The 55,499-nt window shown below is 71.0% G+C and carries 57 protein-coding genes and 2 tRNA genes (2 of these 59 cut by a window edge); 31 read left to right on the plus strand and 28 right to left on the minus strand.

Going from position 1 to position 55,499, the window contains the following annotated elements; all coding sequences use genetic code 11:
• The 3 genes from trxB to ACIA3K_RS22775 form a co-directional block, all read left to right on the plus strand.
• A protein-coding gene (gene trxB / locus ACIA3K_RS22765; RefSeq protein ID WP_396803514.1) for a thioredoxin-disulfide reductase crosses the window boundary here: on the plus strand, positions 1–676 show its 3' portion. Its footprint begins 275 nt before the window's first position; only the last 676 of its 951 coding nucleotides appear in the window; its start codon lies off the left edge, out of view; the stop codon is at positions 674–676.
• Positions 677–707: 31 nt separating this feature from the next.
• Positions 708–1,031 carry a thioredoxin gene (gene trxA / locus ACIA3K_RS22770; protein WP_007453873.1) on the plus strand — a complete coding sequence of 108 codons (324 nt, stop codon included), beginning with the start codon at positions 708–710 and terminating at the stop codon, positions 1,029–1,031.
• A 150-nt stretch (positions 1,032–1,181) separates the two neighbouring features.
• Complete coding sequence (locus ACIA3K_RS22775; protein WP_396803516.1) at positions 1,182–2,345, plus strand: N-acetylmuramoyl-L-alanine amidase; 1,164 nt, start codon at positions 1,182–1,184, stop codon at positions 2,343–2,345.
• Positions 2,346–2,351: 6 nt separating this feature from the next.
• Here the strand turns inward: ACIA3K_RS22775 and ACIA3K_RS22780 are convergent, their stop codons facing one another.
• Positions 2,352–3,017: a GNAT family N-acetyltransferase gene (locus ACIA3K_RS22780; protein ID WP_074315552.1), complete on the minus strand. Its 666-nt coding sequence runs from the start codon at positions 3,015–3,017 to the stop codon at positions 2,352–2,354.
• Between the two features lie 284 nt (positions 3,018–3,301).
• Between ACIA3K_RS22780 and ACIA3K_RS22785 the strand changes: the two genes are divergently transcribed.
• Both ACIA3K_RS22785 and ACIA3K_RS22790 read left to right on the plus strand, forming a co-directional pair.
• Positions 3,302–4,615, plus strand: a complete 1,314-nt coding sequence (locus ACIA3K_RS22785; RefSeq protein WP_396803517.1) for a PLP-dependent aminotransferase family protein — start codon at positions 3,302–3,304, stop codon at positions 4,613–4,615.
• Between the two features lie 7 nt (positions 4,616–4,622).
• On the plus strand, positions 4,623–5,624 hold the full coding sequence (locus ACIA3K_RS22790; RefSeq protein ID WP_396803519.1) for a D-alanine--D-alanine ligase: 1,002 nt from the start codon (positions 4,623–4,625) through the stop codon (positions 5,622–5,624).
• Between the two features lie 167 nt (positions 5,625–5,791).
• Here the strand turns inward: ACIA3K_RS22790 and ACIA3K_RS22795 are convergent, their stop codons facing one another.
• Positions 5,792–6,265, minus strand: coding sequence for a MarR family transcriptional regulator (locus ACIA3K_RS22795; protein ID WP_396803520.1), 474 nt, complete (start codon positions 6,263–6,265; stop codon positions 5,792–5,794).
• A gap of 58 nt (positions 6,266–6,323) precedes the next feature.
• Between ACIA3K_RS22795 and ACIA3K_RS22800 the strand changes: the two genes are divergently transcribed.
• Entirely contained in the window at positions 6,324–6,821 is a 498-nt protein-coding gene (locus ACIA3K_RS22800) for an SgcJ/EcaC family oxidoreductase (RefSeq protein WP_396803522.1), read from the plus strand.
• A gap of 362 nt (positions 6,822–7,183) precedes the next feature.
• Here the strand turns inward: ACIA3K_RS22800 and ACIA3K_RS22805 are convergent, their stop codons facing one another.
• From ACIA3K_RS22805 to rpmH, 9 genes are all read right to left on the minus strand, one after another.
• Positions 7,184–8,212, minus strand: a complete 1,029-nt coding sequence (locus tag ACIA3K_RS22805) for a hypothetical protein (protein ID WP_396803524.1) — start codon at positions 8,210–8,212, stop codon at positions 7,184–7,186.
• A 722-nt stretch (positions 8,213–8,934) separates the two neighbouring features.
• Complete coding sequence (locus ACIA3K_RS22810) at positions 8,935–9,957, minus strand: ParB/RepB/Spo0J family partition protein (protein WP_396803526.1); 1,023 nt, start codon at positions 9,955–9,957, stop codon at positions 8,935–8,937.
• A gap of 27 nt (positions 9,958–9,984) precedes the next feature.
• Positions 9,985–11,019, minus strand: a complete 1,035-nt coding sequence (locus ACIA3K_RS22815; protein WP_396803528.1) for a ParA family protein — start codon at positions 11,017–11,019, stop codon at positions 9,985–9,987.
• Positions 11,020–11,547: 528 nt separating this feature from the next.
• Positions 11,548–12,246: a 16S rRNA (guanine(527)-N(7))-methyltransferase RsmG gene (rsmG, locus tag ACIA3K_RS22820; RefSeq protein WP_396803684.1), complete on the minus strand. Its 699-nt coding sequence runs from the start codon at positions 12,244–12,246 to the stop codon at positions 11,548–11,550.
• A gap of 155 nt (positions 12,247–12,401) precedes the next feature.
• Positions 12,402–13,004 (minus strand): protein jag, encoded by a 603-nt coding sequence (locus ACIA3K_RS22825; protein WP_396803530.1) that lies wholly within the window; start codon positions 13,002–13,004, stop codon positions 12,402–12,404.
• A gap of 214 nt (positions 13,005–13,218) precedes the next feature.
• Complete coding sequence (gene yidC, locus ACIA3K_RS22830; protein WP_357131790.1) at positions 13,219–14,211, minus strand: membrane protein insertase YidC; 993 nt, start codon at positions 14,209–14,211, stop codon at positions 13,219–13,221.
• A gap of 2 nt (positions 14,212–14,213) precedes the next feature.
• Positions 14,214–14,507 carry a membrane protein insertion efficiency factor YidD gene (yidD, locus tag ACIA3K_RS22835; protein WP_396803532.1) on the minus strand — a complete coding sequence of 98 codons (294 nt, stop codon included), beginning with the start codon at positions 14,505–14,507 and terminating at the stop codon, positions 14,214–14,216.
• The gene (rnpA, locus tag ACIA3K_RS22840; protein ID WP_396803534.1) at positions 14,504–14,920 is read right to left on the minus strand and encodes a ribonuclease P protein component; all 417 of its coding nucleotides are present in this window, start codon (positions 14,918–14,920) and stop codon (positions 14,504–14,506) included. The genes yidD and rnpA overlap by 4 nt, the downstream gene beginning before the upstream one ends.
• A gap of 34 nt (positions 14,921–14,954) precedes the next feature.
• Positions 14,955–15,092, minus strand: coding sequence for a 50S ribosomal protein L34 (rpmH, locus tag ACIA3K_RS22845; RefSeq protein ID WP_007453904.1), 138 nt, complete (start codon positions 15,090–15,092; stop codon positions 14,955–14,957).
• Positions 15,093–15,627: 535 nt separating this feature from the next.
• On the opposite strand from rpmH, the gene dnaA reads away from it, so the two are divergent.
• The 6 genes from dnaA (at position 15,628) to ACIA3K_RS22875 (ending at position 22,190) form a co-directional block, all read left to right on the plus strand.
• Complete coding sequence (gene dnaA, locus ACIA3K_RS22850) at positions 15,628–17,541, plus strand: chromosomal replication initiator protein DnaA (protein WP_396803536.1); 1,914 nt, start codon at positions 15,628–15,630, stop codon at positions 17,539–17,541.
• 347 nt (positions 17,542–17,888) lie between these two features.
• Positions 17,889–18,161 (plus strand): hypothetical protein, encoded by a 273-nt coding sequence (locus tag ACIA3K_RS22855; RefSeq protein ID WP_396803538.1) that lies wholly within the window; start codon positions 17,889–17,891, stop codon positions 18,159–18,161.
• A 212-nt stretch (positions 18,162–18,373) separates the two neighbouring features.
• The gene (gene dnaN, locus ACIA3K_RS22860; protein ID WP_355048570.1) at positions 18,374–19,507 is read left to right on the plus strand and encodes a DNA polymerase III subunit beta; all 1,134 of its coding nucleotides are present in this window, start codon (positions 18,374–18,376) and stop codon (positions 19,505–19,507) included.
• A gap of 38 nt (positions 19,508–19,545) precedes the next feature.
• The gene (gnd, locus tag ACIA3K_RS22865) at positions 19,546–20,418 is read left to right on the plus strand and encodes a phosphogluconate dehydrogenase (NAD(+)-dependent, decarboxylating) (RefSeq protein ID WP_396803539.1); all 873 of its coding nucleotides are present in this window, start codon (positions 19,546–19,548) and stop codon (positions 20,416–20,418) included.
• Positions 20,419–20,434: 16 nt separating this feature from the next.
• Positions 20,435–21,568 carry a DNA replication/repair protein RecF gene (gene recF / locus ACIA3K_RS22870; protein ID WP_396803540.1) on the plus strand — a complete coding sequence of 378 codons (1,134 nt, stop codon included), beginning with the start codon at positions 20,435–20,437 and terminating at the stop codon, positions 21,566–21,568.
• Positions 21,558–22,190 (plus strand): DUF721 domain-containing protein, encoded by a 633-nt coding sequence (locus tag ACIA3K_RS22875; protein WP_396803541.1) that lies wholly within the window; start codon positions 21,558–21,560, stop codon positions 22,188–22,190. Before recF ends, ACIA3K_RS22875 begins: the two co-directional genes overlap by 11 nt.
• Positions 22,191–22,200: 10 nt before the next feature.
• On the opposite strand, the gene ACIA3K_RS22880 is transcribed toward ACIA3K_RS22875, so the two are convergent.
• On the minus strand, positions 22,201–22,428 hold the full coding sequence (locus tag ACIA3K_RS22880; RefSeq protein WP_396803543.1) for a hypothetical protein: 228 nt from the start codon (positions 22,426–22,428) through the stop codon (positions 22,201–22,203).
• A 98-nt stretch (positions 22,429–22,526) separates the two neighbouring features.
• Here ACIA3K_RS22880 and ACIA3K_RS22885 point away from each other — a divergent pair, with 98 nt between their 5' ends.
• Entirely contained in the window at positions 22,527–23,003 is a 477-nt protein-coding gene (locus ACIA3K_RS22885) for a MarR family winged helix-turn-helix transcriptional regulator (protein ID WP_396803545.1), read from the plus strand.
• On the opposite strand, the gene ACIA3K_RS22890 is transcribed toward ACIA3K_RS22885, so the two are convergent.
• Entirely contained in the window at positions 22,988–23,542 is a 555-nt protein-coding gene (locus ACIA3K_RS22890) for a hypothetical protein (RefSeq protein ID WP_396803546.1), read from the minus strand. The genes ACIA3K_RS22885 and ACIA3K_RS22890 overlap by 16 nt on opposite strands.
• Before the next feature lie 518 nt (positions 23,543–24,060).
• Here ACIA3K_RS22890 and gyrB point away from each other — a divergent pair.
• The 7 genes from gyrB (at position 24,061) to ACIA3K_RS22925 (ending at position 30,403) form a co-directional block, all read left to right on the plus strand.
• Complete coding sequence (gene gyrB / locus ACIA3K_RS22895) at positions 24,061–26,007, plus strand: DNA topoisomerase (ATP-hydrolyzing) subunit B (protein ID WP_396803547.1); 1,947 nt, start codon at positions 24,061–24,063, stop codon at positions 26,005–26,007.
• Positions 26,008–26,137: 130 nt separating this feature from the next.
• Positions 26,138–28,660, plus strand: a complete 2,523-nt coding sequence (gyrA, locus tag ACIA3K_RS22900) for a DNA gyrase subunit A (RefSeq protein WP_396803548.1) — start codon at positions 26,138–26,140, stop codon at positions 28,658–28,660.
• Positions 28,661–28,664: 4 nt separating this feature from the next.
• Positions 28,665–29,570, plus strand: a complete 906-nt coding sequence (locus ACIA3K_RS22905) for a DUF3566 domain-containing protein (protein ID WP_396803549.1) — start codon at positions 28,665–28,667, stop codon at positions 29,568–29,570.
• Positions 29,571–29,723: 153 nt separating this feature from the next.
• Positions 29,724–29,797: transfer RNA gene (locus ACIA3K_RS22910), tRNA-Ile, on the plus strand.
• A 42-nt stretch (positions 29,798–29,839) separates the two neighbouring features.
• Entirely contained in the window at positions 29,840–29,968 is a 129-nt protein-coding gene (locus ACIA3K_RS22915) for a DLW-39 family protein (RefSeq protein ID WP_007453934.1), read from the plus strand.
• Positions 29,969–30,004: 36 nt separating this feature from the next.
• A tRNA-Ala gene (locus tag ACIA3K_RS22920) sits at positions 30,005–30,080 on the plus strand.
• Positions 30,081–30,187: 107 nt separating this feature from the next.
• Positions 30,188–30,403, plus strand: coding sequence for a hypothetical protein (locus ACIA3K_RS22925; protein WP_396803551.1), 216 nt, complete (start codon positions 30,188–30,190; stop codon positions 30,401–30,403).
• Here the strand turns inward: ACIA3K_RS22925 and ACIA3K_RS22930 are convergent.
• On the minus strand, positions 30,400–30,861 hold the full coding sequence (locus tag ACIA3K_RS22930) for a MarR family winged helix-turn-helix transcriptional regulator (protein WP_396803552.1): 462 nt from the start codon (positions 30,859–30,861) through the stop codon (positions 30,400–30,402). The genes ACIA3K_RS22925 and ACIA3K_RS22930 overlap by 4 nt on opposite strands.
• A 298-nt stretch (positions 30,862–31,159) precedes the next feature.
• On the opposite strand from ACIA3K_RS22930, the gene ACIA3K_RS22935 reads away from it, so the two are divergent.
• Positions 31,160–31,981 (plus strand): aldo/keto reductase, encoded by an 822-nt coding sequence (locus ACIA3K_RS22935; protein WP_396803553.1) that lies wholly within the window; start codon positions 31,160–31,162, stop codon positions 31,979–31,981.
• An 82-nt stretch (positions 31,982–32,063) separates the two neighbouring features.
• Here ACIA3K_RS22935 and ACIA3K_RS22940 read toward each other — a convergent pair whose 3' ends face one another.
• Positions 32,064–32,780 (minus strand): LPXTG cell wall anchor domain-containing protein, encoded by a 717-nt coding sequence (locus ACIA3K_RS22940; RefSeq protein WP_396803554.1) that lies wholly within the window; start codon positions 32,778–32,780, stop codon positions 32,064–32,066.
• A 105-nt stretch (positions 32,781–32,885) separates the two neighbouring features.
• Between ACIA3K_RS22940 and ACIA3K_RS22945 the strand changes: the two genes are divergently transcribed.
• Positions 32,886–33,212, plus strand: a complete 327-nt coding sequence (locus ACIA3K_RS22945; protein WP_396803555.1) for a hypothetical protein — start codon at positions 32,886–32,888, stop codon at positions 33,210–33,212.
• A 28-nt stretch (positions 33,213–33,240) separates the two neighbouring features.
• On the opposite strand, the gene ACIA3K_RS22950 is transcribed toward ACIA3K_RS22945, so the two are convergent.
• Genes ACIA3K_RS22950 through ACIA3K_RS22960 form a run of 3 tightly spaced genes read right to left on the minus strand, consistent with a single transcriptional unit; the run spans position 33,241 to position 39,041 of the window.
• Positions 33,241–33,699, minus strand: a complete 459-nt coding sequence (locus ACIA3K_RS22950) for a hypothetical protein (protein WP_396803557.1) — start codon at positions 33,697–33,699, stop codon at positions 33,241–33,243.
• A 9-nt stretch (positions 33,700–33,708) separates the two neighbouring features.
• The gene (locus ACIA3K_RS22955) at positions 33,709–34,533 is read right to left on the minus strand and encodes an MBL fold metallo-hydrolase (protein WP_396803559.1); all 825 of its coding nucleotides are present in this window, start codon (positions 34,531–34,533) and stop codon (positions 33,709–33,711) included.
• Between the two features lie 59 nt (positions 34,534–34,592).
• Entirely contained in the window at positions 34,593–39,041 is a 4,449-nt protein-coding gene (locus ACIA3K_RS22960; RefSeq protein WP_396803561.1) for an HAD-IC family P-type ATPase, read from the minus strand.
• A 219-nt stretch (positions 39,042–39,260) separates the two neighbouring features.
• Between ACIA3K_RS22960 and ACIA3K_RS22965 the strand changes: the two genes are divergently transcribed.
• The 5 genes from ACIA3K_RS22965 to ACIA3K_RS22985 all read left to right on the plus strand — a co-directional run bounded on the left by ACIA3K_RS22965 (position 39,261) and on the right by ACIA3K_RS22985 (position 42,583).
• Positions 39,261–39,521, plus strand: a complete 261-nt coding sequence (locus ACIA3K_RS22965) for a hypothetical protein (RefSeq protein WP_396803563.1) — start codon at positions 39,261–39,263, stop codon at positions 39,519–39,521.
• 59 nt (positions 39,522–39,580) lie between these two features.
• Positions 39,581–40,969 (plus strand): MFS transporter, encoded by a 1,389-nt coding sequence (locus tag ACIA3K_RS22970; protein WP_396803565.1) that lies wholly within the window; start codon positions 39,581–39,583, stop codon positions 40,967–40,969.
• A gap of 51 nt (positions 40,970–41,020) precedes the next feature.
• Entirely contained in the window at positions 41,021–41,674 is a 654-nt protein-coding gene (locus tag ACIA3K_RS22975) for a GAP family protein (RefSeq protein ID WP_396803567.1), read from the plus strand.
• 82 nt (positions 41,675–41,756) lie between these two features.
• On the plus strand, positions 41,757–41,951 hold the full coding sequence (locus tag ACIA3K_RS22980) for a hypothetical protein (RefSeq protein WP_355048552.1): 195 nt from the start codon (positions 41,757–41,759) through the stop codon (positions 41,949–41,951).
• 83 nt (positions 41,952–42,034) lie between these two features.
• Positions 42,035–42,583 carry a YbaK/EbsC family protein gene (locus tag ACIA3K_RS22985; RefSeq protein ID WP_357129854.1) on the plus strand — a complete coding sequence of 183 codons (549 nt, stop codon included), beginning with the start codon at positions 42,035–42,037 and terminating at the stop codon, positions 42,581–42,583.
• A gap of 36 nt (positions 42,584–42,619) precedes the next feature.
• Here ACIA3K_RS22985 and ACIA3K_RS22990 read toward each other — a convergent pair whose 3' ends face one another.
• From ACIA3K_RS22990 to ACIA3K_RS23015, 6 genes are read right to left on the minus strand one after another with little or no spacing between them, the layout of a single operon-like run.
• Complete coding sequence (locus tag ACIA3K_RS22990; protein ID WP_396803568.1) at positions 42,620–43,261, minus strand: DsbA family oxidoreductase; 642 nt, start codon at positions 43,259–43,261, stop codon at positions 42,620–42,622.
• 20 nt (positions 43,262–43,281) lie between these two features.
• Entirely contained in the window at positions 43,282–43,710 is a 429-nt protein-coding gene (locus ACIA3K_RS22995; protein WP_396803570.1) for a SufE family protein, read from the minus strand.
• A 29-nt stretch (positions 43,711–43,739) separates the two neighbouring features.
• The gene (locus ACIA3K_RS23000) at positions 43,740–44,165 is read right to left on the minus strand and encodes a CBS domain-containing protein (RefSeq protein WP_355048549.1); all 426 of its coding nucleotides are present in this window, start codon (positions 44,163–44,165) and stop codon (positions 43,740–43,742) included.
• 56 nt (positions 44,166–44,221) lie between these two features.
• Positions 44,222–45,991, minus strand: coding sequence for a proline--tRNA ligase (locus ACIA3K_RS23005; RefSeq protein ID WP_396803572.1), 1,770 nt, complete (start codon positions 45,989–45,991; stop codon positions 44,222–44,224).
• 52 nt (positions 45,992–46,043) lie between these two features.
• A complete protein-coding gene (locus ACIA3K_RS23010) occupies positions 46,044–47,141 on the minus strand; it encodes a hypothetical protein (protein WP_396803574.1) in 1,098 nt (365 codons plus the stop codon).
• Positions 47,105–48,154, minus strand: a complete 1,050-nt coding sequence (locus ACIA3K_RS23015; RefSeq protein ID WP_396803576.1) for a transporter substrate-binding domain-containing protein — start codon at positions 48,152–48,154, stop codon at positions 47,105–47,107. Before ACIA3K_RS23015 ends, ACIA3K_RS23010 begins: the two co-directional genes overlap by 37 nt.
• 209 nt (positions 48,155–48,363) lie before the next feature.
• On the opposite strand from ACIA3K_RS23015, the gene ACIA3K_RS23020 reads away from it, so the two are divergent.
• Positions 48,364–48,504: a hypothetical protein gene (locus tag ACIA3K_RS23020; protein ID WP_396803578.1), complete on the plus strand. Its 141-nt coding sequence runs from the start codon at positions 48,364–48,366 to the stop codon at positions 48,502–48,504.
• 92 nt (positions 48,505–48,596) lie between these two features.
• Positions 48,597–49,364 carry an SGNH/GDSL hydrolase family protein gene (locus tag ACIA3K_RS23025; RefSeq protein WP_396803687.1) on the plus strand — a complete coding sequence of 256 codons (768 nt, stop codon included), beginning with the start codon at positions 48,597–48,599 and terminating at the stop codon, positions 49,362–49,364.
• 126 nt (positions 49,365–49,490) lie between these two features.
• Here ACIA3K_RS23025 and ACIA3K_RS23030 read toward each other — a convergent pair whose 3' ends face one another.
• On the minus strand, positions 49,491–49,895 hold the full coding sequence (locus ACIA3K_RS23030; RefSeq protein WP_396803579.1) for a hypothetical protein: 405 nt from the start codon (positions 49,893–49,895) through the stop codon (positions 49,491–49,493).
• Positions 49,896–50,087: 192 nt separating this feature from the next.
• On the opposite strand from ACIA3K_RS23030, the gene ACIA3K_RS23035 reads away from it, so the two are divergent.
• Positions 50,088–50,990 (plus strand): sulfurtransferase, encoded by a 903-nt coding sequence (locus ACIA3K_RS23035; protein ID WP_396803581.1) that lies wholly within the window; start codon positions 50,088–50,090, stop codon positions 50,988–50,990.
• A gap of 91 nt (positions 50,991–51,081) precedes the next feature.
• Here ACIA3K_RS23035 and ACIA3K_RS23040 read toward each other — a convergent pair whose 3' ends face one another.
• From ACIA3K_RS23040 to ACIA3K_RS23050, 3 genes are read right to left on the minus strand one after another with little or no spacing between them, the layout of a single operon-like run.
• Positions 51,082–52,260 (minus strand): hypothetical protein, encoded by a 1,179-nt coding sequence (locus ACIA3K_RS23040; RefSeq protein ID WP_396803582.1) that lies wholly within the window; start codon positions 52,258–52,260, stop codon positions 51,082–51,084.
• Complete coding sequence (locus tag ACIA3K_RS23045) at positions 52,257–52,793, minus strand: SigE family RNA polymerase sigma factor (protein ID WP_396803584.1); 537 nt, start codon at positions 52,791–52,793, stop codon at positions 52,257–52,259. The genes ACIA3K_RS23040 and ACIA3K_RS23045 overlap by 4 nt, the downstream gene beginning before the upstream one ends.
• A 31-nt stretch (positions 52,794–52,824) precedes the next feature.
• Complete coding sequence (locus ACIA3K_RS23050; protein WP_396803586.1) at positions 52,825–54,066, minus strand: MFS transporter; 1,242 nt, start codon at positions 54,064–54,066, stop codon at positions 52,825–52,827.
• Positions 54,067–54,187: 121 nt separating this feature from the next.
• On the opposite strand from ACIA3K_RS23050, the gene ACIA3K_RS23055 reads away from it, so the two are divergent.
• A protein-coding gene (locus ACIA3K_RS23055; RefSeq protein WP_396803588.1) for an HSP90 family protein crosses the window boundary here: on the plus strand, positions 54,188–55,499 show its 5' portion. It continues 482 nt past the right edge of the window; only the first 1,312 of its 1,794 coding nucleotides appear in the window; the start codon lies at positions 54,188–54,190; its stop codon lies beyond the right edge, outside the window.

Consider the following 55,499-nt stretch of genomic DNA (forward strand, 5'->3'; position numbering starts at 1 on the left):
CGACGCCGGCTCGGGCGCGACGAGCACCGTGTGGGTCGGCGAGACCGCCTACCGGGCCCGCGCCGTGATCCTCTCCACCGGTTCGGCCTGGCGTCCGCTGGGCGTGCCCGGCGAGCAGGAGTACCTGGGCCACGGTGTCTCGTCCTGTGCCACCTGTGACGGCTTCTTCTTCCGCAACCAGCACATCGTCGTCGTCGGCGGTGGTGACTCGGCGATGGAGGAGGCCAGCTTCCTCACGCGTTTCGCCGACTCGGTGACCATCATCCACCGACGCGACTCCTTCCGGGCCAGCAAGATCATGGCCGACCGGGCGCTGAGCAACGAGAAGATCAAGGTCGAGTGGAACAGCACCGTCGAAGAGGTCCTGGGCGCTGACGGCAAGGTCACCGGCGTACGGGTCCGCAACGTGCACAGCGGCGAGACCAAGGTGCTGGACGTGACCGGCGTGTTCGTGGCCATCGGCCACGACCCCCGCAGTGAGCTCTTCCAGGGCCAGGTCGAGCTGGACGACGAGGGCTACGTGAAGGTCGAGGCCCCCAGCACCCGGACGAGCGTGCCCGGCGTCTTCGCCGCCGGTGACGTGGTCGACCACACCTACCGCCAGGCGATCACCGCGGCCGGCACCGGCTGTGCCGCCGCGCTCGACGCCGAGCGGTTCATCGCGACGCTCAGCTGAAACAGGAAACACATCCCGGAGGAGGGCAATAGTGGGAAATACCAAGGCGGTCACGGACGCGAGTTTCGTCGCCGACGTGCTGCAGGCCGACAAGCCGGTGCTGGTGGACTTCTGGGCCGAGTGGTGCGGGCCGTGCCGTAAGGTGTCGCCGCTGCTCGAGGAGATCGCGGGCGAGATGGGCGACCAGGTCACCATCGTGAAGCTCAACATCGACGAGAACCCGGAGACCGCCCGGGCGTACCGGGTCATGTCGGTGCCGACCCTCACCGTCTTCAAGAACGGCCAGCCCGTGCAGTCGATCGCTGGCGCCAAGCCGAAGGGCGAGCTGGTCCGGCTCATCGAGTCGGCCCTCTGATCAGCACGAACACCACCGCACCCCGTACCCGCTCGTCGGGTGCGGGGTTCGGTGTTTTTCCCGGCCCGAGCCCGTCGCCGGTCCGGAACGCATAGCCTCAAGCTCAGGGCCGCCGCCCGGCCAGCCAGACTCGTGCAGAGGGGGTCGTGCGTGCGTCCGATCCGACCCGGAGACCGGGGACCTGCGGTCACGGAGATCCGTACCATCCTCACCGGCCTCGACCTGCTCGCCGCCGCCGGCCCGCACAGCGACGAGTTCGACCTGGACACCGAGCGCGCGGTCCGCGCGTTCCAGCAGTCGCGGGGGCTCAGCGTGGACGGCCGGGTCGGCTCGGAGACCTGGGGCGCGCTGGAGGCCGCACGTTGGCGGCTCGGTGCCCGCACCCTCTACCACGCGGTCCCCGACCCGCTCACCGGCGAGGATGTCCGGTCGCTGCAGGAACGGCTGCTGGAGATGGGGTACGACGTCGGCCGCGCCGACGCCATCTACGGCATCCGGACGTCCCGGGCCGTGGCCCAGTTCCAGCGCGAGGTGGGTCTCACACCCGATGGCTCCTGCGGCCCGCACACGATGGACGCGCTGCGCCGGATCGGTCGCAAGGTCGTCGGCGGTCGCCCCCAGTGGTTGCGCGAGTCCGACGCGATCCGCCAGTCCGGGCCGGCGCTGGTCGGTAAGACGGTGGTCATCGACCCCGGCCACGGCGGCACCGACCCCGGGATGGTGGTGCCGGACGGCCCGCTGCGCTGGACGGAGGCCGACCTCGTGCACGACCTGGCGAGCCGGCTGGAGGGACGACTCGCGGCGTCCGGCGTCCGGGTTCAGCTCACCCGGGGCCCCGCGCCCGACGCGTGCCTGCCGGACACCGACCGGGCGTTGCTGGCCAATTCGCTCGGCGCCGACGTGTTCATCTCCCTGCACCTCGACGGGCACGCCAACCCGGACGCGGAGGGGGTGGCGACCTACCACTACGGCACCGACAACGGGGTGACCTCGGCGACCGGTGAACGGTTGGCGGGTCTGGTGCAGCGGGAGATCGTGGCGCGGACCGGGCTGCGGGACTGCCGTACGCACGCCAAGGCGTGGGACCTGCTGCGACTGACGAGGATGCCGGCGGTCCGGGTCGAGGTCGGCTACCTCACCTCGCCCGTGGACCGCGCCCGGCTCGTCGACCCCCGCTTCCGCGACCGTGTGGTGGAGGCGATCGTGGCCGCCGTCCAGCGGATGTACTACCCGATCGAGCGGGACGTGCCGACCGGCTCGCTCGACGTCAGCGAACTGCGTGCGGTCGTGGCCGCCGGCACCGTGGTCGACTGATCCCGCTCAGCCGCCGGTGGAGCGGGTGGCCGGGGCGGGCCGGACCGGCCGGAGCAGCGTCTCCGGGCTCATCGAGCCGAGCAGCTTCTCCAGCGCGTACTCGACGTCGGACTTCCAGCTCAGCGCCGTACGCAGTTCAAGGCGCAACCGGGGAAAGCGGGGATGCGGACGCACCGTCTTGAAGCCGACGGAGAGGAAGAAGTCGGCCGGTGCCACGCAACCGCCGGCCGGATCGTCGGCGTCACCGAACTTGGCGTCGCCGAACGCCTCGATCGCCTTGATGCCCCGCTTCGTCAGGTCCCGTGCGACGCCCTGCACCAACATCCGGCCCAACCCGCCCCCGGCGAACGCGGCGACCACGTTGGCGGTCATCAACAGCGCGGCGTCGGCCGAGACCGGCGACGTCGGAAACGCCATCGAGCGGGGAACGTAGGCGGGTGGCGCGTACATCACGAAGCCCGCCGGCATGCCGTCGACGTACGCGAGCTTGCCGCAGGACCCCCACTCCAGCAGGGTCTGGGAGACCCACGCCTCCTTCTCCAGGCCCGGGTCACCGGCGGCGCACGCCCGGTCCGCGGAGACCGGATCAAGCTCCCAGTAGACGCACTGACGGCAGGGGCGCGGAAGATCCTCCAGCGTGTCGAGGGTCAGGCTGACCAGACGTCGCGACATATGGCGCATCCCCACAATAGGCTCGGTGGTGAGACCGGCACGGAACGACAGCGCCGCCTTCCTGCCCCCGACGAGCGATCGTACGCCGCCGATCGACCGTACGGGAGGGGACGCGCAGATCCCCCACCCCCGGCCGGGGGTCCGCCATGTGGTCGATCCGTTCCGGCAGGGCGGCAACCAGGGCTCGGCGGACTAGGATCGACAATCGGTGTGCCGCCGCCATGGACACGAGCAGGCGGGGTACCCGGGGCGGTAGCCACCCGAGCAGTGATCGAGGTGAGGTCATGACCGGCACGACACTCGACGACTACACCGACCGGTATGCCCGGCGCGTGCGCGGGATGACCGTATCCGAGATCCGAGCACTCTTCGCGGTGGCCAGTCGACCGGAGGTCGTGTCGCTCGCCGGCGGCGCCCCGTACATCGCCGCGCTGCCGCTCGACGCGGTCGGCGAGATGCTGGGCAGGCTCGGCTCCGAGCACGGGGTCACCACCCTCCAGTACGGCATCGGCCAGGGCACCCTGGAGCTGCGCGAGCGGATCTGCGAGGTGATGGCCCTCTCCGGCATCGACGCCGCGTGCGGCGCCTCCCCGGAGGACGTGGTGGTCACGGTGGGAGGTCAGCAGGCGCTCGACCTGGTCGCCCGGCTCTTCCTCGACCCCGGCGACGTGGTGCTCGCCGAGGGCCCGACCTACGTGGGCGCGCTCGGGGTGTTCCAGGCCGCCCAGGCCCAGGTGGTGCACGTGCCGATGGACGCCGACGGGCTGATTCCCGAGGCGTTGGAGACGGCCATCGCCGACCTCGCCCGGGCTGGCCGACGCGTCAAGTTCCTCTACACGATCCCCACCTACCAGAACCCGGCGGGCGTGACACTCAGCGAGGAACGCCGCGAGCGCGTACTCGACATCTGCGAGCGTGCCGGCCTGCTCGTGGTCGAGGACGACCCGTACGGCCAGCTGGGTTTCGAGGGTGAGGCCCCGGCGCCGCTGCGGGCCCGGCGCCGCGACGGCGTCTTCTACATCAGCACCTTCTCCAAGACGTTCGCCCCCGGCCTGCGGGTGGGATGGATCCTGGCGCCGCACGCGGTCCGCGACAAGATGGTCATCGCCAGCGAGGCACAGATCCTCTGCCCCAGCGTCTACGCCCAGACCGCCGTCTCCACCTACCTGAGCACGATGCCGTGGCGCCAGCAGCTCAAGGTCTACCGCGAGGTCTACCGGGAACGCCGCGACGCCCTGCTCGACGCGTTGGCCGATCTGATGCCCGAGGGCACCAGCTGGACCACCCCGGCCGGCGGGCTCTTCGTCTGGGCCACCCTGCCGGAGGGCCTGGACTCCAAGGCCATGATGCCGCGCGCCATCGCCGCCCGGGTCGCCTACGTGCCCGGCACCGGCTTCTACGCCGACGGCACGGGCACCGGCGCGATGCGGCTGAACTTCAGCTTCCCGCCCCCGGAGCGCATCCGTGAGGGCGTACGCCGGTTGGCGGGCGTCATGGAGCAGGAACTCGCGACGCGGCGCGTCTTCGGCGCCGTGGGCGGTGTCGCCGGCCGTCGCGGCCGGCCCGGCTCCGACGTGCCGGGTCCCGACTTGGCATGATGCCGGCATGGGTACGACCGCTGCCGAGCGCTTCTCCGTGACCGATTCCGCCGTCGCGGCCGACCTGCGAGTGCTGGTCCTCGCGGGCGGACTCTCCTACGAGCGGGACGTGTCGTTGCGCTCCGGTCGGCGCGTGCTCGACGCCCTGCGCGCCGTCGGCGTCGACGCCGAACTGCGGGATGCCGACGTGGCCCTCCTGCCGTCGCTCACCGCCGATCCGCCGGACGCCGTCGTGATCGCCCTGCACGGCGCGACCGGCGAGGACGGCTCGCTGCGAGGAGTGCTGGACCTGTGCGGCATCCCGTACGTCGGCTGTGACGCCCGGTCCTCCCGGCTCGCCTGGGACAAGCCCTCCGCGAAGGCGGTGCTCCGCGAAGCCGGCATCCCCACCCCCGACTGGGTGGCCCTGCCGCACGACCGCTTCTCCGAACTCGGGGCGGTCGCCGTGCTGGACCGCATCGCCGACCGGCTCGGCCTGCCGTTGATGGTCAAGCCGGCTCAGGGCGGCTCCGGTCTGGGCGCCGCCGTGGTCCGGGACGCCGCGTCCCTCCCGGCCGCGATGGTCGGTTGCTTCGCGTACGACTCGACGGCCCTCGTCGAGCGGTACGTGCCCGGGATCGACGTGGCGGTCTCCGTGATCGACCTGGGAGACGGTCCGCAGGCTCTGCCACCGGTGGAGATCGTGCCGCGCAACGGCGTGTACGACTACGCCGCCCGCTACACCGCCGGCCGCACCACCTGGCACGCTCCCGCCCGGTTGGAGCCGGAGGTGGCCGCCTCGGTGGCCGACGTGGCGCTTGCCGCGCATACCGCGCTCGGTCTGCGGGACCTCTCCCGGGTCGACGTGATCGTGGACGCTGAGGGCCGTCCGCACGTGCTGGAGGTCAACGTCTCGCCCGGCATGACGGAGACCTCGCTGCTGCCGCTGGCCGTCCAGGCGGCCGGCCTGGACTTCGGCCGCCTGCTCGGCTCACTGGTCACCCGGGCCGCCGCCCGCCACGCGTCCTGACCTGACCGATCGGGCACCCCTCGTGACACCCTGCACGCCCGTGGACCTGGTCCGCGATCGCGCACGGGGTAGGTGAGCCGGCACCTGGTGGAGAGCCGGAGCGGTACCGGCTGCTGGCGGCGTTCGCAGCGGCCGAGGGCGCTCCACACAGCAACCGGTGAGCAGCGTCAGAGATCGTCGGGTTCGTGTCGGCTGATCCGCGTCGCCTGGTCCTCCTGCACGTGGCGGGCAGTCTGCAGGAAGTGAAGGATCGTGGCGAGCTGATCGAGGCTGTACTCGGCAAGCGCTTTCGCTCCGGCGACACCGACCGGTGCGTATATGTCTCGCTCAGCGGCGCGAGCCGCGTCGGTCGCGGCAACGAGGACGCGTCGTCTGTTGTTCGGGTCGGAGATCCGGTTCGCGAATCCGGTGCGTTCGAGTCGGTCCATGACAGTGGTTGTGGCGGCCGGGCTGAGTTTCAGGGCCTGGCTGAGTTCGCCAGCCGACAGGCAACCCTCGCCGGCCAAAAGCAGGTCCAACGCTCGCAGGTCCGTTCGGTTGAGCTTGAGGGTGGCGGCGGCGGCCTCGTCGAAAGCGTCGAAGCTCTGCTGCAGCAGCCGAAGTTCGGCAGCCACCAAGCCGACCAGTTCATGTTTCGACACTCGAAGACTCCTGCTATCGTAAGGTTCGACCATCGAATAATACTAGAGGGGTGCAGCCATGGCTACCGAAGACCACGAGATCACAGCTCTCTTTCACCGCCTCAAGCAGGCCTGGACGGACAACGACGCTGTCGCCTACGCAGCCTGCTTCACCGAAGACTCCGACTACGTCTCGTACGACGGCACCCGCGCCAGCGGGCGAGAGCAGATGCAACGCGCCCACGACCAGCTCTTCCGGGGCGTGCTCGCCGACTCGGCACTCGTCGGCGACATCGAGTCTATTCGCTACCTCAGCCCCGACATCGCCATCGTCCATGGCACCGCCTCGGTCCAGATGCCGTGGCGTTCCCAACTACCGAAGAGGCGCCTGTCCCGCCAGACTCTCGTTGCGATCCGCACGCCCGAGGGATGGCGGTTCACCGCGCTGCACAACGGCCGCGTGCGACCGATCACCATCCCCGCCCCAGATTCCATGCCTTCCCGACTCGCCCGAACCATGGTGAGGCTCACCCGTGCGCTCGGCATCGGCAGCAAGGCTGCGGTCCACGCAGATTAGGCAGGCAGTCCCGACATGGGCGTCGCGAGTTCACCTCCGGCACTACCGAAGCCATTCGGATCTCCGCGATCCGCGCGCCTGACGCTGTAGTCAAGCGTCGCCGTCCGGCCGCGACGGTCAGCGAGGCGCGGTGTCGAGAGGCGGCTGAGTGTCCAGCGTGAGAGACCCAACTTGGCGGCGGCGGCTCGGGTTTGTCCGGCTCCGAGCCGGATCCGAGCCTCGGTGCTCTTCTCAGGGCTCGGTGCACGAGGGCATTTCCGAGCGTTGGTCCGCACTCGGCATTGCCCACGCCCGTCGCAGCGGGCGTGGGGGTGGCTCGACATCCGGACTGTCGTCCGCCCACCCCCACGCGCAACCGGTGATCAGCGAGGTGCGCTCACGCCGGGCGGGGTGGCTCCGCCGTCGCTGGCGTCGTCGGTGGGGGTCCTCCGCTGAGCTGGGACGACCGGAGTCTCCGGTGCCGGATCCTCGGCGTCGCGTTCCGGCTCCGAGATCGCCGTGCCATCGGCGACCGATTCGACCGCAGGGGCATCGAGTACCGGGCTGACGGGCGACTTCGGCTCGGACGCTGTGGCGGCTGTCGACCCGTCGGCGTCGTCAGCGAAGGCCGTTACCGGGTCGTCGCTGTCCACAGACTGGCCCTCCGCCGCAGCCGGCGACTCGGAACCGCGGTCGCCATCGGCGTTGCCGTCTGCGTCCTCGACTGGCTCGGGGATCTCCTCGGCCGCCTCGATGACAGACACGGCTTCATCCTGAGCGGCTGCGGCATGCGCGGCCGCCGCCGCGGACTGGGCCAGCAGACTCGACGGGGCCTGCCACTGGATGCGGGGCGGTTCGGCCAATGGGCGGCCACCGAACTCGGCGAGCCAGGCGGCGACGAGCGCCAGATTCTCCCGCCACTGCTCCTCGGAGATCGGCGGCAGGATCGAGTCCCACAGGGACAGGAAGGTTCCCCGTAGTTGGAGCCGACCGTACGGCCGGGCGAGGAACCACATGTGCAGGTGGGCGGAGCCGTCGCCCCACCGGTTCACGTGCACCCGCGCCACGCCGTCCAGCGACCGGATGGCCCGCTCGAGACGTACCGTCATCACCCCCAGCTCGGCGGCGAGCAGGTTCGGCAGATCACCCAGGTCCAGGTGGCTCCGCGATTCGAGGATGAGCACCATCGGCAGGCCGGTCGGCCGGTCCATGGCACGGACCCGCCACCGCTCTCCCACCCAGATGTAGGCATCGTCGGGTGCGTTGCAGGCGGTGCATTCCCGGAGACCCTCGCCCTTGCGGGGCGGTTCGACCGGGACCGGTTCTTCGAGCTGCTTCACCCGCAGCTCGCCCTCGAAGGGAAACGAGGGCCACTGGGTGAAGTCCGGGACTGAGGGAGGGGTGTCGCGCACGACGCTGACCCTAACCGAGTCTGGCACCGCTGTCCCTACCTGATCGACCGGTTCCAACCGCCACGATCAGCGTCCGTCGTCGATCGCCGGGGCCCGCCGTCGTTGCCCGACGAGTCGATATCCACAGGCTGCCGAGGCCGCTCTTACACGCGGTCATCCACAGGCTGTCACCCGCTTTCACGCGGCGTTTCACGTGAAACGGGGGGTGCCTGTGGAAAACCGGTGTGGATAACTTTTCGCCCCGTCGATCGTTGCCCGCGCGTCGCGCCGGTCGCACTTCGGCTCCACACTCCCGGCGTCACCGGGAGTGTGGGTGCCTCGCCCACCGAGGGCCGTTTCACGTGAAACGCCGTGACCCCCACGAGGGGCCGGACGCTGGGAACTCAGGCGCGATGAGCAGTGGCCCGCGCGCCGCCTGAGAAGGTCGCTACCGCCCTCAGGGCGCCGGGGGGCACTCCCGGGCTCACCCGACCGCCTGGGACGCCCTCGCGGGCCGTAGCGGGCGGACGCGTCCGGCTGACACCTCGGCGAAGCCGAGTCGAGACCGGGCGACCGCTCCGGGCGTCGGTCTCACGTGAAACGGGGCCGCACGCGCGAGGGCCGCACGCGCGAGGGCCGCACGCGCGAGGGCCGCACGCGCGAGGGCCGCACGCGCGAGGGCCGCACGCGCGAGGGCCGCGCCTCCCTGGGGAGGCGCGGCCCTCGACGGAAGGTCGCGGACGTCAGTCCTGCGACCCCTCCTCCTGCACGCCGATGATGCCGACGATCCGTTCCAGATCATCCACGGTGGCGAACTCGATGGTGATCTTGCCCTTGCTACGACCGATGTCGACCTTCACCCGCGTGTCGAAGCGGTCCGACAGGCGGTCGGCGAGATCCGACAGGGCGGGTGCGTGGGGCTTCGGTCGCCGCTTGGCGGCCTGTCCCTTCGCCGGACCGTCGTTCAGCGTCAGAGCCACGATCTCCTCGGTCGCCCGTACCGACAGCCCTTCGGCGACGATCCGCAACGCCAGCTGATCCTGAGCCTCCGAGTCGTCGAGGCTGAGCAGAGCGCGGGCATGGCCGGCGGAGAGGATGCCGGCGGCAACCCGGCGCTGCACCTGGGCCGGCAGGTTGAGGAGCCGGATCGTGTTGGAGATCTGCGGGCGGCTGCGGCCGATCCGACGGGCCAGCTCCTCGTGGGTCGCGCCGAACTCCTCCAGCAGCTGCTGGTATGCGGCGGCCTCCTCCAGCGGGTTCAGGTTGGCCCGGTGGATGTTCTCCAGCAGCGCGTCCCGGAGCATGGCGTCGTCGCGGGTGTCCCGGACGATGGCCGGGATGTTGTCCCGTCCCACCGCCTGGGCGGCGCGCCAACGACGCTCGCCCATCACCAGCTCGTACTTCTCGTCGTCGAGCTGGCGCACGACGATCGGCTGCAGGAAGCCGACCTCCCGGATGGAGGTCTTCAGCTCCTCCAACGCCTCCTCGTCGAAGACCTGGCGCGGCTGCTTCGGGTTCGGCATGATCGCGTCGACCGGAATCTCCGCGAACCGAGCGCCCGGCACGGGGCTGAGCTCGGGCTCCGGTTGATGGGCGACGGCGCCTACCGGGGCCGTGTGAACGGCAGTGGGGGGCACGCCCTCGTCAGCGTCGACGCTCCCGTTCTCCGGCTCGGCAGTCACGGTGCCGGCGGCACCCGGCACTGGCCCGGTCGGGATGAGAGCCCCCAGGCCCCGCCCCAGACCGCCCCGAGGGCGGTTCTTCATGCCACGCCTCCCAGCGACTCGTCCCCACTACGCATTCCGGCCCACCGGCTCCTTGACGCCCCGCTCGGCGATCTCCTGGGCGGCCTCGAAGTAACTCGTGGCGCCCCGCGAACCGGGATCGTAGGTCATGACCGACTGGCCGTAGCTGGGTGCCTCCGACACCCGCACGTTGCGGGGGATGACCGCCTGGAGCACCTTGTCGCCGAAGTGGTTCCGCACGTCCTGCTCGACCGCGTCCGCGAGGCGGGTACGACGGTCGTACATCGTGAGCAGGATCGTGGAGACGTCGAGCTTCGGGTTGAGGTGTTGCCGCACCAGGTTGATGTTGTTGATCAACTGGTTGAGGCCTTCCAGCGCGTAGTACTCGCACTGGATCGGGATCAGCACCTCCTGCGCGGCGACCAGCGCGTTGACCGTGAGCAGGCCGAGCGACGGCGGGCAGTCGATGAAGACGTAGTCGAACTGGCCCGGGTAGGCGGCGATGGCACGGTCGAGCCGCGACTCGCGGGCCACCACGGACACCAACTCGATCTCCGCCCCGGCGAGGTCGATCGTGGCCGGTACGCACCACAGGTTGGGGATTCCCTCGACCGCCTGCGCCACCTCGGCCAGCGGCACGCTGTTGATCAGGCAGTCGTACACGTCCGGGATGCCGGTGTGGTGGGGCACGTTCAGGCCGGTCGACGCGTTGCCCTGGGGGTCCAGATCGACCACGAGCACCCGGTTGCCGTGCAGGGCGAGCGCCACCGCGAGGTTGACCGTGGTCGTGGTCTTACCCACGCCGCCCTTCTGGTTGGCGACGCACATGACCCGGGTCCGATCCGGTCGAGGCATGGTCACCTCGCCACTGGGATTCAGGATCTGCACGGCGCGCATCGCCTCCATAGCCAACGGTGGGTCATCCTCTTCGCGCGTCGGGGTTTCACGTGAAACGTACGTGGGGTCAGCCGCGACCGCCGCCAACGACTCGGCCGACGCGACCGGTACGTCGGGAACCAGCGGTGCGGCGTCGCGCGCCGCTGCGGCGGTGGGCTGGTGGGGCACGGCGGACTCGAAGCGCACCGCCGCAGCTCTGTTCCGCCGACCGGGCGTCTGCCGCACATCGGCGGCATTGGCAGGTCGACTCGGTCCGTCGGCCGCCCGCCGACCGGTCGTCGGCTCCGTCCCGACGATCGGAGTCACTGCCTCGTCCGGTGCGGTGAACACATCGTCGTCCACCGGAACGGATGCTCCGGCGACGCCGGGGGACCAGCTCGGGTAGTCGGTTTCACGTGAAACAGGGTCGCTGGTTGACCCGGTCACGCGTGGATCGTCGTACCTGCCGTCGTCATGCACCTGTCATCCCTGCCCGCTTCGGATGGTCGGTCCGCGCCCCGGTCAACTTGGCCACACCCGCTCTCGCACCCCGGAGCGTACGGCCCCTCGGGAGCGGTCGGAGTCCGCGACGTCCGTCGGCCGCTCCACATTATCGACGCGCGGCCAGCCTACGGCGGACGGGCGTGGCCGGTCCACGTCGGGTTCTCATTCCCTCGTCCATCCGTACCGATACAACGAGGCAAACCGTCGACCGGACGCCCGATGGCGCGCTGGTCAGCGGCGGTGAGCCCGCCCGCCGCGCGAGCGCTTGCTGGCCGCCGGTCGGGCCGGACCGACCATCCGCTCCCGCACGATCTCCACCACGGTGGTGGGCGGGTCGATGACGCCCACGCCGCAGAGGTGCACGGCCGCCTCCCCGCCGCCGAGCCGCTCCACGACCGTGGCGTGCTCCTCGATCTCGGCCGCTGCGGACGATCCCTTGAGGGCCAGCAGTCGTCCACCGCGTACGGCGAGCGGCAGGCACCAGGCGGCCAGTCGGTCCAACGGAGCGACGGCGCGGGCGGTCACCACGTCACCGATGATCGGGTCCCGGCCGCTCGACCCGCTGGCGGCCTCGTCGGCGCGGCCACGGAACACCCGCACCGAGCGGGTCAGGCCGAGCCGCTCGACGACCTCGATGAGGAACGACGTGCGCCGCGCGAGCGGCTCGATCAGCGTGACCGTCAGGTCGGGACGCGCGATGGCCAACACCAGACCGGGCAGCCCGGCACCGGAGCCCACGTCGAGCACGTTCGCGTCGCTCGGGATGCGCTCGACCACGGCGGCACAGTTGAGGAGGTGACGGTCCCAGATCCGGGGCGCCTCGCGTGGACCGATCAGACCGCGGACCACGCCGTCGGTGGCCAGCAGTTCGGCGTACGCGGCGGCGATGTCGAGCCGGTCACCGAAGAGGGTCAGCGCGGCCGGAGCCAGTTCGGGCGGCAACGCGACATCGGCCGGCGACGGCGGATTCCCGTTGGTCGCGTCGTACCCCTCCGGGCTGTCGCCCCGGACAGCCGACGGCCCGGACGGCGTACCGCCCGGGCCGGTCGCGGCATCAGCCGCGGTGTCGTCGTGGGTCAACGGAGTCAGTCCGCCGGCCGTACGACGATGCGACGGTTGGGCTCGACGCCCTCCGACTCGCTCGCCACGCCGGCCATCGCGTTGACCACGTCGTGGACGCACTTGCGCTCGAACGCGTTCATCGCCTCCAGGCGCACGGGCTCGCCGTACTCCTTGACCTTCTCGACGGCGTTCTTGGCAACGGCGGCGAGTTCCTTGCGACGGTTCGCCCGGTAGCCGCCGACGTCGAGCAGCAGGCGGCTCGGCGTACCGGTCTGCCGGAAGACGGCGAGCCGGGTCAGCTCCTGGAGCGCATCCAGGGTGGCGCCACGCTGGCCGACCAGGTTCTGCAGCCGGGAGCCGACCACCTCGACGACGGGACGGCCGCCGGCCACCAACTCGTCGATGTCGCCGTCGTAGTCGAGGATGTCGAGCAGTCCCTCGACGTAGTCGGCCGCGATCTCGCTCTGCCGGAACAGGTCGCTCTCGCCCGCGCTCTTCTTCTCACGACCACCGGCCGGGGCCTCGGCGTCGTCGGCGGCCTCGGTGTCGTCGACGTCCACCTCGAGCGTCGCGGTCTCCTCCTCGTCCAGGGACTGGTCGGCGCGGGGGATGCTGGTCTCGGTCACGGTCTCATCTCCGTACTCGCTCGGCCGGACCGTCGGGTCCGCTGGTTTCCCGGGGCCGGCGGGAGGTCGCCGGTGCCCACGGGCACGTCTGTACGGGCAGTGTCGCCCGTGACCGCGCCGTGCGCGGCCGGTTCCGCCCGGCGCCGGCCGTACGGCGGCTGCGCGGTGCGGGGCCTGGGCCGTCGCCGGTTGACCGGCGACGGCCGCACGGCGTTCAGCCCTGCCGCTTGGCGGGGCGGCTCTTCTTCGGGTTGGCGGGCTTGGCACCCGGCTTCGGGCCGGCCACCTTCGGCGCGGCGGCCTTGACCGGCGCGGCCGGAGCGGCCTTGCCACGCCCGAAGAGCCCACCCGACTTGGCGGGCTGCACCGGGTTGCGGCTGGCCGCGGGGGCGGTGGCCTTCTTGGCGGTCACCGGCGGCGGGAACTTCCGCAGCACCCACTGCTGCTGGCCAAGGGTGAAGAGGTTGTTCGTGACCCAGTAGATGATCACACCGATCGGGAAGATCGCGCCGGAGATCAGCAGCGAGGCCGGGATGCCGTAGAGCATCAGGCGCTGGATCATCCGCTGCTGCGGGTCCTCGGCCCAGCCGGTCTTGAGGATCATCTGACGGCTGGTCAGGTACGTGGTGGCGATCATCACCAGGACCAGGACACCAGCAATGATCTTCGTGGTGTTGCCGTTGGCGTTGAGCCGCGCCAGTTCGTCGGCGGTGGAGCCGAACTTGCCGGCGAGCGGGGCCGTGAAGAGCTTCGCGTGAGAGGCGCTGTTGAACTGATCGACGGTCCAGCCGTAGATCGTCTTCTTGTCCTCGGGCTTGAACGGGTCGAGCCGGCGCAGCACGTGGAAGAGGCCGAGGAAGACCGGGATCTGGAGGAACATCGGAAGGCAGCCCATGAGCGGGTTGGCCTTTTCCTTCCGGTAGAGCTCCATCATCTCCTTCTGGAGCGTCTCCCGGTCACCCTTGTGCTTCTCCTGCAGCTCCTTGACCTTGGGCTGGAGCGCCTGCATCGCCCGCTGCGACTTGATCTGCTTGACGAAGACCGGGAACAGGATCACCCGGACGGTGACCACCAGGAAGATGATGGACAGGATCCAGGCGAAGTTCGTGCCGACCACCGCGCCGACCGGCACCCCGATGGCGTCCCACGCCGAGTGCCAGGTCAGCAGGATCCACGAAATCGCGTAGTAGATCCAGTCGAGACTCAGACTCAATTCGGGGCTCCAGTCACATCAGCACGACGGCGGCCGCCCGGCTCCGGAACCGGGTCATGTCCACCAGGGTGAAAGGGGTGGCAGCGCAGCAACCGGCGGACCGCCAGCACGACTCCCCGGAACGCGCCGTGCCGCACGAGCGCCTCCTGGGCGTACGCACTGCACGACGGGTAGAACCGGCAGCGTGCCGGCAGTGCCGGACTTATCCACCGACGGTACGCGATGATGGGCGCGATCAGCACCCGGGCACCTGTCGACGATGGGCGTGTGGCGGTCGGATCGGTACTCACCGGGGCCGCCTCTCCCGTGGCGACCGGGCAACCGCGATGGCGGTGTCCAGGTCGGTGGTGAGCCGGGCGTACGACGCCTCGGCCGCGGCGGGCAGTGCTCGGACGACCAGGGTGCTGCCGTCGGGCAACGCGCCCAGCCGCTCCCGGACGAGCGCCCGAAGTCGACGCCGGACCTTGTTGCGGACCACCGCGTTGCCGACGGCCTTGGACACGACGAAGCCGGCGCGGGCCGGAGCGGAGGGCTGCTCCGCGCCAGACTCCCGCGCCGGCTTCGGCGAGGTCGTTGTGCTGTGGTCGGTGGCCGGAGGCACGGTCAGGTGGACCACGACGGCACCTCGGCCGACGCGTCGGCCACCGCGAACCGCTGCGGCGAAGTCAGTGCTGCGCCGCAGTCGCTGTGCGGCGGCCAGCACGACTGCCCACGTCCCCCGGACCAGCCCGGTCGGCTCAGGCCGACAGGGTGGTACGACCCTTGGCGCGGCGGCTCGACAGGATGGCACGGCCGGCACGGGTGCGCATGCGCAGCCGGAAGCCGTGGGTCTTCGCGCGCCGGCGGTTGTTCGGCTGGTAGGTGCGCTTGCTCACGTCAGGCTCTCCGTTTTCGTACGCGCCCCGGGCGACGGGATCGCCGGGGTCGTGGGGTGGTCCAGGCCACCTCGACGATGGCCACCGTTCGGCGCTGCCCGGCGGAGCGGGACCGACGGTGCGGGGAAACGACCGCGGGCAGCAAGCACCCATCACCCTAGCAGAGGGCGAGAGAGCAGCCGCTCCAGCCTACGCAGGGGTGCAATGACCGTCAAACACCCACAGCGAGGAGGTCGGGACGCGCCCGGGACCGAAGGGGCGCTTTTCGCTGATGCCGACAAGGTCGCTGGGGCGTCGCCGGTTGATGGGGCAGGGACAACGCTGTTACCGTGCCCGATTGCGGTGAGCGTCGGATGCTCCGGTCGTCGCGCGCAGGCAAGACCGGACACGCTGGTGAATCGTTCGGCACGGTGAACCCGCTTCAACGGCCGTCCAGGCAGGGGCAGGTCCCGCGCCCGGCGGGCGGCCACAATCGGTCGGTGCACAGGCTGTGGATAACCTGTGGACGAGCGCTGGTCAGTTGTCCGGGTGGGTGATGTTCCACCCGTGCACGCGGCGGGCCCGGGACGGGCGGCTGGCAGACAGCGGCGGCCGGGAGCAGAGGCGAGGGGGTGGCACGACGGTGGCCGGTACGACCGACCTTGCCGCGGTGTGGTTGGCGGCGACCGACGAGCTCGCCGACGAGATCATCTCCGCCCAGCAGCGCGCCTACCTCCGGTTGACCCGGCTGCGGGCGATCGTCGAGGACACCGCGCTGCTCTCGGTACCGGACGCGTTCACCCGGGACGTGATCGAGTCGCGGCTGCGCCCGGCGATCACCGAGGCGCTGACCCGCCGACTTGGCCGGCCGATCCAGGTTGCCGTGACCGTCCGCGTGGCGGAGGACGCCACCGGCCGGCCGGCCGGCACCGTCTACCGCAGCACCCCGGAGCCTGGGCCACTCGACGTCGACGAACCGCAGTCGGGTCCGCTCGGGGACGAGTACGCCGGACGGTCCGTGGCGAACGAGGCCATCGGCGAGCAACTCGGGCCACGGCTGCCCGAGACCGCCGTACCGCCGGCGCCGGCGGGTCCGCCCCCCGCGCCGGTCGTCGACGCGCACCGGCCCGGGCTGATCCCGGCCAGCCGCGACGGACAGGAGGCGCTGTTCAGCGCGGCCTTCGTCGAGCCGATGCGGTCGTCCCGACCGGCGCCCGAACGGCGGGGGTACGACGAGCAGGCGGCCCGCCTCGACCCGCCCGGCCCCGACACCCGGCCGTACGAGCCCCGGTACCGCGAGGACGCCACGTCCCCCCGGGACCAGCACGTGATCCGTCCCCTGCCCCGCGACGGCGGAACGGACAGCGGCCCGGGTCGCAGCGGGATGGATCATCGTCCCGGCGGGCGGGACGAGCGCCGACTGCCCGGCGCCGACACCGGTGGCAACCGGTTGAACCCGAAGTACATGTTCGAGACGTTCGTCATCGGCTCGTCCAACCGGTTCGCCCACGCGGCGAGCGTGGCGGTGGCCGAGTCGCCGGCGAAGGCGTACAACCCGCTCTTCATCTACGGCAGTTCCGGGTTGGGCAAGACGCACCTGCTGCACGCCATCGGGCACTACGCCACGACACTCGGCAACGCCCGGTCGGTGCGGTACGTCTCGACCGAGGAGTTCACCAACGACTTCATCAACTCGCTCCGGGACGACAAGACCAGCGCGTTCCAGCGGCGCTACCGCGACGTCGACATCCTGTTGATCGACGACATCCAGTTCCTGGAGAACCGCGAGCGCACGCAGGAGGAGTTCTTCCACACCTTCAACACCCTGCACAACGCCAACAAGCAGATCGTGATCACGTCCGACCGGTCGCCGAAGCAGTTGGCCACGTTGGAGGACCGGCTGCGGACGCGCTTCGAGTGGGGGCTGCTGGCCGACATCCAGCCGCCGGACCTGGAGACGCGGATCGCGATCCTGCAGAAGAAGGCGGCGCAGGAGCGCCTCTACGCCCCGCCGGACGTGCTGGAGTTCATCGCCTCCCGGGTGTCGAACTCAATCCGGGAGTTGGAGGGCGCGCTGATCCGGGTGACCGCGTTCGCCAGTCTCACCCGCTCGACCGTGGAGTTGTCGCTCGCCGAGGAGGTGCTGCGGGACTTCATCCCGGACGGCGCCGGCCCGGAGATCACGGCGGACCAGATCATGGTCTCCACGGCCGACTACTTCGGCGTGAGCCTGGAGGATCTGCGCGGCCAGTCCCGCTCGCGCGTCCTGGTCAACGCCCGCCAGGTCGCCATGTACCTGTGCCGGGAGCTGACCGAGTTGTCGTTGCCGAGGATCGGGCAGGCCTTCGGTGGCCGGGACCACACCACTGTCATGCACGCGGACCGCAAGATCCGCCAGCAGATGGCCGAGCGGCGCTCGCTCTACAACCAGATCGCCGAGCTGACCAACCGGATCAAGCAGAACACCTGAGGGGTACGACTCCGCAGGACACGCCCGGCCGGATCTCGGCCGGGCGTTCTTCTTTGGACGCCGCAACGCCACGATCCGACTCCGGACGGTGCTCGCCTCGGCGTCGGCGGCGCCGATTTGGCCGTCCGACGAGGGCTTCGGCTTGACCCTCGACATGGTGTAGGCCACAGGATCGGTGCCGTGTCCACCTCGAAGCTCACTCGTTGTCCACAACTCGTTATCCACCGACGGTGGATAACTACGGTCGGTCCCACCTCGGTTACCCACAGGCTGTGGAGAAACCCTGTGCACGACGCTGTGGACGCCTGGGGACAACGCCGAAGTTATCCACCGAAGATCGTCGAGGTGTGTACGAGCTGTTGAAGGTTCTGGGGACAACGGCAATGGTGATCTTCTCGGCCGTCCACAACCTTGGGGAGAAAGTCGGTGGATTACCGGTGGACAACCGGTGGACAACGGTGGACAACGGGCCCGCGTCGCCGGGCTGTGGACAGGCGACGCGGTTTCACACCCGGTTCTCCACAGCCAACTCACCGGTGGATAACCTGTCTGAGCTGCGCAGACCCGAGTTCTCCACAGTTTGCACAGGTGCGATGAAGACGATGGGTTATCTCTTCTAAGAGAACAAAAACCAATCATCACCGTTGGGCTTCCTGTGGATCGGGCCGAACGCTGCCGGACAGGCCGGTCAGCATCGACACGATCCATGGGGTCGGGCGCACAGCCGATGTCCCCGCGCCCTAAGGTGCGATGGACACCCGCACGGTCGGGCGGGACGGTAGGCAGCGGTCGGCATGAGAGAGTTGTCGCTGACGTCGACGCGGAGGCATTGATGAAGTTCCGAGTGGAGCGCGACGCGCTCGCCGAGGCCGTGGCGTGGACCGCGAAGAGCCTGCCCAACCGGCCGTCCGTACCGGTGCTCGCCGGGGTGATGCTCCGGGTCACCGACGGCAACCTGCGGGTCTCCGGTTTCGACTACGAGGTCTCCAGCCAGGTGACCGTCGAGGTGCAGGGTGACGCCGACGGCGCCGCGCTGGTCTCCGGCCGCCTGCTCGCCGAGATCACCAAGGCGCTGCCGGCCAAGCCGGTCGACATCGCCGCGGTCGGCGCCCACCTCGAGCTGGTCTGTGGCAGCGCGCGGTTCACCCTGCCCACCATGCCGGTGGAGGACTACCCCGCCCTGCCCGAGATGCCGCAGAGCGCCGGCACCGTCGACGCCGCGGCCTTCGCCACGGCGGTCGCCCAGGTGGCCATCGCCGCCGGGCGTGACGAGACGCTGCCGATGATGACCGGCGTCCGCGTCGAGCTCTCCGGCAGCACGCTGTCGATGCTCGCCACCGACCGGTACCGGCTGGCGCTGCGCGAGATCCAGTGGCGACCCGACGACCCTGAGGTCAGCATCAACGCGCTGGTCCCGGCCCGCACCCTGAACGACACCGCCAAGGCGCTCGGTCCGCTGGGCGGCGAGGTCACCCTCGCCCTCGCCCAGGGCGCGGCGGGTGAGGGCATGGTCGGCCTCGCGGGTGGCACCCGTCGCACCACGAGCCGGTTGCTCGACGGCGCCAACTACCCGCCGGTGCGCTCGCTCTTCCCGGCCACCCACAACGCCGAGGCGCGGGTGTCGGTGAGCACGCTGATCGAGGTGGTCAAGCGGGTCGCCCTGGTGGCCGAGCGCACCACGCCGGTGCTGCTCAGCTTCAGCGCCGACGGCCTGGTGGTCGAGGCTGGCGGCTCCGAGGAGGCACGGGCGAGCGAGGCGATGGAGGCCACCTTCACCGGTGACCCGCTCACCATCGGCTTCAACCCGCAGTACCTCATCGACGGCCTGGCAAACCTGGGCGCGCAGACCGCCATGCTCTCGTTCGTCGACGCTTTCAAGCCGGCGGTGATCTCACCCGCTGGCGAGGATGGTGAGGTCATTCCGGGGTATCGGTACCTCATCATGCCGATCCGCGTCTCTCGCTGATCGGCCCAGCAACACCAGATCCACGGAGGTAGGAACAAATGCAGCTCGGCCTGGTAGGACTCGGCCGGATGGGCGGCAACATGCGCGAGCGGTTGCGGGCTGCCGGCCACGACGTGGTCGGATTCGATCACAACCCGCAGCTGAGCGACGCGGCTAACCTCGCCGAGCTGGCACAGAAGCTCGAATCGCCGCGTGCCGTCTGGGTGATGGTGCCCGCCGGCGTCACCGATGCCACGATCGACGAACTCGCCGAGGTGCTCGGGGACGGCGACATCATCATCGACGGCGGGAACTCCCGCTTCAGCGACGACGCTCCCCGTGCCGAGCGGCTGAACGCGCGCGGTATCGGCTACGTGGACGTCGGCGTCTCCGGCGGCGTCTGGGGCCGGCAGAACGGCTATGGCCTGATGGTCGGCGGTGCCCAGGAGCACGTCGACCGGCTCATGCCGATCTTTCAGGCGCTCAAGCCGGAGGGCGAGTTCGGCTTCGTGCACGCCGGCCCGGTGGGGGCCGGGCACTACTCGAAGATGGTGCACAACGGCATCGAGTACGGCCTGATGCACGCCTACGCCGAGGGCTACGAGCTGCTGACCGCCTCCGAGCTGGTGACCAACGTCCCCGGCGTGTTCAAGTCGTGGCGCGAGGGCACCGTCGTCCGCTCCTGGCTGCTCGACCTGCTGGACCGGGCCCTCGACGAGGACCCGGAGCTGGCCGACCTGAGCGGCTACACCGAGGACACCGGCGAGGGGCGCTGGACGGTCGACGAGGCGGTCCGGCTCGCCGTACCGCTGAACGTCATCACCGCCTCCCTGTTCGCCCGGTTCCAGTCGCGACAGGACGACTCGCCCGCCATGAAGGCCGTTGCCGCGCTGCGCCAGCAGTTCGGCGGCCACGCCGTCCACAAGCGCTGAGCGGTATCCACAACCTGTGTACGTCCGCCGGCTGGAACTGGTCGACTTCCGCTCGTACGAGCGGGTCGCCGTCGACCTCCAGCCGGGGGCGAACGTCCTGATCGGCGCCAACGGTGTCGGCAAGACCAACCTCGTCGAGGCGCTCGGTTACGTGGCGACCCTGGACTCGCACCGGGTCGCCACGGACGCGCCGCTGGTCCGGATGGGCGCCTCCTCGGCGGTGATCCGCTGCGCGGTCGTACACGACGGGCGGGAACTGCTGGTCGAGCTGGAGATCGTGCCGGGGCGGGCCAACCGTGCCCGGCTGGGCCGATCTCCCGCCCGGCGGGCGCGCGACGTGCTCGGGGCGCTGCGGCTGGTGCTGTTCGCCCCGGAGGACCTGGAGCTGGTCCGCGGCGATCCGGCCGAGCGTCGCCGCTACCTCGACGATCTCCTGGTCAACCGGCAACCCCGCTACGCGGGCGTACGCGCCGACTACGACCGGGTGGTCAAGCAGCGCAACGCCCTGCTGCGCACCGCGTACCTCGCCCGCAAGACCGGCGGCTCCCGGGGCGGCGACCTCGGCACCCTCGCGGTGTGGGACACCCACCTGGCCCAGCACGGCGCGGAGCTGCTCGCCGGCCGGCTGGAACTGGTTGCCGCGCTCACCCCGCACGTCGCCAAGGCGTACGACGCGGTGGCCGCCGGCCGGGGCGCGGCCGGCATCGCCTACCGGCCGTCGGTCGAACTGGCCGAACCGACCACCGACCGGGCCACGCTGGCCGAAGCGCTGACCGCCGCGCTCGCCGCCGCGCGGGCCGCCGAGATCGAACGGGGCACCACGCTCGTCGGGCCACACCGGGACGAGTTGGCCCTGTCGCTCGGCCCGCTGCCGGCCAAGGGGTACGCGAGCCACGGCGAATCCTGGTCGTTCGCGCTCGCGCTGCGACTCGCCGGGTACGACCTGCTGCGCGCCGACGGCATCGAGCCGGTCCTGGTGCTCGACGACGTCTTCGCCGAGTTGGACGCCGGTCGTCGGGAACGGCTGGCGGAACTGGTGGGTGGGGCGAGTCAACTGCTGGTCACCTGTGCCGTGGACGACGACGTTCCGGCCGCGTTGCGGGGCACCCGCTACCAGGTCGGCGAGGGGACGGTACGAAGTGTCGGATGAGCCAGAGACCCGGCCGGCGCGCGCCACGTCCACCGGCAGCGGCCGGCAGGCCGGGGATGCTGCCGGCGGGCGTACTCCAGCGGCCGGGGCGACCGACGGGCAGCCGGAGGGGCCCAGCGGCCCGGAGTTGGCGCGGGCGGTGCTCGACGCCGCGCTGTCCCGCCGCCAGGCGGCAGCGCGCACCCGGCGTACCACCGGTGGTGGCGCCGACGGCGCTGGCGGCTCGGGACGGCGGCTGCGTGGCTACTCGGGCCCCGGGCCCGACCCGCGCGACCCGCAGCTCCTGGGCGCGGTGCTGAACCGGCTGGTGAAGGCGCGGGGCTGGCAGCAGCCCGCGGCCGAGGCCACCGTGTTCGGCGCGTGGGAGCGGGTGGTCGGTGCGGAGGTGGCCCAGCACAGCCGGCCGGTCAAGCTGGAGGACGGCGAGTTGACCGTGGAGGCGCGCTCGACGGCCTGGGCCACCCAGCTCCGGCTGCTGGCCGGCTCGCTGCTCAAGCAGATCGCCCAGGAGGTCGGCCACAACGTGGTGCGCAAGCTGCACATCCACGGCCCGGCCGCGCCGTCCTGGCAGAAGGGCCCACGCCGGGTGCGTGGGCGGGGACCGCGCGACACGTACGGCTGAGCAGGTCGTCTCAGCGCCGCCGGCCGGCCTCCCGGGCGGCCCGCTTTCGCTCGCGTTGTTCCTGCGTGTAGCGCTTGCGCTCGGCCAGGTCACGTTTCCACGCCTCGCGAGCGGCCGTCGAACCGCCCTGCACCGCGCCCTGCACGCCGTCGGCCGGCCCGGCGAGGTGCCGGAAGGCCCAGCTCAGGAGTCGACCGCCCTCACCCGGTGCCCTGGTGGTCGCGCCGTCCTTGCTCATCTGCCGCCCCTCCCGCCTGCCGTCGCTAAGTTTGCCGCACCAATGGTTGGTGTACCAACGATCGGTACGATAGTTGCCGTGCGCGAGGAGAGCAACCGATGAGCGACCAACCGCAGGGCACCGATCCGCTGGCGCTGGAGCAGCAGGTCTGCTTCGCCCTGTCGGTCGCGGCACGCAGCGTGGTGGCCGTCTACCGGCCCCTGTTGGAGCCGATGGGCCTGACCCACCCGCAGTACCTGGTGATGCTGGCGCTCTGGCAGCACGCCCCGCTGTCCGGCCGCGACCTCAGCCGCCTGTTGCAGCTCGACCCGGGCACCCTGTCACCCCTGCTCAAGCGGCTCGAAGCGGCCGGCTACCTGCGCCGGGAACGGGACGCCGCCGACGAGCGCAGCCTCGCCGTCACACTCACCGCGAGCGGCGTGGCCCTGCGCGCCCAGGCCGAGCGGATCCCGGCCGCGATCGTCCAGCGCCTCGGACTGCCCGTCGAGGACCTGCAACACCTGCACGCGGCGCTCACCCAGGTGATCGCCGCCGCCAACCGCCCTGCCGGCCCGGAGGTTCAGGCGTCGGCGTAGACGGCGAAGCCGCGCTCGGCGCACCGCCGGTAGAACGCCGCCAGCACGCCCAGCTCCGCACAGGTGAAGTTCCACTGCGGCGGATCACCGCTCTCGTCGCGCAACGCGTCGAGCCGGGTGTCCAGCCAGCGCAGCTGCTGCTCCGCCAGCCGACCGTCGCCGAGCAGTGCCCGCAGCACCGTACTCACCGAGTCGAAGGTGACCGTCTCGCCGTACTCCCGGTGGCCGGCCACGAACCGTTCGATGCCACCGGCGATCCAGGCGCAGCCGTCCGGGTCGATCACCGGATCCTCGTCCTCGGCCGCGGCGTCTGTGGCGTACAACACACCTTCGAGGCCGAGCAGGAGATCCACCAGCTCGGTGTACGCGGTCGCCCGGACGGTGCCGGTCTTCGCGATCAGCTCGGCCAGCGCCGCCGTCGGCGCGGAGATCCGTGGCAGGTCGACGATCTCGCCGAAGTCGACGAACTCGGCCGGCGCCACCGGATCGTAGAAGCGGCCGGTCCGCGGCCACTGCACCGCGACGTTGTCCAGCCCCATCTGTCACCTCTTAGAGAGCACGTGTCGGGTCGATCGGGTCGATCGTCCCGGTTCCGGCCGGTAAAGATCAAGGCCGCTGCCGGGGCGCCGCAAACGTACGGCACGGACGATCCGACCGCGACCCCCGACCCGCCCGAGTGCGGGTCAACCTGTCTGGGGGCGGCGCGTCCGAACAGGGCGTGGCGTGTGGGGGGAGTCGAGGGTAACGGGGTTCTGCCGGCTACGGACATCTCAGCCGCCTCGTTGAGGGTGCCGAGTGGTGGTTCTGTCTCCCGCGCACAGTAGGATTGACAGCGAGACGAAGACCCGGTGTGGGCGAGCGACGGGGCCGGTGGCCCCAGGTCATTCTCCACTCCGAGTCGAGCCGATCGCGATCCGCGGGCGACCGCGGCGACCGGCGCGTTCCCGCTGTCCGGAGGTCTCCGGCACCGGTCCGCGCGCCGACGTCGCGTCCTGTCCCGCCGAACCCGCGCCCGACGCGCCCCAGCGGCGCCGACGACGCGAGAAAGTGGCCGAGGGTGGCAGCGCAGGACAAGCAGGAGTACGGCGCAGAGTCGATCACCGTTCTCGAAGGTCTGGAGGCGGTCCGCAAGCGGCCCGGTATGTACATCGGGTCCACCGGCGAGCGCGGTCTGCACCACCTCGTCTGGGAGGTCGTCGACAACGCGGTGGACGAGGCGATGGCCGGCTACTGCGACACCATCGACGTGGTGCTGCTCGCCGACGGTGGGGTCCAGGTCACCGACAACGGCCGTGGCTTCCCGGTCGACCTCCACCCGAAGCTCAAGAAGCCGGGCGTCGAGGTCGCACTGACCGTGCTGCACGCGGGTGGCAAGTTCGACGGCAAGGCGTACGCGGTCTCCGGCGGCCTGCACGGCGTCGGCGTCTCCGTGGTCAACGCGCTCTCCACCAAGATGGCCGTGGTGATCCACAAGTCCGGCTTCGTCTGGCGGCAGCAGTACACCCACTCCAAGCCATCCGCGCTGGAGAAGGGCGAGACCACCGACCGCACCGGCTCTGCGGTCTCCTTCTGGCCCGACGCGGACGTCTTCGAGACGATCGACTTCGACTTCCAGACCATCTACCGACGCCTGCAGGAGATGGCCTTCCTGAACCGGGGCATCACCATCCACCTGCTCGACGAGCGGGTCCCGGAGGACGAGGACGGCAAGACCCGCGAGGTCACCTTCCGCTACGACGGCGGTATCGCCGACTTCGTCCGACACCTCAACGCCTCCAAGAACCCGATGCACAAGACGGTGGTCGAGTTCGAGGCCGAGGAGGAGGGCATGTCCCTCGAGATCGCCATGCAGTGGAACGAGTCGTACGGCGAGTCGGTCTACACCTTCGCGAATAACATCAACACCCACGAGGGCGGCACCCACGAGGAGGGCTTCCGGTCCGCGCTGACCAGCGTGGTCAACCGGTACGGCACCGACAAGAAGCTGCTCAAGGGCGACGAGAAGCTCTCCGGCGAGGACATCCGAGAGGGCTTGGCCGCGATCATCTCGGTCAAGCTGACGAACCCGCAGTTCGAGGGCCAGACCAAGACCAAGCTGGGCAACACCCCGGTGAAGAGCTTCGTGCAGCGGGTCTGCAACGACCGGCTGGTCGACTGGTTCGACCGCAACCCGGCCGAGGCCAAGACGATCATCCAGAAGGCGTCCCAGGCCGCCCGCGCCCGCATCGCCGCACAGCAGGCCCGCAAGCTGGCCCGACGCAAGTCGCTGCTGGAGTCCGGCTCGATGCCCGGCAAGCTCGCCGACTGCCAGTCCACCGACCCGCGCGAGTCCGAGGTCTTCATCGTCGAGGGCGACTCGGCCGGCGGCTCGGCCAAGCAGGGCCGCGACCCGCGTACCCAGGCGATCCTGCCGATCCGCGGCAAGATCCTCAACGTGGAGAAGGCCCGGATCGACCGGGTCCTCAAGAACAACGAGGTCCAGGCGCTGATCACCGCGCTCGGCACCGGCATCCACGACGACTTCGACATGGAGAAGCTGCGGTACCACAAGGTGGTGCTGATGGCCGACGCGGACGTCGACGGCCAGCACATCCAGACCCTGCTGCTCACCCTGCTGTTCCGCTTCATGCGTCCGTTGGTGGAGCTGGGGCACGTCTACCTGGCCGCCCCGCCGCTCTACAAGATCAAGTGGAACAAGAAGGGCGACGACGCGCAGTACGCCTACTCCGACCGCGAGCGGGACGGGCTGATCGCACTGCGCCAGCAGAAGAAGCCGAACGCCAAGCCGGACGACATCCAGCGGTTCAAGGGCCTCGGCGAGATGAACTATCCCGAGCTGTGGGAGACCACGATGAACCCGGCGACCCGCACCCTGCGTCAGGTCACGCTCGACGACGCTGCAACCGCAGACGAGTTGTTCAGCGTCCTGATGGGTGAGGACGTCGAAGCCCGCCGGTCGTTCATCCAGCGCAACGCCAAGGATGTGCGGTTCCTGGACATCTGACGGACGTCGACGGGCCAGCCGGGCAGCCCCTGGCTGGCCTGCCGGTCCACAGAGTTATCCACAGCTTGACGGCTATCCACAGCCGTTATCCACAGCACAAAAACGACTCTGAGTCTGATAAGGGTATACAGTGACCGATTCCCCCGAGTCCACACCGAACGAGCCCGAGGTCCCCACCGAGGCCATCGCCGCGGTGGTCGCGCACGACCGGATCGAACCGGTCGGGCTCGAGGTGGAGATGCAGCGCTCCTACCTCGACTACGCGATGAGCGTCATCGTCGGGCGGGCGCTGCCGGACGTCCGGGACGGGCTCAAGCCGGTCCACCGCAAGATCCTCTACGCCATGTTCGACTCCGGCTACCGGCCGGACCGCGGCTATGTGAAGTGCTCCCGCGTCGTCGGCGACGTGATGGGCCAGTTCCACCCGCACGGCGACTCGGCGATCTACGACGCGCTGGTCCGGATGGCGCAGCCCTGGTCGCTGCGCTACCCGCTGGTCGACGGCAACGGCAACTTCGGCTCGCCGGGTAACGACCCGGCTGCCGCGATGCGCTACACCGAGTGCAAGCTCGACCCGCTGGCCATGGAGATGCTGCGGGACATCGACGAGGACACCGTCGACCTGCAGGACAACTACGACGGCCGGGCCAAGGAGCCCACCATCCTGCCGTCGCGGATCCCCAACCTGCTGGTGAACGGCTCCGAGGGCATCGCGGTCGGCATGGCCACCAAGATCCCGCCGCACAACCTGCGGGAGATCGGCGCGGCGGTGCAGTGGTGCCTGGAGCACCCGGAGGAGGACGAGGAGACCACCCTCGAAGCCCTGCTCGGCATCGTCAAGGGCCCGGACTTCCCGACCCACGGTCTGATCGTCGGCACGACGGCGATCCAGGACGCGTACCGCACGGGTCGTGGCTCGATCCGGATGCGGGCCGTGGTGGAGGTCGAGGAGGACAAGCGGGGGCGTCCCTGCCTGGTCGTCAGCGAGCTGCCCTACCAGGTGAACCCGGACAACCTCGCCGAGCGGATCGCCGAGCTGATCAAGGAGGGCAAGCTCGCGGGGATCGCCGACATCCGCGACGAGTCCTCCGGTCGTACCGGTATGCGGATCGTGCTGGTGCTCAAGCGCGACGCGGTCGCCAAGGTGGTGTTGAACAACCTCTACAAGCACACGCAGCTTCAGGAGACGTTCGGCGCCAACATGCTGGCGCTCGTCGACGGGGTGCCGCGCACGCTCAACCTGGCGCAGTTCATCCGGTACTACGTCGAGCACCAGATCGACGTGATCCGCCGGCGGACGGCGTTCCGGCTGCGCAAGGCCGAGGAGCGGGCGCACATCCTGCGCGGTCTGTCCAAGGCGCTGGACGCCCTGGACGAGGTGATCGCGCTGATCCGGCGGTCGCCGACGGTGGACGACGCCCGGCAGGGCCTGATCCGGCTGCTGGAGATCGACGAGATCCAGGCGACCGCGATCCTGGACATGCAGCTTCGCCGCCTCGCCGCCCTGGAGCGGCAGCGGATCCTCGACGACCTGGCCAAGCTCGAGATCGAGATCGCCGACCTGAAGGACATCCTCGCGAAGCCGGAGCGGCAGCGGCGGATCGTCTCGGAGGAGCTGGGCGAGATCGTCGCGAAGTGGGGCGACGACCGGCGTACGCAGATCATTCCGTTCGACGGCGAGGTCTCGATGGAGGACCTCATCGCCCGGGAGGACGTGGTCGTCACGATCACCCGGACGGGGTACGCCAAGCGGACGAAGGTCGACCTGTACCGCTCGCAGCGGCGCGGCGGCAAGGGCGTCAGTGGCGCCACGCTGCGGCAGGACGACATCGTCAGCCACTTCTTCGTGTGCTCGACCCACGACTGGATCCTGTTCTTCACGAACAAGGGCCGGGTGTACCGGGCCAAGGCGTACGAGTTGCCGGAAGCCAGTAGGGTAGCCAAGGGCCAACACGTGGCCAATCTGCTCGCCTTCCAACCGGATGAGCAGATCGCGCAGATCATCGAAATCCCGGACTACCAGGTAGCCCCCTATCTGGTACTGGCCACGAAGAACGGCCTGGTGAAGAAGACGCGGCTCGAGGAGTTCGACTCCAACCGTTCCGGCGGCATCATCGCGATCAACCTGCGCGATGAGGACGAGCTGGTCGGTGCTGCTCTCGTGGCACCGGAGAACGACCTGCTGCTGGTCTCGAAGAAGGCGCAGGCGATCCGGTTCAACGCCTCGGACGAGGCGCTGCGGCCGATGGGTCGGGCCACCTCGGGTGTGATCGGCATGCGCTTCACGGACGACGATGTCCTACTCGCCATGGAGGTCGTCCGGGACGGTCTGGACGTCCTGGTGGCCACGAACGGTGGATACGCGAAACGTACCCCGATCGAGGAATACCCGGTGCAGGGCCGGGGAGGTAAGGGCGTGCTGACTGCGAAGATCACCGAACGGCGTGGTGGTCTGGTCGGTGCGGTGGTGATCGACCCGGACGACGAGTTGTTCGCGATCACCAGCAACGGTGGTGTCATCCGGACTCCGGTGAAGCCTGTACGCCGTACGCGTGACCGGAACACAATGGGGGTCAAGCTGATGGACCTCCCGGACGGCGTGACTATCGTGGCGATTGCTCGCAATGCCGACGAGCCTGACGAACAGGACTAGTTGAATGACGGAGACACAGGCGAAGTCGGGGAACACGGGGACCTCGGCCAACCCGGTCGACGAGGAGGCCGCCAAGGGCGGCACACCAGCGACCGGCCGCGCGGCCGTGGGCCGGGCAACGGTTCCCGCCGACGCGCCTGCCCCGAAATTCACCCGGGCTCCCGGCATGACACCCCCGCCGGAGCAGCCCGGCGAGGACGCGGGATCGGGTGACACCAAGGCCGAGAAGTCGGCCGGCGAGGCAGCGACGTCCACCGGAGCGGCCCCCACGGCGGCCGCCCCGAACCCGGCGCGTCCGACGACCACGCAGCCGATCAGCACCCGACCCGGTCAGGCGACATCGACCGGGGCTACTGGCACGCAACCCCGGATCACACCGGGCATGGCGCCGCCGGATGCGGGGCGTACGTCCGCCGGTGGTCGCCCCGCGAGCGGTGGCGGTCTGCCGCCGGGGATCGGCAACGCGTCGGCCGTCGGGGCTGCCCGGGTCGGCGAGGCCGTCCGCGCCGCACGGAGCTCGGTCAGCTCGGCGGCGTCCCGTGGGCCGCGCCGGGCCCGGCTGAACCTCAAGCGGATCGACCCCTGGTCCGTGATGAAGTTCGCGTTCGCCGTCTCGGTGGTGCTGTTCATCGTCGTGGTGGTCGCCACGTCGGTGCTCTACCTGGCGCTGGACGCGATGGGTGTGTTCCAGAGCGTCAACGACAGCCTCAGCGACCTGGTCAACGCGGGTGGTGGGCAGAGCACCAACGGGTTCCAGATCACCGCCAAGGGCGTGATCCTCAGCTCGGCGCTGATCGGCCTGGTCAACGTGGTGCTGTTCACCGCGCTGGCCACGCTGGGCGCGTTCGTCTACAACGTCTGCGCCGACCTGGTCGGCGGGATCGAGCTGACGCTCGCCGAGCGGGACTGAGTGTGACCGGGGCGTCGGGGCCTCCGCGGAATGCGGTCGCTCCGACGCCCCGTACCCAGGTAGGTTTTGCGGGCGTCGACGACCCGGATCGCGCAGTCGGACCCCGATTTGGGGCCGGCGCGGCGGATGGGTTAATCTTGCTCGTCGCTACGCGGGGCTATAGCTCAGTCGGTTAGAGCGCAGAGCTGATAACTCTGAGGTCGATGGTTCGATTCCATCTAGCCCCACCGCACATCGTCCGACGGTAGTCGAGCGCAAGGGGTTGCCCCATGTTCAAGAAGCTGCTGATCCTGGCCGGCGTCGTCGGCGTGGCTGCCGTCGTCTTCAACAAGGTCAAGGCCGCCAACGACGAGCGCGCCCTCTGGCACGAGGCGACCACCGCGCCCGACCTGCGCTGACTTCGTAGTGGCGGCGAGCCAGTCGCCGTCATTTGCGGGGCCCTAGCTCAACTGGCAGAGCACTGCCTTTGCAAGGCAGGGGTTAGGGGTTCGAGTCCCCTGGGCTCCACCAGCGCTTTCTTCGGCCGATCTCGGCCCTCAGCACAGCCAGGCGGTCACGCCGCCCCCTCCTCGCCCAGCGGGCGTCCGCAGGTCAAGGCGTCCGCTGGGGTGCTCGCTGTGATCCGGCAAACCATGATGGCCTCCGTCGACAAGCCGGGTGAGGTCGAGGCGGCTGAGGCCTGGTTGAACGCCAACCGAGACGCTCTCACCTACGCCGAAGAGGATGGCGGCTGCGGCTGCTGCGTCCGAGCCTGGAAGTTGGAAGGGCCTGCCGAGCTGTTGGCGACGATCCCCTACGAGGTCTCGGCTTCCTCCGACTGGGATACGGCCTAGCCACGTGTGAGGTCCATCGCCTCGACTGCCGTTACCAGTGGCGCCAACTCGGGGTTCCTGGCGGCGTCGTCCAGCGCCTTTCGCAGGGCGGTGTCGTTGGTCGGCCGGGCCTCTCGTAGGAGTTTCAGGCCGGCGTCGGTGACGTCGGTGTAGATGCCGCGGCGGTCGGTCGGGCACAGGTAGCGGGAGAGCAGGCCGCGGTCCTCCAGCCGGGCGACCAGGCGGGTGGTGGCGCTCTGGCTCAGCACCACGGCGTCGGCGACCTGCTTCATCTGCAGATGGCCGCCTTCGCGGTCGTGCTGGCGGCTGAGCACGTCGAGCAACGAGTACTCCCGCACGCTGAGGTCGTGCGCGGACTGCAGAGCGCGCTCGAGGTGTGCCTCGATCCTGCCGTACAGGAGGGAGAGGGCTGCCCATCCGCTGGCGAGGGCGGTTAGCGCGGGATCCGTGGCGGTCATGGTCCGGGTCTTCCTTCTCAGCCGGGAGCTTCAGGGTAAGCCTGCTTCGAGAATGTCAGCTAGCGCCTACATCAGGCCCTGGCAAGCAAGTGTGTAGCCGTCCCTGGATTTTGGCCCGGCCGCCGAACAGCGGTCGAACCGCGTGCAGGAGAAGTGCCGACACTTGCAGTAGGGCGCGTCTGCAACTATTGTCTTCGCATGTAAGGGGCGTAGGCAATCGTGCACTGGCAGGCCCCGCCCCAGGTAGCCGGCGCCGCCACACCTCGACTGATCACGACACGTAAGGGACCGAACAGCCATGACCATTCCGACCGTGACGCTGAACAACGGCGTCGACATCCCCCAGCTCGGCTTCGGCGTCTTCCAGATCCCCGACGACCAGACCACCGTCGCCGTCACCGCGGCGCTTGAGGCCGGCTACCGCTCGATCGACACCGCTGCGGTCTACGGCAACGAAGCTGGTGTGGGCCGAGCGCTGACCGCTTCCGGGCTGCCCCGCGAGGAGCTGTTCGTCACCACCAAGCTGTGGAACGCCGACCAGGGCTACGACAACGCCCTGCGCGCGTTCGACGCAAGCCTGGCCAAACTCGGTCTCGACTACGTGGACCTCTATCTGATCCACTGGCCGACCCCCGCCCGTGACCTCTATCTCGAGTCGTGGCGCGCGCTGGAGCGCCTCGCGGCCGAGGGGCGCATCCGCGCCGCTGGCGTCTCGAACTTCCAGCCCGCCCACCTCGATCGGCTGCTGGACAGCAGCGCGCTCACCCCGGCGGTCAACCAGATCGAGCTGCACCCCGGCCTGCAGCAGGACGACCTGCGCGCCTTCCACCGCCAGCACGGCATCGCCACCGAGGCGTGGAGCCCACTGGCTCAGGGCGCGGTCCTGGACGACCAGGCAATCACCAAGATCGCGACCCGGACCGGTAAGACCCCGGCCCAGGTGGTGCTGCGCTGGCACCTGCAACTGGGCAACATCGTCATCCCCAAGTCGGTCACCCCGTCCCGCATCCGCCAGAACCTCGAGGTGTTCGACTTCGAACTCACCGAGGAGGACATGACGTCGATCGCCACCATCGACCGCGGACTGCGTACCGGTCCGCACCCGGATCAGCTCAACTGAACCGTGCGTCCAGAGCTGTCCTGACCTGCGAAAAGAAGCGCCCGGCCCGACGATGTGTCGGGCCGGGCGCGTCCGGATCGAGCTATGCGACGAAGCGGGAACGGCGACGGCGTGCGATCACGAAGCTCGCGCCGCCGACGAGCAGGAGCGCGCCGCCGATGCCGGCCACGGTCGCGGTGTCGGCACCGGTCACGGGCAGTCCGCCACCATCACCGCCGGCAGCGACCGGGCTCGTGGAGGTGGCTGCGGTCGGCGCGACGGTCGACGTCGCGCTCGCCGTGGGGGTGGGCTGCGTCGTCGGCGTCGGGGTTGGCTGCGACGCGCAGTCGACTGCCCGCGCGGCGTACAGGCCCTCGTTCAGGTAGGCCAGGTAAGGCTCGACGCCCTCGGCGTCGAGCGTCTTCTGCGCGGCCTCCTTCACGTTGGTGCCGGCGCCGGTCATCGTCTGGCCAACCTTGATCCGCAGATCGATCGTCCAAACTTTCTGCGCGTCATTCTTGAGCCAGGCGCGCAGGTCATCCGAGGTGCCGCCCAGTCGCTCCTGAATGACGTCGGGCAGGGTGGGCAGGGCCTCGGTGTTCGCGTAGTGCAGGAGCTGGGCGGTCAGCAGTCGGAGCTGGCCGACATTGGCGGTGTCCAGGTCGAAGGTGAACAGCTCACGGATGTCCTTGAAAGTCTTGCGCTCGACCGTCTGGCAGTTCTGGTCGAGCCCGGGCGACGCGCTCTGTGCCATCGCCGGTGCCGCCGGAACCATGAAGGCCAGCGCTATCGCGATGCCGGCCGGGATCTTGCCTCGCATGTGGATCGTCCTCCCCGTTGCAGATCAAAGCCTGGGGATACTACCGCCGACGGGCGTGGCCCATGGCCCCGCGTTTACCGGGACGGGAGGCGGGGATCCGCGCTCGTGCGCATCGACGTGAACGAACCGAACTCCGCCGAGAAATTCTGGGAAGGGATGCGGGAGGTGGCCGCTGCCGCTACCCGGCACCAGGACGACGACCTGCTCGAAACGGTCGTGAAGATTGGCAGATCCGCGCTGGCCCAGGGCGTCGAACTCGTGCCATCCTGCGGATTCTTTCTCGCGTGTCCGGTGTGCAGCGCCGAGTCGGGGCAGCGCTGCATCAATTCGCCCGGGCACCCCCTGGGCGACGACAGACTTCATCCGGAACGCATCGAGTTGGCCGAGAGCGCGATGCGGGGGGAGGCACCGCTCCCCGGGCCGCTCCGGTAACGACGTGTCGGCTCGTGGGTCGTCTTTGTCAGGTGCGGGAGCGCCGCCGGCGCGTCAGCCGTTGGAAGCGCGGACCTGCCCGGAGCCACAGGAGCGACACCGCCAATCCGATGGCGCCCATGGCGACGATGACCCCTCGGGGCAGTTCGGTGTTGACAGGCTCCGGCAGGCACCTGGACGGGGTGTAGTCGATGGTGAGCTGCTGGCGCAGCGGCGGTAGCCGCCGGTCGGGAAACGACCGTTCGTAGATCCCGCAGGTGATGGGTCCGTCGACGGCGTCTACCCGCAGCAGCACGTAGGGGCCGTCCGCGGTCCGGGCCGGTTCCACCGCGATCACCGTCGCCGGCGTCAGCACGCCGACGGGTGGGGGCGGCTCGCGGTCGTCGGTGACACCCAGCAGTATCAGCAGGCCGCAGGGCAGCAGCAGCGCCAGCGGCAGGGAGGGCCAGACCTTCGGACGAACTCCGTTGGCCAGGAACGACGGCATGCCGTCAGGCTAATCCGCGAGATCAATCACGCCCGAGCCACCGGTCAGCGCTGCCGTCTCGCCCCGCGCGATGGTGCGTACCTGCTCGACCCAGCCCCGGCGGCGGGCCTCGTCGACGAAGTGCGCCAGTGGTGAGCGGAAGACCGGGTAGTCGTCGTAGTGGATCGGCACGGTCAGCTTTGGACGCATCAGCTCGACCAGGTCGGCGCCCTGCCGGGCGTCCATGGTGAGCAGGATTCCGGCGACCTTCGTGCCGCCGAGGTGGATCAGCATCGCGTCGATGTCCGGGTAGCGCTCCGCGATGGGGGCGAGCAGCGGCCGGTTGAGCGTGTCGCCGGTGACGTACAGCCGGAATTCGCGCCGTCCGGCGCGTTCCACGTCGATCATCGTGCCCATCACGTCGGGCAGCAGCCGGTCCAGCACGCCCGGGCCGTGCTGACCGGGCATCGAGGTCAGGCGCACTGTCGTACCGCCGCGACGCAGCTCCCGTGACGACCAGGTCGGCAGCCCGTCGGCGGACCCGAAGCCCCAGCGACGCAGCTTGCGTTCGGCGGCGGGCGTGGTGACGATGGGCAGCTCGCGGTCGAGTTCCCGGCGGGCCACCCGGTCGAAGTGGTCGCCGTGCAGGTGGGAGAGGACCACGGAGTCCAGGCGGGGAAGCTGGGCGATCCGCAGCGCCGGGTCCGTGCGGCGGCGCGACCACAGACCCTTGCCGAGGTACGCCCGCTGGCCGCGGTGCAGGAAGTTCGGGTCGGTGAGCAGGGTGAACCCGCCGATCCGTAGCACCGTCGTCGCGGTGCCGATGAACGTGACCTGCGGCTGTTCGACCACCATGCCCACCTCCTCGAACTCCGGTACCCCGGCCGGTGGTGTCCAAGCGGGCGAGACGGTGGTCAGTCGCCGTCGACGGGCTGGGCGAGGTCGGGTCGGGCCGACGGGAGATGCGCGACGAGCCTGGTGAGCGCGCCGTTGGCGAGAGTGGCGCCGAGCGCCGATCCGGTGCCGATGGTCCAACCCACCGGACCGAGCGGCGTGCAGCCGAAGAACTGACTCACACCCGGCGTCTGCACCACCACGACGAGCACTCCCAGCGACGCCGCCGTGGACGCCAGCACCGCCGGGCTGGTGCCTCCGGCCAGGATGGTCTGCCCGAGTTGGGTGCCGACCAGCGAGACGAGAGCGACGGTGCCGGCCCGGCGCTGCCGCCCGGTGTACCGGGCCAACGTCCAGCCGACCGTCGCGCCCAGCGTGGTGGACGCCGCGCGCAGGCCGATCTCCCTGCTGAGGGTCTCACCGAGGGACGCGTCCGGGCCCTCGGTGAGCAGTCCGTCGGTGCGGTCCGAGGCGGGTGGCCGGACCGCGATGGCCAGCGCCGGCGCCAGGTCGGTGAGCAGGTTGACCAGCAGCAGTTGCCGGCCGGTGAGGGCCGAGCGGCCGGTCGCCGCGGCGCTGAGCACGCTGAACGCGATCTCGCCGAGGTTGCCGCCGACGAGGATGCTCAGCGCGTGCCGGACCGACGACCACATGGCACGCCCTTCGACCAGGGTGGCGATGATGGTCTCCAGGCGGTCGTCGGTGACCACCAGGTCGGCGGCCGCCCGGGCCGCCGGTGTGCCACGTTGGCCGAGGGCGATGCCGACGTCGGCCAGCCGGATCGCCGGGGCGTCGTTCGCGCCGTCGCCGGTCATCGCCACGGTCCGCCCGCACTTCTGCAACGCCTGAATGATCCGGACCTTGTGCGTCGGGGTGCAGCGGGCCACCACGTCGGTGGTGGCGAGCCGTTCGGCGAGCGCCTCGTCGTCCAGTTGGTCGAGTTCGGCGGCCGTGACCACCCGCTGCTCGTCGTGCTCGCTGATGGTGGCCGCGATGGCCTCGGCGGTGGCCGGGTGGTCACCGGTGATCATGATGGTGTGCACGCCCGCCTGCCGGATACGGCGTACCGCCGGGGCCGCGCTCTCCCGGACCCCGTCCGCGAGCGCCAGGAACCCCACGAAGGTCAGCCCCCGGACCTCGGAGTCGGTGATCTGCGCGGCGTCCACCTGGCACTCGGCGACAGCGAGGATCCGGTGCCCGGCGCCCGCCCGGTCGGCCAGCACGCGCTGGAGTTCCGCGCGGCCGGCGTCGTCCAGCGGCTCCCGTCGGCCGTCGGTGCGGCGGTTCGCGCAGCGTGGCAGCACCGTCTCGGGGGCGCCCTTGACGCTCAACAGCAGGTGCCCGTCGGTCTCGCCGACGGTTGCGTGGTAGCCCCGGGACGGCTCGAACGGCAGCCCGCCGACCGCGCGCCAGCCGGTCGCCCCGGTCTGCTCGACGACCTGAGCCGTGGCGGCGCCCCGCCGGACCGCCCGGTCGGTCTGCAACGCCAACTCTTCCGGATCGGCCGCCGCCGGGGTGGCCCGCAACGCGGTGGCGAGGGTCGACCGCAGGCGGTCGTCGAGCCGGTCCACCGGCGCGTACCGGTCGCCGACACCGTCGCCGACCCCCGCGAGGAGCAACTTGCCCTCGGTGAGGGTGCCGGTCTTGTCGAAGCAGAGCACATCCACCCGGCCCAACGCCTCGATGGTGCGCGGATTGCGGACCAACGCGCCGTGCTCGGCGAGGCGCCGGGCCGCCGCCAGTTGCGCGGCGCTGACCAGGAACGGCAGCCCCTCCGGCACCGACGCCACGGCCAGGTTCGCGGCGGTCGCCGCCGTTTCGGCCAGGGGTACGCCCCGAAGCAGTCCCGCCCCGGCGACGGCGATCGCCGAACCGGCGGCCAACGGGATGGCGGCGCTGGTCAACGAGCCGAGTCGAGCCTCCACCCCGCTGGTCGGGGGCGCCTGGCGGACCAGCGCCAGACTGCGGCCGGACTCGGTGTCGGCCCCGGTCGCCACCACGACGGCGGTGCCGTGGCCGGCGGCGACGGTGGTGCCCTCGTACAGCATCGAGTGACGGTCGGCGATGGCCGCGGCGACGACCGCCCGGTTGCTCTTGGCGACCGGCAGCGACTCGCCGGTCAGCGACGACTCGTCCGCCTCCAAGCCCACCGATTCGAGCACCCGGCAGTCGGCCGGCACCGAGTCACCGGGTTCGAGGGCTATGACGTCGCCGAGCACCAGGTCCTCGGCCGCGACGACCTGCTCGGCTCCGTCCCGGCGGACCCGGGCGGTCACCGCCGAACGCGACAGCAGCTCCGCCAGCGAACGTTCGGTGTTGCGCTCGTGCACGGCCCCGATCAGTGCCGACCCGCCGACGACGCTGCCGACCAGCGCGGCGTCGACGAGCGAGCCGAACGACGCGGACAGCACCGCCCCGGCCGCCAGCACGGGTGTGAGTGGGTTGGACAGCTCGTCCAGGAACGCCCGCAGCAGCCCACCACCGCTGGGCGTGCCGCCGCCTTGCGTGCCGTGGCCGTCGTGCCGGCGCTGCGCCTCCGTGTTTGTCAACCCGTCGGGTGTGGTGGCCAGGCGGTCCAGCACGGTCCGGACCGGCATCAGGTGCCAGGCCGTCGCCACCGGTGCCGGTGTGTCCGACCGGTCGGGTAGCCGGCGGGCCCGCCAGACCCCGTTCGCGAACGCCAGTGCGGCCGCGCCGTTGACCGCCACGAGGGCCCGATGTGGCAGTTGGGCCGGCGGCGCGGTGAACGCGCCCAGCGCACCCAACCCGGTGCCGGCCATGGCGAGCCGGATGTTCTGCTGGGTCATCCGCCGGGCTGCCCCGGTCGCCTCGATCAACAGTGCCACCACCCGAAGGTCGGCGCCGACCAGCAGGTGCGCTCCCCACGGGGGCAACTCCTCGGCGGCCGACATGCCGAGCCCGCAGTCGGACGCGCCGAGCGCCGCCCGGTCGCCGGAGACCAGCATGACCACCGCGCCGTCGCGCTGGAGCGCGCGTACGGAGTCGGCCAACCGGTCCCCACCGGGCACCAGCGTGTCGGCGAAGTCGTACCGCTGCTCGTCGCCCCCGGCCACGACCAGTTTCAGTCCGGCGTGACGCGCGGCGGCGGGTAGACCGTCGACCCCGGGCGCGGGTTCCGGTTCGACCCGCAGCAGCGCGGCCAGCCGCCCCGCGTTGGTCAGCCCGAGCAACTGCCCGCCCGCCGTACGCAGCCGCTCGCCGTCCGGGACGTCGTCGCGGGCGTCCTCGGGCAGCCGGTCCAGGGGTGCGAGCCGCCAACCGTCGGACTCCCGCGAGGTGGTCGGGTCGGCGGGGTCGAACAGCTCGAACGCCCGCTCCGCCACCTCGTCGACGTCCGTGTCGGCCGCCGGGGCCAGATCGGCGAGTACGCCCCGCTCCGACCCGAGGACCGCCGCGTCCAGCACCAGCGTGTCGATCCGGTCCAACTGCCGCAGCACGCTGCGGTCCATCGCGATCACCCCGCGCCGGGCGAGGACCCGGCCGAGCTGCGCCGCATACCCCTCCCGTCCGCTGCCCGGGGCCTTCGGTAGCGCGGAGAGTCCCAGCGCGGCGGCCCGCTTGGGTCCGGCGAAAGGCGTCGCCGCCGCTGCCGCCGCAGCGCCCGCCGCGAGCACCCGGTTGATGTAGCGCTCGACCGGGCCGTCCGGCTTCGGGCAGGGGCGCTCGACCGCCGGCCACCGGGCGGTGGCGCGTTCCGGGTCACCGGTCAGCCGTGGCTCGGCCGCCTCCCAGGCGGCGAGCTGGGCCCGTGCCTCGCCCCACTGCACCATCCGTTGGGCGCCGTCGAGGACTATCCCCGTCCACCTGCCGGTCAGGCCCTGCACGACGGCTTCGGCCAGCGGGAAGATGACGTCGGCGCGGGGGTCGGAGCGCAGTCGTCTACCGACGAAGGCGTGCAGTTTCGGTTGCAGGTCGGCGGCGGCCAGCAGGCCGGCGACCTCACCGGGCAACGGCGTGAACGGCAGGATGCGGGTGGCCGCCGAGATGGTCAGACCCAGCGCGTCCGAGGCGAGCGCGCCGAGGGTGCGCGGCGTACGCGGCCCCTCTTCCGGCGGGTGCGGGGGCGGGATCTCCGGGTCCGGTTCATGGTCACAGGTCCGCTCGACCCGGCTGATCGCGGCGATGAGATCGCGCAGCCTCGGCTCGGGGGCCTGGACGGCCACCACGACCCGACCCGAGGGTGCGTTCACCCGGGCCCAGGCGACTCCGGGCAGCCGTTCCAGCGCGGCCTCGACCTGCCGGGCCAACCGGTCGCCGCCGTCCTGGCAGACACCGTGAACCTCGATGTGGTGGCGGCCCGGGCGCGACCAGACCCGGCGTCGGCTCAGGCCGGCGGTCCGGGCCAACCGGGTCGCGGCCGACCCGACCGTCCGGGACGCCTCACCGACCAGGTGCGGCACGCCGATGGACGGCAGGAGGCGGCCGGCGGCGCGACCCGCCGCCGTCATCGAGGCGTACGGCCGGACGGACGCCGACCCGACCCCCCATTGCCGATTGTTGTGCCGTCGGTCATCTCGTCCTCCCGCCGCCCTCGCGTCCGGCGGCCTGGCTTCCCGACCTGGCGTCCGTTATGCCCCTCGGAGGACCGGAACTTTGCGCGGCGGCCTGCGCATGGACGGGGTGGCCGGTGGAATCCGACGACCAGCACCGGACACGGGGAGGCCGGAATGAGCACGCTGACGCGACACCTCAACGGTTCACGCGAGAACGTCCAGATGTACAGCCGGCGGGTCGAGTTGCCCATGCTGGGCGAGGTGGCCGTACCGCCACCGGACAAGGTCGCCTACTACGCCGGGCTCGGGGTCCTGGCCGCGTTGCAGGTGATCGAGTGGCCGCTCGCCCTGGCGATCACCGCCGGGCACCTCCTCGCGGACCAGCACTTCTCGGGACTGGTACGCGGCGTCGGGGAGGCGATCCAGGAAGCCTGACGAGAGCCGGGTCACGCCCCGGTTGACATGAATCCGGGTTGAGGTCGCAGGCTCGGTGCATGTCGAGCCGAACCGCCACCCTCGCCCCAACGTCCGCAGGGCTGTTCGCGTCTCGGCTGCGGGCGATGACGGTCGGCAGCGTGGCGCTGGTGTCGCTGCTCGCCTTCGAGGCGCTGGCGGTCGGCACGGCCATGCCGACCGTGGCGCGCAGCCTGGACGGCCTGGCGTTGTACGGCATCGCGTTCGGCGGCCCGTTCGCCGCCGGTGTGCTGGCCATGGTCGTCTCCGGCATCTGGTGCGACGCGCGGGGACCGCGGGGGCCGATGTGGCACGGCGTCGCCTGGTTCGTGGTGGGACTGCTGATCGCCGGTACGGCACAGGCGATGACGACCCTGGTGGTCGGCCGGGTGGTGCAGGGCTTCGGCTCCGGGCTGCTCTCCGTGGCGCTCTACGTCATTGTCGGGCAGGCGTACCCGGAGGAACTGCACCGGCGGATCTTCGCCGCGTTCGCGGCGGCGTGGGTCGTACCCTCGCTGGTCGGGCCGGCGCTGGCCGGGCTGATCGTCGAGTACCTGGGCTGGCGGTGGGTCTTTCTCGTGGTGCCGGCGGTGGCCGTCCCGGCGGTGCTGCTGATCCAGCCGGGCCTGCGGTCGCTCGACGCGACCGTGGCGACGCGGCCGCCGAGCGGCGCGGTCGCCCGCATCGGTTGGGCCTGCGGGGCGGGCGCGAGCGCCGCACTGTTGCACATCGGGGGGCAGCAGCGTGGCGTGGCGGCCCTGACGGTGATCGCGCTCGCCCTGGCCGGTCTGGTGATCTGCGCTCCGCGCCTGCTGCCACCCGGGTTCCTCCGGGCGGGCCGGGGGCTGCCCACCGTCGTCGGTCTGCGGGGTCTGGCGTCGGCGGCGTTCGTCGGCGCCGAGGTGGTCATCCCGTTGATGCTGTCCCGGGAGCGGGGACTGTCGCCGACCGCCGCCGGGCTGGTCCTCACCGTGGGCGCGTTGGCCTGGTCGGTGGGCTCCTGGATACAGGGCCGAATTCCGGTGCCGGCCTCCCGGGCCAGCCTGCCGCGCGTCGGCCTGAGCGCGATCACGGCCGGTACGGCGACGGTGGCGCTGGCCGTCCGACCCGAGGTGCCGGTGGCCGTCGCCGTGCTGGGCTGGGCGGTCGCCGGGCTCGGCATGGGGCTGCTCTACCCGTCGTTGTCGGTGCTCACGTTGGAGCTGTCCGCACCCGGTGAGCAGGGCCGCAACAGCTCGTCGCTGCAACTGGGCGACTCCCTCTTCGCGGCCACCGTGCTGGCGCTCACCGGTGCCGTCCTGGCTGCGGGGAGCGCGCCCGGCCCGTCGAGCTATCTGGTGACGCTCGTGGTGGCGGCTGGTCTGGCGTTGTTCGGCGCGTTACTGGCCGGCCGGGTGGTGGTGCCGGGGAGCACCCGGCCGGGCGGGTGATCCACCGACGATTCGGCGCATCGGTCCCGGTCGGGCGTCAGGATGGCAGCGATGAGCTTCCTGACCGTCCTGCCGCTGGCCGTGGTGATGGTCGCCGGGACCCAACTGGTCGTGGCGATCTTCCTCGCCTCGTCCGACCGGCCCCGGGCCGCGTCGTGCGGCTTCATCGCCGGCGCCGGACTGGTGGTGGTCGCCGGCGTGACGGTGAGCTGGTTGCTGACCCGGGTGCTGGGCGGGCTGGCGAACGACGCCAGCACGGCCGCCCGCAAGGTCGACAGTGGTCCGGCCATCGACCTGGTGGTCCTCGCGCTGCTGGTGGTCATGGCCGTGGTGATCTGGGTACGCCGCGACCGCTCCGGGCCGCCACGATGGCTGGGCAGCGTCAGCCACGCCGATCCGCGCTGGGCGGCGCGTACGGGCGCGCTGCTCTTCGTGGTGACGCCCACCGACGACCTCACCATGGCGACGGTGGGCGCGACGGTGGCCCGGCACGATCTTCCGTGGTGGCACCTGGTGCCGTTCGTGCTGCTCACCGTGCTGTTGCTCGCCGTGCCGCTGCTGGCGCTGGTGCTGCTCGGGTCGAGGGCCGCGCGGGTGCTCGCCCGGATGCGGAGCTGGGCCGAGGGGCACGCCTGGATCGTCAACGAGATCGTGATCGCGTTCTTCGCGCTGCTCACGGTGTTGGACCTGCTCAAGTCGGGGTGAGGTAGCGGTGCCCCGGACACGTACGGGGGAACCGTGCGGAGATGAGAGATGTGCCGGTTCACGTTCGTCTTACGGTGACGCCATGTTCGTTGTCGTCACCACGGTGATCCTCTACGTCTTCGGTTTCGTGTTCCTCTACGGCGTGATCCGGCTGGGCGTCCGCCACGCGCTGGAGGACCTGGAGCTTCAGCGGGCCCGGGCCCGACGCGAGGAGGAGCTGGCGGCCGACCGCGACCGCTCGTTCATGCGCGACAACGCGTTCCTCGCGGGCAGTTGAGCCGCGACGTGGACGTGGCGTCGCGGGACGTGCCCGGTGTCGACGGGCGATCCGGCGGCACGGGTGCGAGGATCGCATCCGTGATGGGAACGTTGAAGACCGAACCGGCCCGCGCCCGCCTCGATCTGCTCGCCCCGCCGGTCGCGGAGGCCATCGCCCAGTGGCCCGCCGAAGCGCCGGTCGACGTCGACGACGTGCTGGTCGCGCCGATCGACGCCGATCTCGCCGACACGGCGGAGTTCTGTGCCGCGTACGAGGTGGGGTTGGACGTGTCGGCCAACTGCGTGGTGGTGGCCGGCAAGCGCGAGGGCGTGGTCCGCTACGCGGCCTGCATCGTGCTGGCGACCACGCGGGCCGACGTGAACGGGGTGGCCCGTCGGGCGCTGGACGTCCGCAAGGCGAGCTTCGCCCCGATGACCGACGCGGTCGAGTTGACCGGCATGGAGTACGGCGGGATCACCCCGATCGGGCTGCCGGCGCAGTGGCCGATCCTGGTGGACGCGCGGGTGATCGCCACCCCGCACGTGATCATCGGGTCCGGCGTACGGCACAGCAAGATCGCGCTGCCCGGGCCGGCGCTGGGCGCACTGCCCGGCGCGCAGGTGGTGGAAGGCCTGGCCAGGCCGGCCTGACCAGGCATCAGCGTCGATACCGTTGCACGTGAAACATCACGCCTGACCGGCAGCGGCCTCCCGTTGCTCGACCTCGGCCAGCGCGGCGAGCAGCGTGGACGTCTCCTGGGCACCGCTGACCGCGTACTTCCCGGCCAGCACGAACATCGGCACGCTCGTGATGCCCAGCTCGTGCGCGGCGGCCAGGTCGGCGGCGAGTTCGGCGGTCCGCTCGTCCGAGTCGAGGAACCGGCGGGCGTCGGCGGCGTCCAGGCCGATCGATCCGGCGATCGTGGCCAGCACCTCCCGGGCGCCGATGTCGAGACCCTTCGTGAAGTGCGCCTGGTACAGGGCGTCCACCATCTCGGCCGCCCGGTCGCGCTCGGCGGCGTAGCCGACCAGCCGGTGCGCGTCGAAGGTGTTCGCGGCCACCGCGTGGTCGTAGTCCAGCCGGAGTCCGTCGCCCGCCGCGACCTGGACCACCCGCTCGACCATCTGCCGCGCCCGCTCGGGGCCGCCGAACTTGTCGGCCAGCGCCTCGACGACCGGAAGTGGCTCGGGCACCGGCGACGGGTCGAGCTGGAACGGCCGGTAGCGGACGGTCACCTCGCCGTCGTAGCGGGCGATTGCCTCGTCCAGGCGACGCTTGCCCAGGTAGCACCACGGGCAGACGAGGTCCGCGTAGATCTCGATCTCCATGATCGGTGGCAACTGCCCGCTCAGTCGACTTGTTCCCGGACCTGCCGCTTGAGCCGGCCCAGGATCGCGGTGCCCCCGCGTACCCGCAGCGGACTGATCGCCTGGGCCAGGCCCATCCGCTGGTAGAGATCGTCCGGAACCGCCAGCACCTCCTCGGCGCTCGCGCCGGCCAGCCCTTCGGCGAGGATCCCGGCGAACGCCCGGGTGGTCGGCGCCTCCGGCGGGCAGTCGAAGAGCGTCTCGACCACCCCGTCCGGCGTCACGGTGGCGCGCAGGAAGAACGCGGTCTGGCACTCGGGCACCTGCTCCATGCCCTCGCGCGTGGTGTCGTCGTCCGGCAGCACGGGAATGACGTCCGCGTACTCCAGCAGCATCTCCAACACCAGGTCGCGCGGCGCGGCGGCGAACTCGTCGACGATCTCGGCCAGTCGGGCCGGCATGTCAGCCATGAGTCGAGGCTACCGCCGGCGCCGACGGATCACGTGGTCGGCGACTGTTCGCTGATCTCACTCAACGCGCTGGTCGGGTCGAGCTGCATGGCCAGGTCACCGAGCGAGACGATGCCCACCAGCTTGCGGTCGGTGTCACAGACCAGCACCCGCCGGATGCCCCGGTCCCGCATGAGCGCCGCGGCCTCCCCGGCCGTGCAGTGCTGCTCGATCATGACCACCTCGCGGGTGACGATCGAGCCGATGGTGGTCGACGCCGGTGACGCGTTCTCGGCGACCGCCCGGACCACGATGTCCCGGTCGGTGAGCATGCCGGCGAGGGTGGCGCCGTCGGTGACCACCACGTCGCCGATGTCCGCCTCCTTCATCACCCTGGCCGCCTCGTCCAGGGTGGTCTCCGCGGACAGGTACACGACCTGCTTGGTCATCACGTCGCTGACCCGGTAACCGGTCATGAGATCCTCCGAACACGCTTCACCCGATCCGACTGCACTACCCCGTGACGCGGCGGCTACACCAGGTTCGCACGATCCCGACCAACCTCGTCGACGATCCGCTCCACCATGGCGTCCACCGGCAGTTCCGTCCGCCGGTCGGCGGCCCGCTCGCGCAGCTCGACGTACCCGTCGCTCAGACGGCGGCCGACCACGACGGCGCGCGGGATGCCGATCAGCTCGGCGTCGGTGAACTTCACCCCGGCCGAGACGTGCGTGCGGTCGTCGACCAGCACGCGCAGGCCGGCCGCGGCCAGCCGCCCGCCGAGGTCCAGCGCCGCGTCGAGCTGCGGGCCCTTGCCCGCCACCACCAGGTGTACGTCGCACGGCGCGACCGCCGCCGGCCAGCGGAGCCCGTGCTCGTCGTGGTGCTGCTCGGCGATTGCCGCGACCGCTCGGGAGATCCCGATGCCGTAGCAGCCCATGGTGGGTCGGACCGGCTTGCCGGCCGGCCCGAGCACGTCGACGGCGAACGCGTCGGTGTACCGGCGACCAAGCTGGAAGATGTGCCCGATCTCGATGCCCCGCCGGATGGTCAGCTCGCCGTCGGCGCAGTCGGGGCAGGGGTCGCCGGCACGCACCTCGGCCGCCTCGATCGTGCCGTCGGGCGTGAAGTCCCGGCCGCAGACCACGTCGGTGGCGTGCCGACCTGGCTCGTTCGCGCCCGTCAGCCAGGCGGAACCGGTCACCACCCGGGGATCGACCAGGTAGCGGATGCCCAGCTTGGCGAGCACCTGCGGGCCGAGGTAGCCGCGCACCAACTCCGGATGCTCGGCCCACTCCTCGAAGACCGCCACCTGCGCCGGCTCCAGCGCGGCGGCGAGCCGCTTCAGGTCGACCTCCCGGTCGCCGGGCAGCCCGACCACCAGAGGTTCGGCGCGGTCCGCCCCGGGCTGACGGACGGTCAGGACGACGTTCTTCAGGGTGTCGGCGGCGGTCCAGTCGTCGCGATCACCCAGCCGCCGGCTGTTCGCCAACTCGACCAGGCTGGCGATCGTCGCGGTCTCGGGGGTGTCGTGCACCAGCGTTGCCGGCTGGGCGTCGGGATCGCCCGCAGCGGGCGCGCGGGTGACGACGGCCTCGGTGTTCGCCGCGTAGTCGCAGGCGGTGCAGCCGACGAAGGTGTCCTCGCCGACCGGCGTCGAGGCCAGGAACTCCTCCGACGCCGAGCCGCCCATCGCGCCGGACATCGCGTGCACCACCGTGTGGTCCAGGCCCAGCCGATCGAAGATCCGCTGGTACGCCGCCCGGTGCCGGGCGTACGCGTCCCGCAGGCCCGCCTCGTCCAGGTCGAAGGAGTACGCGTCCTTCATCAGGAACTCCCGGCCGCGCAGCACACCGGCCCGGGGTCGCGCCTCGTCGCGGAACTTCGTCTGCACCTGGTAGAGCGTCACCGGGAAGTCCCGGTACGAGGTGAACACGTCCTTGACCAGCAGCGCCGCCATCTCCTCGTGGGTGGGCGCCAACAGGTGTTCGGCGCCGCGCCGGTCGGCGAGGGTGAAGAGGAGGTCGCCGTACTCCGTCCACCGGCCGCTGGTCCGGTACGGCTCGGCGGGCAGCAGGGCCGGGAAGTGCACCTCCTGGTCGCCGATCGCGTTCAGTTCGGCGCGCACCACCTCGGTGATCCGGTCCAGCACCAGCTTGCCCAGCGGCAGCCACGTGTAGCCGCCCGGCGCGGCGCGGCGGATGTACCCGGCGCGCAGCAGCAGCCGATGGCTCGGCACCTCCGCGTCGGCCGGATCCTCGCGCAGGGTCCGCAGCAACAGGGTCGACATGCGTAGCAGCATCCGCGCAGCCTAATGACCGCGATCCGGGCACGGCGAGCCAATTCAGGCCGGGTCACTCCGCGCCGGGAAGGCGGCCCTCGCATCGGATGTCCGGGTCGGCCACCGGCCGGCGGGGCATCATCCAGTCCAGTGCGGTCTCCTCCACCGGCCAACCGCCCGCCGACACGAGGCTGTACGGCACCGCCGCCGCCTGTGGGCACAGGACCTGCGACTCGACCCAGTCGTTGGGCAGGAACCGCACGGCGGCCGTGCGGTCCAGCACGATCGTCGACGTGTCGGTGACCGCGATGAGCGCCCCGAGCACCACCTCCCGGCCGCCCTCGGCCGTACCGTCGCGGGCCGCCGTGCCAGCGCTCGCCGCCGGGGACGTCGAGGCCGGAGTCGCGGACGTCAGGGTCGGGCTCGGGGTCGCCGTCTCGGTGAGGTGCTTCGGGAGCACCTCGACCGCGGCGGTGGGCAGCAGCGGCACCCGGAGGAACACCGCGCCCATCACCACGGGCAGCACGGCCGCGACCGTGAACGCCAGGCCGTGCGTCAGCGTGGGGGCGATCCATCCGGGAATCGGGCCGGTGAGCAGCAGGGTGGCGGCGGGCGGCACCGCCAGCAGGGCGGCGGTGGACAGCTCGCCCTCCCGGTACGCCGTCCAGATCGCCGGTCCGAGCACGCTGTACGCCAGAACCGCCGCCGCCAGTGGCAGGGCCACGCTGACGAACAGGATCCGGGTCGGCTGATCCGGGTGCAGGTAGCGGGTGCGCAGCGCCAGCAGCCAGAGGCCGAGCATCAGCAGCGACGGCAGGAAGCGGAGCTGCCAGGTGAGCGCCGCCAGCGCGACCGCCGCGCTGATCACCCATCCCGGGGTACGTGCCGTTCCCGAGGCCAACAGGGAGCGTTCCGGGTCGAACCGGTCAGGGGCGCTGAGCCGGAGCAGTCGACCGAGGACGCCGAAGGTGAGCACGACGACGGGGAACGCCCACACCAGGGCGATCAGGAGGGCGCTGAGCAGGCCGAGCGGGCTGACGTACTGGACCAGCAGCAACATTGTGGACATGTCCTGCTGGCTGAGCTGCCAGAGCCGCAGCACCAGCAGGAGGACGGGGAAGGCGGGTAGGAGGGTCAGCAGCCACTGTTGCGCCTGCCGCGCCCCCGCCATCCGACGCGGGCGAACGGCCCAGTGTGAACCGGTGACGACCCGGGGTGCGCCGGGGGCGGCAGGGCGATCCTCTCCCACGGCCACTGTCGCACCTCCACCTTCCTCGGATCGGGTTGCTGCTGCTCCGCGACGGGCTGCGGGAGGTTGTATCCCTGCTGCCACCGGAGGTTGGCGTTGAACGCGTTCTCCCAGGCCGAGTTGTCCTCGTCCTTGGCCGACTCGTAGAGGGCCAGATCGACCAGGTCGAGCAGGGCCTTGTTGGGGCCGGTGTTGACGCCCCACCGCTCCTGCGGCGACGAGCCGATGTCCCAGTGCCGCAGCGGTTTGACGTTCTTCAGGGTCACGGTGAACCGCTGACCGTCGTCGCCCGGTTGGTCGCCGGTGACGAAGCCGGCGAGGATCGCCGCGTCGGTGGTGACGGCCTGCACCTTGCCGTCGTACATCTCCTGGATGCACTCGCTGATCCGGTTCCGGCCCACCGGCGTGGCTCCGGCCTCGGCGAGGCGCTGGATGGACGTCGAGGTGGTCAGCGAGCAGACCGTCAGTCCACGCAGATCCTCCAGGCTGCTCACCTGGCCCTTGAAGTCCTTCAGCGTCACCACGGACTGCTCGGTGTGCAGGTACGCGGCCGAGAAGACCGCGCCCTCCTCCCGGCGCTTGTCGTTGATGCTGTACGAGGCGATGACCAGGTCGACGGTGACGAAACCCTCGCCGTCCTGGGCCTGCCGACGGGCCCGGTCCTCACTCTCGATCGGCACGAACCGCACCTGGGAGTGGTCGAAGCCGAGATAGCTCGCGATCATGTACGCGATATCGACGTCGAAGCCCTTCCAGACGTTGTTCGGAAGGCGCTGTGAGATGCCCGGCTGGTCGTCCTTCACCCCGATGATGAGCTGCTGCTTGCCCTTGAGCTGAGCGTCCTCCAGCAACTCGTCCCGGGTCGGCGGACCCATGGCGAGGACGATCGGGACCAGGGCGGCGGCCAGGACGGCCAGCGCGACGACGAGCCCCACGAGTCGGATCTGACGGGTCCGTGTGGTGCGCGACGCTGTGTCCGCCGCCGGTGCCGGCCCGGCGGGGCTCGGCTCGCTTGCCTGACTCAACTAGGCCCTCCCGCTGCACGGCCCGATGACCGGTCCTCCATTGTGGGGCCTGGTGACGAGCGAGGGCACTCCGACATCCGCCGGATTGGCGACACGTTCCGGGCGGCCTAGCTGGCCGGATGATCGTCGACCTGGCGGTATGCCGCGCTTCCAAGCCCAGGTCAGTGCTTGATCGACTCGCGTTCGCCGAAGTCGCGGTGTCAACTCGACTCGGATACCGCGATATCGGTGAACTCGTGTCGATCAAGGCGCGCGCATGACCTCCGCCACGTCGGCCGATCGGGGCACCGGCCGACGCGCCTGCGGTGAAAGACTGGTCGCCGCAGGCAACGGGTGGCGTGAGGGGGCGCGGGTGCGCTGGCGCAGTTTTGTCGCGGTCGGGGACAGCTTCACCGAAGGTATGGACGACGCGTACCCGGATGGCACCTTTCGGGGTTGGGCCGACCTGGTGGCGACCCGGCTCGCCGCCGAGGCGGGCCCCGACTTCCGGTATGCGAACCTGGCCATCCGGGGCCGGCTGTTCCCGAGCGTGGTCGCCGAGCAGGTGCCCTCCGCGGTGGCGATGAAGCCCGACCTGATCAGCTTCGCGGCCGGCGGCAACGACGTGCTGCGCCGCACCTTCAACCCGGAGACGCTTGTCTCCCGCTTCGACGAGGTCGTTCGGCAACTCCGGTCGGGCGGCGCCGACGTGCTGCTCTTCCGATTCGCGGACGTGATGGCACGCCTGCCCGGCCAGCGTCTCGTCGCTCCCCGGGTGGAACTGCTCAACCAGGCGGTCGGCGAGACCGCCGCGCGGCACGGCGCGATCCTGGTCGACCTGTACGCCGACGACACGTTCCTCAACCCGATGCTGTGGAGCACGGACCGGCTGCACCTCTCCCCGGCCGGGCACCGACGGGTCGCCGGGCAGGTGTTGAACGCGCTCGGCGTGGGCTGTGACGAGGAGTGGCTGCTGGTCCCGCCGCACCCGGCGCCGTCGCCGTGGCTCGCCGCGCGTGCCTCGGACCTGCGCTGGGCCGGGCAGTACCTGGCCCCGTGGATCAAGCGGCGGCTCACCGGCCGGTCGTCCGGTGACACGGTGACCGCGAAGCGCCCGCTGCTCGGGCCGATCGTCGACTGACCACCTCGCAACCGATCCCTTTCGGGACCGAGCGTGGTCCGGACGGCAGCGTCCGGACCACGCTCACTCGCGCCATCCGACGCCCCGGCGGCCCTCCGGCATCAACCCACGTGGTGCTCTGAGTCCCTAGAAACCGGCGGACTCACACGTCCTGTCGTAGACGGGGTAGGAACCGCCGTTGGCGTAGTAGGTGCCAGAAACCACCGTGCACCACTCCTGGTTGCCGCTCCAGTTCTGGCCAACAGCGGTGTCGCTGATGTGTGGAGCCGCGTAGCCCGTCGAGGTCGAACCCTTGCTGGCGCCGTTGGCGGTGATCGTCACCTTGATCTCGGCGTCGGCCCAGGGGTCGCAGTAGATGTGACCGGTGGCGTAGACACTCGGACTCCGGTACCAAGGCACGTCGGCGACCGCGTAACAATAGGTGGCCGCGGCTGCCTGGCCCCTGGTCTGTGCCTGGGCGGCGCCGGGCGTACTGACGACGGCGGCCGTGGCCGCTACGGCGATAACGCTTGACGCGATTCTCTTGATCACTTCCTGGTCTCCTTCGGCGCAGATGCTTCCCTATGGATCTCTCGCTGCGCTCAAGCCTGAGTGACAGCCGGTGTGTCGGGAACCACCCAAGCCGTTCCGAACAGTCCCGCACATCCTTGACGAGATCCGGCGAGCGCCGCGTCACGTCCGATGGCCGGTCAGCAGAGGCTCTGGCGGCGTACCTTGGGGATCATGTCTGTGCCGAACGATCCTGATCCCCGCCTCCAGTCGTACGCCGACCCGCGGCGGCTGGTCACCACCGACTGGTTGGCCGAGCACCTGGGCGACGAGGGCCTCGTCGTGATCGAGTCCGACGAGGACGTCCTGCTCTACGAATCCGGTCACATCCCCGGCGCCGTCAAGGTCGACTGGCACCTCGACCTGAACGACCAGGTCACCCGGGACTACCTGGACGCGACCAGCTTCGCCGAGATGTGCGCCGCGAAGGGTATCGGTCGGGGCGACACCGTCGTCTTCTACGGCGACAACTTCAACTGGTGGGCCGCGTACGCCCTCTGGGTCTTCTCGCTCTTCGGCCACGTCGACGTGCGGCTGCTCGACGGCGGCCGGCAGAAGTGGGTCGCCGAGGGGCGCGAGTTGACCCGCGACAAGCCGGCCCGGCCCCGCGCCGATTACCCGGTGCCGCTGCGGGACGACGCGCCGCTGCGCGCGTTCCGCGAGCAGGTGATGGCCCACATCGCGGTGGGTCGGCCGCTGGTCGACGTCCGGTCCCCGGGCGAGTACACCGGCGAGATGCTGCACATGCCGGACTACCCGCAGGAGGGCGCGCTGCGGGGCGGGCACATCCCGGGCGCGGTCAACAAGCCGTGGAAGTCCGCCGCGAACGAGGACGGGACGTTCAAGTCCGCCGACGAGCTGAAGGCGATCTACGCCGACCAGCTCGGGCTCAGCCCGGACGACGACGTGATCGCGTACTGCCGGATCGGCGAGCGGTCCAGCCACACCTGGTTCGTGCTGCGGCATCTGCTCGGCTACCCGCAGGTGCGCAACTACGACGGCTCGTGGACGGAGTGGGGCAACCTGGTCCGGGCGCCTGTGGTGAAGGGCGACCAGCCCGGCGGCATCGCCGTCTGAGACGCGGGGTCGACCGGCTGGGCCCCCGGAGGCCCAGCCGGCCAGCTCCAGCGCACCGCCCCTCAGCCGGGCGGCACCAGCACATCCCGCTTCAGCCCGCCAGCGCCAGCACGCCGCGCAGGTCGGGGATGATCCCGGTGATCTCGCCGGTCTCCGGGTCCCAGCGCGCCAGGGCGGCCGGTTCCAGGCGCAGCAGCACCGCGCCCTTGTTGTCCCAGCCCAACACCGGGCAGCAGCCCTTGCCACGGTCCCGCCCGAGGTCGAGCAGGTGGGTCACCGAGCCGGTGCGGGAGTCCAGCACGGCCACCCCCTCCGCGCCGCTGATCTGGCTGTTGACGATCCACGCGGCGCTGGCCAGCCGGCCCCCGTGCAGCCAACCCCGGCCGTAGAACTCGTTGACCTGATAGGGCGGCGGCAGCCCGTCGAAGGTGATCCGCGATTCGGAGCGGACCGGGCGGTCGAAGGCGGTCCGGTTCTGCAGCTTCAGGTCACCGCGCTCGCCGACCATTTCGAGCGGAGCCGCCCCACGGCCGGCCTCCGGATCGGGTGCGACCACGTTCCAGGCCGACACGTCGGTGGTGCTGGCCGCCTCGGTGTCCCGCTGCACCACGTACGTCCGGTTGTCGCCGCCGACCAGCACCCGGTCGTACGCCCACACCACCAACTCCAGGTAGCCGTCGAGTGGGATGCGACGTACGCCCGCCGTGGTGAGGTCGACCATGATCAGCTCGTTGGTCTGCGCGAACGCCGCCCACCGGCCGTCCGGCGACAGGACACCCGGCTTGACCGCTGTCGCCTCGTTGCCGCTCTCATCCCAGGTGGGTGCCGGCGTCACCACGTCCAGACTGCGGACCACGCCGTCGTCGCCGAGGATTCGGATCGGGCCGTCCGGTTGACCCTCCTCGCTCAGTGGCTGGAACAGCGCCAGCGCCCGCTGGACCGGTCGTGCGGACAGCGTCACGGTCGGCGGGCCGCTGATCCGGCTCAGCGGATCGGGTGGGTACGTCAGCTTGGCGGGTGGGCGCTGCACGGGATCGCCGTGGGTGGGCGCGACGGTCGGCGCCACCGGATGGGTCAGGCGTGGATCGGGCGACGGTCGCAGGGCGACCGCCGCGCCACCGGCCAACACCACGGCCACGACGACCGCGCCGACGGCCCGCCGGGTACGTCGGGTGCGCCGCGCCCGTTCCCAGCCATTCGACGCCGGTGTGCTGGGCAGCACGTCCTGCACGGTGACGGTGAACAGGTCGCGCAGGTTCTGCTCGTTCACTGGTTCACCTCCACACCGTTGGCGCCCCGACCCGGTCGGTCGTCCCCGGTGAGGGCGGGAGCGACCTCCCGGAGCCGCCGCAGCGCCAGGTGGCACTGGCTCTTCACGGTGCCCACGGTCACCCCGAGCGCCTCGGCCGTGGCGACCTCGGTCAGGTCCTCGTAGTAACGCAGCACCAGCACGGCCCGCTGCCGTGGCGGCAGCATCCCCAGCGCGTCGTGCAGGGTCAGCCGCAGCGCGCCGTCCCGGTCCGGCGCGGCCCGCTCCGGCGGCGCGGCGCTGAGCCACTCCCGGCGGCGACGTCGCCACCAGGACACCGCGTCCCGGTAGAGGATGGCCCGCACGTACGCGGCGGGATCGCCGTCGCGGACCGAGGTCCAGCGCAGCGCCAGCTTCAGCAGGGCGTCCTGGAGAAGATCCTCGGCCTGGTGCCGGTTGCCACAGATCAGGAAGGCCGCGCGCAGGAGCCGGTGCTGGTTGCTCTCCACGAAGGCGAGGTAGCCGTCGCGGCCGTCGTCCGCCGTCGATCCCATCCGCACCCCTTCCGGCCGCCCGCGGTGCGCGTCACCCGACAGACGCACGGGAGGGCGGAAAAGGTTGGACCGATTTTCCGGCCGGTCGCAGGATCCGCCACGCCACCACCGTCACCAGCGCGAAGACGCCCGCCGCCGCGCTGATCACCGGGACCGTCCCGTGGGCGGCGGCGACCAGCCCGGCGAGCCCCGCGCCGACCGGCGCGGTGAGCAGACCGACCATCCGCTGGGCGGCGCCGACCCGGCCGAGCAGCCTCGACGGCACCTCCCGCTGACCGTACGACGCCCACAGGCTGTTCCACACCACCGTTCCGGCGGCGAAGACGGCAAGCGCGAACGCGCCCGGCACCGGATGCCGGGCCAGCGCGAAGCCGGTCAGCGCCACGGTCTGCGTGGCGAGAACCGCACCCAGCGCCGGTACGGTGCCGAGCCGGGCGGCGAGCCGGTTCGATCCCAGCGCCCCGGCCACCCCGCCGAGGATCACCGACGCGGCGAACAGCCCGTACCCGGCCGGCGGCACCCGCAGCACGTCCAGCGCGTAGAGCACGAGCACCGCCATGATGCCGGAGATCGCCAGGTTGCTCGCCGCGCTGAGCAGGGTGACCCGCCACATGGTCCGGTGCGCGCGCAGCCACCGCACTCCCTCGACGATGTCGCCCCACACCGATGCGCGCCCGGTCGTCGGCGTGGCGGGTACGGCGGCCGCAGGGGTGAGGGCGAGCACGAGCAGGGCGGCCACCGCGAAGGTGACGGCGTCGAGAGCGAACGGGAGGGCGGGAGCGGCGGCGAACAGGACACCGGCGGCGGGAGCGCCGAGAAAACCTCCGGCCACCGCCGAACCCGCCTGGAGACGGCCGTTCGCCCGGGACAGCGCGGCCGGCGGCACCAGGGCCGGGAGCATCGCGAAAGACGCGGCGTCGAAGAGTGTTCCCAGCGCGGCGAGTAGGAACGCCGCCACCAGCAGGAGCCCGATGCTGGCCCGGTCGACGGCCACCGCCACGGCCACCGCCGCCACCACTGCGGCGCGTACCCCGTCGATGCCGGCCATCGTCCGGCGGCGGTCCCAGCGGTCCGCGTACACCCCGCCGAGCAGGCCGAAGAGCAGCGGCGGCACCTGCGCGGCCACGGTGACCGCGGCGATGACCCGGGGGTCGCGGGTCAGCGTGGCCGCCAGCAGCGCCAGCGCCGGCGTCCGCAGCGCGTCCCCGAAGCGGGACGCCACGGCGGCGGACCAGAGCAGCCGGAAATCCCGGCCCAGAACGGAGGAGGTCATGCCGCCGACCGTGCCGGTTCGACCGGGTCGAGGGTCAAGCCGCCGGGCGAAAGGGGGACGCGGGCCGCCGGTGATCTTGGGTACGGTGAGCGCCGGCATCGGGACCGGGGAGAGCACAGGCGTGGACCACACCTTCCAGGTCGACCTGCGTGGCGTGGTCGACCTGCTCAGCCATCACCTCTACGGCAGCCCTCGGGTCTACGTCCGGGAGCTGCTCCAGAACGCCGTGGACGCGATCACCGCCCGGCGTACCACCGAGCCGGACGCGCCGGCGCTGGTCCGGATCGAACCCCCGGAGATCACCGGGGACGGCACCCTCCGGGTGCACGACACCGGCGTGGGCCTGACCGAGGCGCAGGTACACGAGCTGCTGGCGACCATCGGCCGCAGCTCCAAGCGTGACGAGCTGGGCTTCTCCCGGCACGAGTTCCTCGGCCAGTTCGGCATCGGCCTGCTCTCCTGCTTCCTGGTGGCCGACGAGATCCAGGTGCTCACCCGGCACGGCGACGATCCCACCGTCCGGTGGACCGGGTACGCCGACGGCCGGTACGGGGTGACCGTGGCGCCGCCGGAGGAGGCCCGCGCCGAAGTGGGCACCACCGTGACGCTGGTGCCCCGCCGTGACGCCGACCAGTGGTTCAGCACCCCGACCGTCGTCGACCTGGCGCGGCTCTTCGGCGCGTTGCTGCCGGTCACCGTCCGGGTCGGCGACGTGATCACCACCGTCGGTGAGCCGCCCTGGCCCACGACGCCGGGCACGCCGGTCGATCGGGCGGCGCTGATCGCGTACGCCCGCGAGACGCTCGGGGTGGACCCGTTCGACGTGCTGCCGCTGAGCGTCCCCGAGGCCGGGCTGACCGGTGTCGCCGTCATCCTGCCCACCGCGGTGAATCCGGCGGCCCGTGCCGGGCACCGCGTCTACCTCAAGCGGATGCTGCTCACCGAGAACGCCGACGGCCTGCTGCCGGACTGGGCGTTCTTCGCGCACTGCGTCGTCGACGCGAGCGAGTTGCGTCCGACGGCCAGCCGGGAGGCCCTGTACGAGGACACCCTGCTGACCGCGACCCGGGAGGCGCTCGGCGACCAGGTACGCGGCTGGCTGGTCCGGCTGGCTCGACACGACCCGCACCGGTTGGCCCAGTTCCTCCAGGTGCACCACCTCGGCGTGAAGGCGCTGGCCCTGCACGACGACGACATGCTCCGGCTGGTCGACAGGTGGTGGCCGATGGACACCAACGTCGGCACGCTCACCCTCGCCGAGTTCCGGGAACGCCACGGGGTGGTCCGCTACGCGGCCAGCCTCGACGAGTTCCGCCAGCTCGCCGCGGTGGCCGCCGCACAGGACCTGGCGGTCGTCAACGCCGGTTACACGTACGACACCGAGCTGATCGAGCGACTGCCGGCGGTGGACCGTTCGGTGCTGATCGAACGGC

Source organism: Micromonospora sp. NPDC051543 (assembly GCF_044454415.1).
Classification (GTDB): Bacteria; Actinomycetota; Actinomycetes; order Mycobacteriales; family Micromonosporaceae; genus Micromonospora.

What these genes read in the sequence shown, in the direction of transcription:
- ACIA3K_RS22780 (WP_074315552.1), bottom strand. Translation starts at nt 3,017, where the DNA reads ATGTCGCGACGTCTGGTCAGCCTGACCCTCGACACGCTGGAGGATCTT.
- ACIA3K_RS22785 (WP_396803517.1), top strand. Translation starts at nt 3,302, where the DNA reads ATGACCGGCACGACACTCGACGACTACACCGACCGGTATGCCCGGCGC.
- ACIA3K_RS22790 (WP_396803519.1), top strand. Translation starts at nt 4,623, where the DNA reads ATGGGTACGACCGCTGCCGAGCGCTTCTCCGTGACCGATTCCGCCGTC.
- ACIA3K_RS22800 (WP_396803522.1), top strand. Translation starts at nt 6,324, where the DNA reads ATGGCTACCGAAGACCACGAGATCACAGCTCTCTTTCACCGCCTCAAG.
- ACIA3K_RS22810 (WP_396803526.1), bottom strand. Translation starts at nt 9,957, where the DNA reads ATGAAGAACCGCCCTCGGGGCGGTCTGGGGCGGGGCCTGGGGGCTCTC.
- dnaA (WP_396803536.1), top strand. Translation starts at nt 15,628, where the DNA reads ATGTTCCACCCGTGCACGCGGCGGGCCCGGGACGGGCGGCTGGCAGAC.
- dnaN (WP_355048570.1), top strand. Translation starts at nt 18,374, where the DNA reads ATGAAGTTCCGAGTGGAGCGCGACGCGCTCGCCGAGGCCGTGGCGTGG.
- gnd (WP_396803539.1), top strand. Translation starts at nt 19,546, where the DNA reads ATGCAGCTCGGCCTGGTAGGACTCGGCCGGATGGGCGGCAACATGCGC.
- ACIA3K_RS22880 (WP_396803543.1), bottom strand. Translation starts at nt 22,428, where the DNA reads ATGAGCAAGGACGGCGCGACCACCAGGGCACCGGGTGAGGGCGGTCGA.
- ACIA3K_RS22885 (WP_396803545.1), top strand. Translation starts at nt 22,527, where the DNA reads ATGAGCGACCAACCGCAGGGCACCGATCCGCTGGCGCTGGAGCAGCAG.
- ACIA3K_RS22890 (WP_396803546.1), bottom strand. Translation starts at nt 23,542, where the DNA reads ATGGGGCTGGACAACGTCGCGGTGCAGTGGCCGCGGACCGGCCGCTTC.
- ACIA3K_RS22905 (WP_396803549.1), top strand. Translation starts at nt 28,665, where the DNA reads ATGACGGAGACACAGGCGAAGTCGGGGAACACGGGGACCTCGGCCAAC.
- ACIA3K_RS22915 (WP_007453934.1), top strand. Translation starts at nt 29,840, where the DNA reads ATGTTCAAGAAGCTGCTGATCCTGGCCGGCGTCGTCGGCGTGGCTGCC.
- ACIA3K_RS22930 (WP_396803552.1), bottom strand. Translation starts at nt 30,861, where the DNA reads ATGACCGCCACGGATCCCGCGCTAACCGCCCTCGCCAGCGGATGGGCA.
- ACIA3K_RS22935 (WP_396803553.1), top strand. Translation starts at nt 31,160, where the DNA reads ATGACCATTCCGACCGTGACGCTGAACAACGGCGTCGACATCCCCCAG.
- ACIA3K_RS22940 (WP_396803554.1), bottom strand. Translation starts at nt 32,780, where the DNA reads ATGCGAGGCAAGATCCCGGCCGGCATCGCGATAGCGCTGGCCTTCATG.
- ACIA3K_RS22950 (WP_396803557.1), bottom strand. Translation starts at nt 33,699, where the DNA reads ATGCCGTCGTTCCTGGCCAACGGAGTTCGTCCGAAGGTCTGGCCCTCC.
- ACIA3K_RS22955 (WP_396803559.1), bottom strand. Translation starts at nt 34,533, where the DNA reads ATGGTGGTCGAACAGCCGCAGGTCACGTTCATCGGCACCGCGACGACG.
- ACIA3K_RS22960 (WP_396803561.1), bottom strand. Translation starts at nt 39,041, where the DNA reads ATGACGGCGGCGGGTCGCGCCGCCGGCCGCCTCCTGCCGTCCATCGGC.
- ACIA3K_RS22965 (WP_396803563.1), top strand. Translation starts at nt 39,261, where the DNA reads ATGAGCACGCTGACGCGACACCTCAACGGTTCACGCGAGAACGTCCAG.
- ACIA3K_RS22970 (WP_396803565.1), top strand. Translation starts at nt 39,581, where the DNA reads ATGTCGAGCCGAACCGCCACCCTCGCCCCAACGTCCGCAGGGCTGTTC.
- ACIA3K_RS22975 (WP_396803567.1), top strand. Translation starts at nt 41,021, where the DNA reads ATGAGCTTCCTGACCGTCCTGCCGCTGGCCGTGGTGATGGTCGCCGGG.
- ACIA3K_RS22980 (WP_355048552.1), top strand. Translation starts at nt 41,757, where the DNA reads ATGTTCGTTGTCGTCACCACGGTGATCCTCTACGTCTTCGGTTTCGTG.
- ACIA3K_RS22985 (WP_357129854.1), top strand. Translation starts at nt 42,035, where the DNA reads ATGGGAACGTTGAAGACCGAACCGGCCCGCGCCCGCCTCGATCTGCTC.
- ACIA3K_RS22990 (WP_396803568.1), bottom strand. Translation starts at nt 43,261, where the DNA reads ATGGAGATCGAGATCTACGCGGACCTCGTCTGCCCGTGGTGCTACCTG.
- ACIA3K_RS22995 (WP_396803570.1), bottom strand. Translation starts at nt 43,710, where the DNA reads ATGGCTGACATGCCGGCCCGACTGGCCGAGATCGTCGACGAGTTCGCC.
- ACIA3K_RS23000 (WP_355048549.1), bottom strand. Translation starts at nt 44,165, where the DNA reads ATGACCGGTTACCGGGTCAGCGACGTGATGACCAAGCAGGTCGTGTAC.
- ACIA3K_RS23005 (WP_396803572.1), bottom strand. Translation starts at nt 45,991, where the DNA reads ATGCTGCTACGCATGTCGACCCTGTTGCTGCGGACCCTGCGCGAGGAT.
- ACIA3K_RS23010 (WP_396803574.1), bottom strand. Translation starts at nt 47,141, where the DNA reads ATGGCGGGGGCGCGGCAGGCGCAACAGTGGCTGCTGACCCTCCTACCC.
- ACIA3K_RS23020 (WP_396803578.1), top strand. Translation starts at nt 48,364, where the DNA reads ATGATCGTCGACCTGGCGGTATGCCGCGCTTCCAAGCCCAGGTCAGTG.
- ACIA3K_RS23035 (WP_396803581.1), top strand. Translation starts at nt 50,088, where the DNA reads ATGTCTGTGCCGAACGATCCTGATCCCCGCCTCCAGTCGTACGCCGAC.
- ACIA3K_RS23045 (WP_396803584.1), bottom strand. Translation starts at nt 52,793, where the DNA reads ATGGGATCGACGGCGGACGACGGCCGCGACGGCTACCTCGCCTTCGTG.
- ACIA3K_RS23050 (WP_396803586.1), bottom strand. Translation starts at nt 54,066, where the DNA reads ATGACCTCCTCCGTTCTGGGCCGGGATTTCCGGCTGCTCTGGTCCGCC.